Below are 56199 nucleotides of genomic sequence, written 5' to 3'. Positions count from 1 at the left end.
TCAGTCGCCGACCTGGATCCACTTCGCCTCGGACGGGATGCCCTCGGCGTCGGTGACGAAGAGCATGTACCAGCCGGGCGGGACCAGGGTCCGGTCCTGCGGTACGTCGACGGTGACGGTCATCCCGTCCTGGCCCCGGGTCAGGCCGAGCTCGATGGAGCGCTGTTCGACGTCGGTGGTGTGGGTGACGGCGCTGGGCCGCATGAGCCGGGCCTTGGCGATCCGGCGGGCGTCCTTGGTCTTGAAGGTGGCGCGGCCGTTCTGGTCGAGTTCCTGTGAGCCCTCTCCGAGGACGGGCCGGTCGTTGCCGGCCTTGTGGAGGTAGGGCGGGGTGAAGACCTCGATGCGCTGCTCGAAGGTGCCGAGTTTGGTGTTGTCCTTGTCGTCGAAGAGCGGGTCGGAGCCGAAGGTGGCGACCCGGCCGTCGGGCAGCAGCAGCGCCTCGGAGTGGTAGTTGCGGCCGACGGTGGGCGCGGCGGCCTCGGCGAAGGCGTTGGTCCTGGGGTCGTAGAACTGGGCCTTGAGGATGTCGCTGCCGCTGCGGCCCCGGTAGTCCTCGGAGCCGCCGGTGGTGAAGACGGTGTCGTCGGGCAGCAGGACGCTGCTGAGGTAGCGGGTGCCCTGCGGGAGCGCGGGTCCGTCGGTGAAGACGGGGCTGTCCTTGGACACGTCGATGATGGAGGTGCGGGCGGTCGACTTGGACGACTCCCCGACGCCGCCGCCGCCGAGGACCATGACCTTCTGGTGCTGGGCGGGGGGCAGGATCAGGGAGGCGGAGGTCTCCAGCTGGTCGGGGTCGCTGAGGCCGCGGAGCTTGGTGAAGGTGTTCTTCTCCAGGTCCCACAGGCCCGGTTCGCGGCCCTTCTCGGCGGGGCCGTAGCCGGCGTTGGATCCGGTGTAGAGGAGCTTGCCGCCCTTGGTGAGGAAGAGGGAGGGGTAGGTGGGGAAGTAGCGGAAGGGGCCCTTGGACCACTTCTTGGTCTCGGGGTCGTAGATCTCGTTGTCGCCGGGGACGACGTCGCCGACGTCGTTGAGGCCGGAGACGGCGAGGACCCTGCCGTCCTGGAGGCCGACCAGGGTGGGGTACCAGCGGGCGTCCTTCATGGGGGCGACCGGGATGTACTTCTCGGCCTTCGGGTCGAACTCGTAGGCGCTCTTGATGCCCTGGAAGTCCTGCTTCTCGGTGGTGAGCTTCTGGGCGAGTCCGTAGACGTTGTCGGCGGCGTCGCCCTTGAGGCCGACGACCTCGTACTGGGCGGCCTCGGTGGTGAGGGCCTGCGGGCCCTCCTTGCGGGCCTCGACGAAGACCCGGGCCTCGGCGGCGGTGACCTTGGTCTTCCACGGTTTCATCTGGCCGCTCTTGAAGTACGAGATCTCGAACTCGCGCTTGGCCTTGGGGACGGTGACGTCGAACTTGGAGACGTACTCGACCCCGGACGGGGAGCGGAAGACGGTGCCCTTCTTGAGGGTGACCGCCTTGTCGGGGCTCTCGTTCTTGACCCGCATGCCGCCGCCGGCCTTCTTGACCTCGCCGTTGAGGATCTCGTACCGGGCGGTGCCGCCGGCGACGAGCAGCCGGCCGTCGGGCAGCTGGGTGTGGCCGGCGCAGAAGAAGTCCTCGGGGGTGGGGATCTTCTTGAAGGTGTTCTTCACCGGGTCCCAGAGGACGGTCTCGAAGGTCCCGGCGTCGAAGTTCTTCTGGCTGTTGCCCGAGCCGGCGATGAGCAGCACCTTCCCGGTGTGCAGCAGGGCCGCGTGGATGGCGTTGACACCGAGCTTGTCGGGGACGTGCACGGGCGCCCAGGAACCGTAGACCCGCTGGTAGCCCGGCTGGGCGATCTTGTACGCGTGGTACTTCTCCTCGGCGAAGGAGACGGCGGCGGGGGCGTTGAGCGCCGCGAGGACCAGCACCGCTCCGCTGCCGAACAGGGTCTTCTTGAACTTCTTGGAGGGCCGGTAGGCCATGGCTCAGTTCCCTCCGGTGGTCGTGGGGGCGGGTGCGGGGGCGGCGGGCGGTACGGCGGCCGGCCGGACGGGCACGCCTTCGCGGGCGTCCGCGAGGCCGCGGCGGCGGGCGCGGGCCCTGGCCCGGTCCCGAACCTGCCGCAGGCGCCGGTCCCGTACCGTCGTGAAGGTCCAGAGGGTGATCGGGGTGAGGGCGATGACCAGGGCGAGCGCGGCCCAGGTGCGCATGGCGGCGTGGGTGTGCCCGAAGTGGACGGAGGCGGCGAGCGAGGCGATGAGGACCGCCGCCCAGTACAGGTGGATGCGGAAGGTCAGGACGCGGTCGGGGCTGGCCGCGCCGCCCTTGGGCGTGACGACGAAGCGGCCGCGGGTGCGGAGGATCGCCGAGCCCAGGGACTTGAGGTAGATGGGCGCGGAGAGCGCGGACATCGCCATGCCGGCGAGACCGCCGGAACCCTCGGGTTCGTGGGGCGAGACGTTGTGGCGCCGGTTCCAGAGGTAGAGGCCGATCTGGAGGGCGACGGCGTCGCTGTAGATCATCAGCCAGACCGAGGTGGAGACCTGGGTGCCGGAGGCGCCGAGCCACAGGTAGAGGACGCCGCTGAGGATGCCGAGCAGCCAGTTGACGGCCGTCATCGGGTAGTAGACGAGCATCAGGGTGTAGTTGAGGAAGCGGCCCGGCGGGGTGCGGAAGGGCGCCTTCCAGTACTGCTTGACGATCGTCTCGTACGTGCCCCGGGACCAGCGGAGCTGCTGGGTGAAGAAGTCCGTCCAGGAGGCCGGGCCCTCGCCGACGGCGAGGACGTCGGGGGTGTAGACGGAGCGCCAGTAGTGGCCGGTGCGCGGGTTCTTCCTGCGGTGCAGTTCGAAGCCGGTGGCCATGTCCTCGGTGATCGAGTCGTACAGGCCGCCGATCTGCTTGAGGGCGGAGATCCGGACGACGTTGTTCGTGCCGACGAACATGGGGGCGTGGTAGCGGTTCCCGGCGCGCTGGATGAGGGCGTGGAAGAGGAACTGCTGGGACTCGGCGGCCTTGGTGACGAGGTTGGTGTAGTTGCCGTACACCTGCGGTCCGACGACGAAGGCGATGTCGGGGTCGCGGAAGTAGCCGAGCATCCGCTCAAGGAAGTTGGGGAGCGGGACGTGGTCGGTGTCGACGGAGGCGAAGTAGTCGTAGTCGTCGCCGTGCATGGCGAGCCAGGCGTTGTAGTTGCCGTGCTTGGTCCTCGCCTTGTGGACGCCCTTCTTGCGGTTCCACTCCGGGACGCCGGCGCGGGTGAAGTGGCGCACGCCGAGCTCGGCGCAGAGCGCCTTGGCCTCGGCGGAGTCGCCCTCGTCGAGGAGCCAGACGTCGAGGTGTCCGTCGTGCCGCAGCCGGGTGGCGCCTTCGAGGGTGCCGCGGACCATGGTGAACGGTTCCTTGCCCGGGACGTACGTGGTGAGGAAGGCGACGCGGGTGCCCTTCTCGGCGTACACGGGTATCGGGTCGCGGGCGACCATGGTGGCGTGGGCGATCGACGTGACGTTCACCAGCATGAAGAAGCAGATGAGGCCGATCGACACGAGCATCACCGTGTCGAGGTGGACGAGCCAGCGGTCGCCGCCCTCCCGGACGGTCCAGTGGCTGGGCCAGACGAGGTAGGCGAGGAGCAGCGCCGAGAGGACGGGCGCGAGGCTCATCAGGAGGACGGCGCGTATTCGGTGCGGCTCCTTCGAGAGCAGACTTCGGTACTGCACCTTGTAGGCCGCCGGATCCGGTTCCGTGAGGGGACCGGCGAGTCGGCTGTAGGTGTCGTAGTCGTAGCCTCCCGGCCGCACGGTGCCTCCAGCTGTCGTCGAACGGGTCGATATCCCTACAAAAGGGGCAAACCCTCGGCGTGTCGACTGGAGTAGTCCGAGTGGGTATGTCTCAGTTCCTGCGGCTGCTCTGCCTCCTGAGGGTGTACGTGACGGCCTTTCGGGCGACCGGGTTCAGCTCCTCGACGGCGGCCATCAGGGCGCCGAGCTGCTCCAGGGCCGCGAAGGCCGCCTCCGCCCCGGCGGGGTCGACCCCCTCGTACAGTTCGAGGCCGACGAAGGAGGCGCCGACCGCGCGGGCGAGCCCGGCGGGGTCGGTGAACTCGGCCAGCGGCGTCCCCGCGAGCACCCGGACGAGCACCTGTTCGATCTCGGCGATCCACAGGTCGAGCCCGGCGGCCGTGGCCGGGACGAGCCGGGGGTGCGCCTGCGCCCCGGCGAGCAGCTGCCCGAGGAAGGCGACGTGCCCGGCGGCCCGCTCCTCCTCGTGCAGCTCGCGCCCGAAGGCGAGCAGCTCGGTGAGGCTGCCGACGGAGCGAAGCCGCTCGCGGTGGCGGGCGACCCGCTGCTCGGCGCCGTGCCGGCAGGCGGCGGCGAGCAGCTCGTCGACGGAGCCGAAGTGGTAGAAGACGAGGGCCTGGTTGACCCCGGCGGTGGTCGCGATGGCGCGGGCGGAGGCCTTGGCGATGCCCTGCTCGACCAGGGTCCGCAGGGCCCCTTCGAGCAGCTTCTCCCGGGTCTCCAGGCTGCGGGCGTCCTGCCCCTTGGGCTCCCCGGCCTTCCGGTCCTTCACGTCCCCGCTCACACCCGTACCTCCTCGCGCACCGGGCGCAGCCCTGCCCGCACCCCCCGTGAGCGTACGTCCGCGTACTCGGCGGTGAACGACCCCTCGTACCCGAAGAGCGGGCCGACGTACCGGTTCTCCACCCGGACGTTGATGCGGAAGCGGCCGGTGCGCTCGTCGAAGGACTCGCGCACCTCGGCACGGCCGCCGACCAGTTCCGGCACCCGGACGTCCAACGGGCCCTCGCGGAAGCGGTGTTCGCCGGAGCGGATGAGCAGCGAGCCGTCCGGCTCGGCGGACAGGTGCAGATCGCTCGCGAGGTGCTGGTGGGTGCCGAGGTAGTCGAGAAGGCAGTCCCGCTCGGGGCTGTGGATCATGGTGGCGTCGAAGCGCCTGGGTCCGCCGGGCAGGACGAAGGTCCGGACGAAGGTGACGGTCTCCCGGCCGTACGAGTCGGCGTAGGGCACGTTCTCGATGGTGAAGGGGACGTGGCGGCCGGTGCGGGGCAGCAGGATGTTCCGCAGCCCGCCGACGGCGAGGAAGGGCTTCACGAGGGCCCGACCGTGCCAGATCCGGTCCATGACGCCCCGCCCGACGCACAGCTCCCCGCTCGCGAGCCCCACGGAGAAGCGCCGCTGGAGCTCCGGGTGCAGCCGCTCGAAGGCGGCGTCCCCCATGGCGGTGCGGAAGATCGAGGTCACGGGGTCTCCAGGGTCGCGAGGAGCCGGGGCTCCCGGGTGCGGGCGGGCGCGGTGCGCAGACAGCGCCGGGCCGCGGGGGTGGCCGGCGACGGGGGTACGAGCACCGCGAGGGCGAGCCCGAGGAGGGTGAGCGGTACGGCGGCGAGCGGGGGCGGCCCCGCCGGCAGCGAGCCGGCGATCCCGGGCACGGCCACGAGGAGCACCCGGGCGGCGAGTTCGAGGAGCCAGTGGCCGAGGGCGCGCTCGGGCGTGACGCCCCGCTCGCACCAGAGCCGGAGCCGGTCGAAGGACCAGGCGGTGGCCCAGCCCATCAGGGGCCGGAAGACGAGCCGGTCGGAGAGCCGGCCGAAGCGGCCCCAGCGGGGCCGGTAGTCGTAGCCGGTGAGGAAGCGGACGCCGTCCGGGGTGGGCACGTACCGCCAGTAGCCGCTGCCTTCGGCGAGCAGCGAGAGCGGGTGCGGCGAGGAGAAGCGGAGGGCGGAGACCCGGTCGCCGCCGGCCCGGTGGCGCTCCCCCGCGGAGACACCGGTGCCGGCGACGACCAGGAAGGGCAGGACGCGGGTCGCGTACCGGAAGTGCTGGGGTTCGCCCTCGGTGCGCGGAAGGTAGGCGATCTCGGTGAAGCGCAGGTCCCACCGCTGGTGGCGGTCGGGTTCCTGGGTGCGCTCCCAGAGTGTCTCCAGGTCGGCGCGGACCTGTGTCTCGATGTAGAGACCCATGGGTGTTCTCCCAGCTCGTACGGCATTTTGAGCGACTGCTCAAATCTGCCCGCGGCTGAAGGTAGCCGATTTTGAGCACTCGCTCAAGAGGTGATTTCCCGGGTACGCCGAAGCCCCCGGCCCTGAACCAGGACCGGGGGCTTCGGGACACGCGCGAACAGGGGCTCGGCCCCCGCGCGAACAGGGGGCTCAGCCCTCCAGATACCGCTCGACGGTGGCGACCTTGCTGACGAGGCCGTCCGTGACGCCCGGGCGGATGTCGGCCTTCATGACCACCGAGACGCGCGGGGCGCGCGCCTCCACGGCGGCGACGGCGCGCTTCACGACGTCCATCACCTCGTCCCACTCACCCTCGACCGAGGTGAACATGGCGTCGGTGCGGTGCGGCAGCCCGGACTCGCGGACGACCCGGACGGCGTCGGCCACGTACTCGCCGACCTCCTCCCCCACGCCCAGCGGGGTCACCGAGAACGCGACGATCACGCCTTCACCGCGCCCTCGGCGGCGGCGGCGCGGGCGCGGGACGCGATGACCGCGTTCTCGGCCTCGCGCTTGAGCTTCCGCTCGGCGTAGAAGCCGCCCAGGGGCACGACGGAGAGGAGGAAGTACAGGGCGGCGGAGCCGAAGCTCCACTTGGTGCGGTTCCAGGCATCCAGCCAGAACAGGACGTAGAGGATGAACAGCACGCCGTGGATCGCGCCCATGACCGGCACCGCGTTGAAGTCCGTCGTCCGCTTGAGCACCGAGCAGACCAGCAGGAGCAGGAACGAGACGGCCTCCGGCGCGGAGACGAGCCGGAGCCGGTGGAGGGAGGAAGCGGTCTTGAGGTCCACGGAGGGGGTCACCTTCGTTCGATCTTGTGAACGGATGCACAAGGGCCCGTCCATTGTGCACGCCGACTTTGCTGTCTCTTTATCCGGGTCCCCAGTACCTTCAGCGGGTGGCAACGTTCCGACTCCAAGGCAGCAAGGTGCTCGCGGTCTCCATGACCGGCGACGCCGTCAAGGCGAAGAACGGCTCGATGGTCGCCTACGACGGCCAGATGGCGTTCAAGAAGATGAGCGGCGGCGGTGAGGGCCTGCGGGGCATGGTCACCCGCCGGCTGACCGGCGAGCAGATGGAGGTGATGGAGGTACGCGGCCAGGGGACCTGCTGGTTCGCCGACCGGGCCTCCGAGATCAACCTCGTCAGCCTGCACGGCGACAAGCTCTGGGTCGAGGCGAGCAACCTGCTCTGCACCGACGCGGGGCTGCGCACCGGCACCACCTTCACGGGTCTGCGCGGCGGGGCCACCGGCAACGGCCTCTTCACCACGACCGTCGAGGGCACCGGCCAGGCCGCGATCATGTCCGACGGTCCGGCGGTGGTGCTGCGGGTGACCCCGCAGTACCCGCTCCAGGTCGACCCGGGCGCGTACATCGCCCACCAGGGCAACCTCCAGCAGCACTTCCAGTCGGGTGTGACCTTCCGCACCCTGATGGGCGAGGGCGGCGGCGAGGCCTTCCAGATCCGCTTCGAGGGGGACGGCCTCGTGTACGTCCAGCCGAGCGAGCGCAACACGATCGGAGGGGACGTCTGATGCCGTTCCGCGAGATCAACTCGAAGATGGTCGAGGCGACCGTCGTCCCCGGGCAGCGGATGTTCAGCCAGCGCGGCGCGATGCTCGCGTACCGCGGCGACGTCACTTTCACGCCGAACATGGCGGGCGGTCAGGGCGGCCTGATGTCGATGATCGGCCGCCGGGTGGCCGGCGAGGCGACGCCGCTGATGACCGTCGAGGGCAGCGGCACGGTGATGTTCGGGCACGGCGGCCACCACATCCAGGTGATCGGGCTGACCGGCGACACGCTGTACGTGGAGGCCGACCGGCTGCTCGCCTTCGACGGCACCCTGGAGCAGGGCACCATGTTCATGGGCTCGCAGGGCGGGGTCATGGGCATGGTCCGCGGCCAGGTGACAGGCCAGGGCCTCTTCACCACGACCCTGAAGGGTCACGGCGCGGTGGCGGTCATGGCGCACGGCGGGGTCATCGAGCTGCCGATCACGCCGGGCCGTCCGGTCCACGTCGACCCGCAGGCGTACGTGGCCCACCACGGCGACGTGCGGAACAAGCTCTCCACCGCGCTCGGCTGGCGCGACATGGTGGGGCGCGGCTCGGGCGAGGCGTTCCAGCTGGAGCTGAGCGGCAGCGGTGCGGTGTACGTGCAGGCCTCGGAGGAAAAGCTGTGACCGGTCCCGTGATCCACGACCCGACGACCCTGCCGTCGGACGACAACGTCAACCCGTACACCTTCTGCGTGGAGCTCAAGGGCTCCCAGTGGTTCCTGCAGAAGGGCAAGATGATCGCCTACTACGGGCGGATCGAGTTCAACGGCATCGGGCACGGCCGGCTCGACAGGCTGGTCAGGACGTCCTTCCACTCGCCGCTGCACGCGAGCGACTGGGTGGTGGCCGAGGGCAGCGGGAAGATGCTGCTGGCGGACCGGGCGTTCGACGTGAACTCGTACGACCTGGACGAGGGCAACCTGACGATCCGCTCGGGGAACCTGCTGGCCTACCAGCCGACGCTGGCGCTGAAGCAGTCGATCGTGCCGGGCTTCGTGACCCTGATCGGCACGGGCAAGTTCGTGGCCGCGTCGAACGGTCCGGTGGTCTTCATGGAGCCGCCGATGCGGGTGGACCCGCAGGCCCTGGTCGGCTGGGCGGACTGCCCGTCCCCCTGCCACCACTACGACCACGGCTACCTGACGGGCGTGATGGGCGGGGTGCGCGCGCTGACGGGCATCGGCGGCACCTCGGGCGAGGAGCACCAGTTCGAGTTCGTGGGCGCGGGCACGGTCCTGCTGCAGTCGACGGAGCTCCTGATGGCGGACCGCGCGATCGGCGGGCCGCCGGCGCAGGCGGGCGTTCCGGGCGGTCAGGCGCCGCACGGTTCCGGCCAGTCCATGCCGGGCTCGGTACCGCGCCTTCCCGGCCAGCTCGGCGACCTCCAGCGGCGCTTCGGGCTGTGAGCGGTAGTCTGCGGAGTGTGACGTCCTCGAACGTGCGCTCCCAGACTTCGTCAAGTATTCAACTTCTTAGGTAGAATCCATATATGGAGACCGAGACCGCCACTCCGTGGCTCACCGACGCCGAGCAGTGTGCGTGGCGCACATTCCTGGACGTCAACAGAATGCTGACGTACCAGCTGGAGCGGGACCTCCAGCCCTTCGGCCTGACGATGAACGACTACGAGATCCTCGTGAACCTCTCCGAGTCGGCGGAGCGGCGGCTGCGCATGAGCGACCTGGCCGCCGCCACGCTCCAGTCGAAGAGCCGGCTCTCGCACCAGATCACCCGCATGGAGAACGCCGGACTCGTCCGGCGCGAGAACTGCGAGTCCGACCGGCGCGGGCTCTACGCCGTCCTCACCGACGAGGGCATGGCCACCATGCGCAAGGTCGCCCCGCACCACGTCGAATCGGTGCGCAAGCACTTCATCGACCAGATCGGCACGGAGGCGCTCGGCGAGCTCCGGGCGTCCCTGACGCCGGTCGCCGAGCAGCTGCGCGGACGGCGCGGCAAGCCGTAGGCGGAGCCCGACCTGACAGAAAAGGGCCTCCCCGGTCAGTCCGGGGAGGCCCTTTTCTCCGTCTCTCCGCGACGGTACGGCGCTCAGTTGCCCGTCAGGCTCGCGACCAGCTCGTCCGAGGCCGCGTACGGGTCGAGCGAGCCCGCCACGATCCGCTCCGCGAGCGCGTCGAGGCGCCGGTCGCCGTGCAGGTCGCCGATCCGCTCCCGCAGGGCCGTGACCGCGATCGTCTCCACCTCGCGCGCCGCACGGGCCCGGCGGCGCTCCGCCAGCACCCCGTGCTCCTCCATCCAGGCCCGGTGCTTCTCCAGGGCCTCCACGACCTCGTCGATGCCCTCGCCGCGGGCCGCGACCGTCTTGACGATCGGCGGCCGCCAGTCGCCGGGCCCACGCGACTCGCCCAGGCCCAGCATGTGGTTGAGCTCGCGGGCGGTGGCGTCCGCGCCGTCCCGGTCGGCCTTGTTCACCACGTACACGTCGCCGATCTCCAGGATGCCCGCCTTCGCGGCCTGGATGCCGTCGCCCATGCCCGGCGCGAGCAGCACGACCGAGGTGTCGGCCTGCGAGGCGATCTCGACCTCCGACTGCCCGACGCCGACCGTCTCCACCAGGATCACCTCGCAGCCGGCCGCGTCCAGGACGCGGATGGCCTGCGGGGCGGACCAGGCGAGACCGCCCAGATGGCCGCGGGTCGCCATGGACCGGATGTAGACCCCGGGGTCGGAGGCGTGCTCCGACATCCGGACCCGGTCGCCGAGGAGCGCCCCGCCGCTGAACGGCGAGGACGGGTCGACGGCCAGGACGCCGACCCGCTTGCCCGCCCTGCGGTACGCGGAGACCAGCGCGGACGTGGACGTGGACTTGCCCACGCCCGGGGAACCCGTCAGGCCCACCACGTACGCGCCGCCGGTCAGCGGCGCGAGCGCCGCCATCACCTCGCGCAGCTGGGGGGACGCCCCCTCGACGAGCGAGATCAGCCGGGCCACGGCCCGCGGCCGGCCCTCCCGTGCCTGGGCGACGAGTTCGGGGACGTCCACCATCTGCGCTGCTCCTTCAGTACGGAACTACTTGCCGTTTCCGGGGACACGGACGATCAGCGCGTCACCCTGACCGCCGCCGCCGCACAGGGCCGCCGCGCCGATGCCGCCGCCGCGCCGCTTGAGCTCCAGGGCCAGGTGCAGCACCACCCGGGCGCCGGACATGCCGATCGGGTGACCGAGCGCGATGGCGCCGCCGTTGACGTTCACCTTCTCGGGGGTAACGCCGAGGTCCTTCATTGACTGGTGGGCGACCGCGGCGAAGGCCTCGTTGATCTCGATCAGGTCGAGGTCGTCGACGGTCAGGCCGTCCTTCTTCAGGGCGTGCCGGATGGCGTTGGACGGCTGCGACTGCAGCGAGTTGTCCGGGCCCGCGACGTTGCCGTGGGCGCCGATCTCGGCGATCCACTCAAGGCCCAGCTCCTCGGCCTTGGCCTTGCTCATCACGACGACGGCGGCGGCGCCGTCGGAGATCTGCGAGGAGGTGCCGGCGGTGATGGTGCCGTCCTTGGCGAAGGCGGGGCGGAGCTTGCCGAGGGACTCGGCGGTGGTCTCCGCGCGGATGCCCTCGTCCTTGGCGAAGATCACCGGGTCGCCCTTGCGCTGCGGGATCTCGACCGGGGTGATCTCGGCCTCGAAGATGCCGTTCTTCTGGGCGGCGGCGGCGCGCTGGTGCGAGAGGGCGGCGATCTCGTCCTGGACGTCGCGCTTGATGCCCAGGCGGGTGTTGTGCTTCTCGGTGGACTCGCCCATGGCGATGTTCTCGAAGGCGTCGGTCAGGCCGTCGTACGCCATGGCGTCGAGCATCTCGATGGCGCCGTACTTGTAGCCCTCGCGGGACTTCGGCAGCAGGTGCGGGGCGTTGGTCATCGACTCCTGGCCGCCGGCGACGACGACGTCGAACTCGCCGGCGCGGATCAGCTGGTCGGCGAGCGCGATGGCGTCGAGACCCGAGAGGCACACCTTGTTGATGGTGAGCGCGGGGACGTTCATCGGGATGCCGGCCTTGACGGCGGCCTGGCGGGCGGGGATCTGGCCGGCGCCCGCCTGGAGCACCTGGCCCATGATCACGTACTGCACCTGGTCGCCGCCGATGCCGGCCCGGTCGAGCGCGGCCTTGATCGCGAAGCCGCCGAGGTCCGCGCCCGAGAAGGACTTGAGCGAGCCGAGCAGGCGACCCATGGGCGTGCGGGCGCCCGCGACGATCACTGAGGTGGTACCGGTCGTTCCAGACATGAGGCACGGCCCCTAGGGATGAGAAGTGAACGAGGGTTTACCGCCAATGTACTGAGCGGCGCCGCGCCCGGTCACCGGCGAATCGGTGTGACGGCGCGCACGTTGCGTAACCATCTCCACGGCGTTGCACTGGAGGCATGCTGACGCGAATCGACCACATCGGGATCGCCTGTTTCGACCTGGACAAGACTGTCGAGTTCTACCGTGCCACCTACGGTTTCGAGGTCTTCCACACCGAGGTCAACGAGGAGCAGGGCGTCCGCGAGGCCATGCTCAAGATCAACGAGACCTCCGACGGCGGGGCCTCCTACCTCCAGCTCCTCGAGCCGACCCGGGAGGACTCGGCGGTGGGCAAGTGGCTCGCCAAGAACGGCGAGGGCGTGCACCACATCGCCTTCGGTACGGCCGACGTCGACGGCGACGCCGAGGCCATCCGCTCCAAGGGCGTCCGGGTCCTCTACGACGAGCCGCGGATCGGCTCCATGGGCTCCCGGATCACGTTCCTGCACCCCAAGGACTGCCACGGCGTACTGACGGAACTGGTCACCTCGGCGGAGCCGTCGGCTGACCACTCCTCAGCGGAGCACTGACCTCCGGATTCCTGGCCCGGTAGAGTGGGCGACTCCGGGCCGGGGCCGGTCGGGGCCGCTCCGTGCGGCACCGAAGTCGGGATGTCGGGGTCGTCCGATCTGCCACGATTCCCCGGGGGCCCGTCCTCAGCCGTGAGGGGGCGGGCTCGTTGGAGTTGCGACCAGGGTTGGGGTATCCCCTGCTCGAAGAGCTCGGGGAAGGATGGACCGCGCAGTGCGGGGCTACGAACGCCAGGAGAGCCACCGAGCTGAAGACGACCATCTCGCCAGGTTCGAAGCCGAGATGGACCGGCTGAAGACCGAGCGCGAGAAGGCCGTCCAGCACGCCGAGGACCTCGGGTACCAGGTCGAGGTGTTGCGCGCCAAGCTCCACGAGGCGCGCCGCACCATCGCGTCCCGGCCCGCCTACGACAGCGCGGACATCGGCTACCAGGCCGAGCAGATGCTGCGGAACGCCCAGGCACAGGCGGAACAGCTCCGGCAGGACGCCGAGCGCGAGCTGCGCGAGGCCCGCGCCCAGACCCAGCGCATCCTCCAGGAGCACGCCGAGCACCAGGCCCGGCTCCAGGCCGAACTGCACAACGAGGCCGTCCAGCGCCGCCAGCAGCTGGACCAGGAACTCAACGAGCGCCGCCAGACCGTCGAGGCGCACGTCAACGAGAACGTCGCCTGGGCCGAGCAGCTGCGGGCCCGCACGGAGTCCCAGGCCCGCCGGCTCCTCGAGGAGTCCCGCGCCGAGGCCGAGCAGTCGCTGGCCGCCGCCCGCGCCGAGGCCACCCGGCTCGCCGAGGAGACCAGCCGGCGCGTCGGCGCCGACGCCGAGGCCGCGCGTGCCGAGGCCGAAGCGATTCTGCTGCGCGCCCGCAAGGACGCCGAGCGGCTCCTCAACGCCGCGTCCAGCCAGGCGCAGGAGGCCACCAGCCACGCCGAGCAGCTCCGCTCGACCACCACCGCCGAGACCGACCAGGCCCGCCGCCAGGCCACCGAACTCTCCCGCGCCGCCGAACAGCGCCTCCAGGAGGCCGAGGAGAAGCTCCGGGCCGCCCGCGCGGAGGCCGAGAAGACCCTCGCCGAGGCGAAGGAGACCGCCGCCAAGCAGCTCGCCGGCGCCGAGTCGGTCAACGAGCAGCGGACCCGTACCGCCAAGACCGAGATCGCCCGGCTCGTCGGCGAGGCCACCAAGGACGCCGAGGCCCTCAAGGCCGAGGCCGAGGAGAAGCTGCGCGAGGCGACCGCCGAGGCGGAGAAGCTCGTCGCGGAGGCCTCGGACAAGGCCCGTACCGCCGCAGCGGAGGACTCCGCCGCCGCCCTGGCCAAGGCCGCGCGCAGCGCCGAGGAGATCCTCACCAAGGCGTCCGACGACGCCCGCGAGACCACCCGCAAGGCCTCCGAGGAGGCCGAGCGGATCCGCCGCGAGGCCGAGGCCGAGATCGCCCGGCTGCGGGCCGAGGCCGAGGAGCAGGCCGACGAGCTGCTCGGTTCGGCGAAGGACGACACCAAGGAGTACCGCGCCAAGACGGTCGAGCTCCAGGAGGAGGCCCGCCGGCTGCGCGGCGAGGCCGAGCAGCTGCGCGCCGAGGCCATCGCCGAGGGCGAGCGGATCCGCGGCGAGGCCCGCCGCGAGGCCGTGCAGCAGATCGAGGAGGCGGCCAGCACCGCCGAGGAGCTGCTGACCAAGGCCCGTACGGACGCCGAGGAGCTGCGCACCAAGGCCGGCGCCGAGAGCGAGCGGGTCAAGTCCGAGGCCGTCGAGCGCGCCCAGACGCTGCGGACGCAGGCCGAGGAGACCCTGGAGCGGACCCGCGCCGAGGCCGAGCGGCTGCGCGCCGAGGCCGAGGAGCAGGCCGAGGCGGTCAAGGCCCGGGCCGAGGAGGCCGCCGCCGGGCTGCGCGCGGACGCCGAGCGGGCCGCCGAGGCCCGCCGCGCCGAGGCCGCCGACGAGCTGACCCGGCTGCACGCCGAGGCCGAGGCGAAGGTGGCGGCGGCCGGCGAGGAGCTGACCGACGCGCGCGCCGAGAGCGAGCTGATCCGGCGCGAGGCCGCCGAGGAGACCGAGCGGCTGCGGACCGAGGCCGCCGAGCGGGCCCGCACCCTCCAGGAGCAGGCCGGGCAGGAGGCCGAGCGGCTGCGCGCCGAGGCCGCCGCCGACGCCTCGACCACGCGTACGGAGGCGGAGACCGCGGCGCTCCGGCTGCGCACCGAGGCCACCGAGGAGGCCGAGCGGCTGCGCTCGGAGGCCCAGGAGACCGCCGACCGGGTGCGGGCCGAGGCCGCCGCCGCGGCCGAGCGGGTCGCCACCGAGGCCGCCGAGGCGCTGGCCGCCGCCCAGGAGGAGGCCGTCCGGCGCCGCCGGGAGGCCGAGGAGACGCTGGAGTCTGCCCGTTCCGAGGCGGGCCGGGAGCGCGAGCTGGCGCGCGAGCAGTCCGAGGAGCTCCTCGCCGCGGCCCGCAAGCGGGTCGAGGACGCCCAGACCGAGGCGCAGCGCCTGGTCGAGGAGGCGGACGCGCGGGCGACCGAGATGGTCGCGACGGCCTCGCGGGCCGCCCAGGAGGTACGGGACTCGGTGGCGGGTCTGCGCGAGCAGGCCGAGGAGGAGATCACCGGGCTGCGCAGCGCCGCCGAGCACGCGGCCGAGCGGACCCGCACCGAGGCGCAGGAGGAGGCGGACCGGGTCCGCGCCGACGCGTACGAGGAGCGGGAGCGTGCCTCCGAGGACGCCACCCGCACCCGGGCGCGCTCGCAGGAGGAGACGGAGGCCGCGAAGGCGCTGGCCGAGCGGACGGTCGCCGACGCGATCGCCGAGTCGGAGAAGCTGCGGGCGGACACCGCGGAGTACGCGCAGCGGGTTCGGACCGAGGTGACGGACTCGCTGGCCTCGGCCGAGCAGGACGCGGCCCGCACCCGGGCCGACGCCCGGGAGGACGCGAACCGGATCCGTTCGGAGGCGGCCGAGCGCGCCGAGTCGGTGGTCGCCGAGGCCCGTACGGAGGCGGAGCGGATCGCCGCCGAGGCGGAGCAGGTCCTGGACGAGGCCCGCAAGGCCGCGGACAAGCGCCGCAGCGACGCCGCCGAGCAGGCCGACGCGCTGCTCGCCGAGGCGACGAGCGAGGCCGAGCGGCTCACCGCCGAGGCGGTCGAGCTCATGGAGACCGCCGAGCAGGACGCCCGGCGGCTCCGCGCCGAGGCCGAGCAGGTCAAGGCCGACGGGGAGGCGCACGCGGAGGCGCTGCGGGCGGCCGCGGTCGCCGACGGCGAGCAGGTCCTCGACGAGGCCCGCAAGGCCGCCGACAAGCGCCGCAGCGACGCCGCCGAGCAGGCCGACGCACTCCTCGCCGAGGCGACGAGCGAGGCCGAGCGGCTCACCCGCGAGACGGCCGCCGAGGCCGAGCGGCTCACCGCCGAGGCGGTCGAGCTCATGGAGACCGCCGAGCAGGACGCCCAGCGGCTCCGCGCCGAGGCCGAGCAGGTCAAGATCGACGGGGAGGCGCACGCGCAGGCCCTGCGGAACGCGGCCCTGGCCGACGGCGAGCAGGTCCTCGACGAGGCCCGCAAGGCCGCCGACAAGCGCCGCAGCGACGCCGCCGAGCAGGCCGACGCACTCCTCGCCGAGGCGACGAGCGAGGCCGAGCGGCTCACCCGGGAGGCGAACGCCGAGGCCGAGCGCGTCACCCGGGAGGCGAACGCGGAGGCCGAGCGGCTCACCCGGGAGGCCGGCGAACTCGCCGACTCCGTCACGGCGGAGGCGCGCGCCGCCGCCGAGGCGACGGTGGGCTCCGCCCAGCAGGACGCCGAGCGGATCCGTACCGAGTCGGAGCGGCTCAAGGCGGACGCCGAGGCGGCGGCCGAGCAGATGCGCTCGGAGGCCCGCGAGGAGGCGGACCGGACGCTCGACGAGGCGCGGGAGGCCGGTGCCCGGAAGCGTTCGGACGCGGCCGAGCAGGCGGACCAGCTCGTCGCCAAGGCCCAGGAGGAGGCGCTGCGCGCCACCACCGAGGCCGAGACGCAGGCGGACACGATGGTCGGCGCGGCCCGCAAGGAGGCCGAGCGGATCGTCGCCGAGGCGACCGTCGAGGGCAACTCGCTGGTGGAGAAGGCGCGTACGGACGCGGACGAGCTCCTGGTCGGGGCCCGCGGCGACGCGACGGCCATAAGGGAGCGGGCCGAGGAGCTGCGGGCCCGGATCGAGGGCGAGATCGAGGAGCTGCACGAGCGGGCGCGCCGCGAGAGCGCCGAGCAGATGAAGACGGCGGGCGAGCGGGTCGACAACCTCGTGAAGGCCGCGACGGAGCAGCGCGCCGAGGCCGAGGCGAAGTCCAAGGAGCTGCTGTCCGAGGCGAGTTCGGAGGCGAGCAAGGTGCGCATCGCCGCGGTCCGCAAGGCCGAGGGGCTGCTCAAGGAGGCCGAGCAGAAGAAGGCCTCGCTCGTCGCGGAGGCCGAGGGCATCAAGGCCGAGGCGGAGCGGATTCTGGCGGAGGCGCGGGCCGAGGCCGAGCAGACGGTCGAGGAGGGTCAGCGCGAACTGGAGGTGCTGGTGCGCCGCCGCAAGGACATCAATGCGGAGATCTCCCGTGTCCAGGACGTGCTGGAGGCGTTGGAGTCTTTCGAGACCCCGGCTTCGGGTGCCAAGTCCGCCGGTGCGGTGGGCGCCAAGGCGGGCGCGTCAGCGGGGTCCACTCGTTCGGGTGGCAAGTCCCAGGACGGGTAGCCACTCAAAAGGCTGGACATTCTCCAGATCAAACGGGCATACGCTCGATGACACGCCGCTTCGGCCCCTAGGATTCCCTCTAACACCTCACCGGTCTCATTCGACAGGAAACCCATGAGCGACACATCCTCCCCCTTCGGCTTCGAGCTCGTGCGGCGCGGTTACGACCGCGGTCAGGTGGACGACCGCATTACCAAGCTCGTGTCCGACCGTGACAGTGCCCTGTCCCGCATCACCTCTCTGGAGAAGCGCATCGAGGAACTCCACCTCGAGACGCAGAACGCCCAGGCGCAGGTCACCGACGCCGAGCCGTCGTACGCGGGACTCGGCGCCCGGGTCGAGAAGATCCTCCGGCTGGCCGAGGAGGAGGCGAAGGACCTGCGTGAGGAGGCCCGTCGCGCCGCCGAGCAGCACCGTGAGCTGGCCGAGTCGGCCGCCCAGCAGGTGCGCAACGACGCGGAGTCCTTCGCGGCCGAGCGCAAGTCGAAGGCCGAGGACGAGGGCGTCCGGATCGTCGAGAAGGCGCAGGGCGAGGCGAACTCGCTGCGTGCCGAGGCCCAGAAGGACGCCCAGTCGAAGCGCGAGGAGGCGGACGCCCTCTTCGAGGAGACCCGCGCCAAGGCCGCCCAGGCCGCCGCGGACTTCGAGACGAACCTGGCCAAGCGCCGCGAGCAGTCGGAGCGGGACCTGGCCTCGCGTCAGGCCAAGGCCGAGAAGCGCCTCGCGGAGATCGAGCACCGCGCAGAGCAGCTCCGTCTGGAGGCCGAGAAGCTGCGCACGGACGCGGAGCGCCGGGCCCGTCAGACGGTGGAGACCGCGCAGCGCCAGGCCGAGGACATCGTGGCCGACGCGAACGCCAAGGCCGACCGGATCCGCAGCGAATCGGAGCGCGAGCTGGCGGCGCTGACGAACCGCCGCGACTCGATCAACGCGCAGCTGACCAACGTCCGCGAGATGCTGGCCACGCTGACCGGTGCCGCGGTGGCGGCGGCCGGCTCGCCGATCGACGACGAGCGTCCGGCGGGCGTCCCGGCCCAGCAGACCCGCTGACGCCGGGCGTTCGTCGCCGCGGCGCCCGCCCGGTAACGAGTGCGTAGCGTTCCCCGAAACCCCCTGTCATTCCGGTGGCGGGGGGTTTTGCGCGCCCGTAGGTTGGTACGCATGATCGAGCTTGAGGGCCTGACCAAGCGCTACGGGGCGAAGACCGCGGTGGACCACCTCTCCTTCCAGGTGCGTCCTGGGGTGGTGACCGGCTTCCTCGGGCCCAACGGGGCGGGCAAGTCGACGACGATGCGGATGATGCTGGATCTGGACAACCCGACGAGCGGGACGGTCCGGATCGACGGCAAGCACTACCGGGAGCTTCAGGAGCCGCTGAAGTACATCGGGGCGCTGCTGGACGCCAAGGCGATGAACGGCGGCCGCTCGGCGTACAACAACCTGCTGTGTCTGGCGCAGTCGAACCGCATTCCGGAGCGCCGGGTGAGCGAGGTGCTGGACCTGGTGGGTCTGACGCCGGTCGCGAAGAAGAAGTCGAAGGGTTTCTCCCTCGGCATGGGGCAGCGGCTCGGCATCGCGTCCGCGCTCCTCGGTGATCCCGAGATCCTGATGTTCGACGAACCCGTCAATGGTCTGGACCCCGAGGGAATTCACTGGATCCGCAATCTGATGAAGGCGTTGGCGGCCGAGGGCCGGACGATCTTCGTTTCCAGCCATCTGATGAGCGAAATGGCTCTGACGGCCGATCACCTCATCGTGATCGGGCAGGGAAAACTGCTGGCCGACACGTCGATGGCGGATTTCATCCAGCAGAATTCCCGGAGTTATGTACGGCTGCGTTCGCCGCAGCAGGAGCGGCTCCGGGACGTGCTGCACGCCAACGGCTTCATCGTGGTCGAGGCGGGCAGCGGCGTCCTGGAGGTGGACGGGGCGACGACCGAGAAGCTGGGCGAACTCGCCGCCGAGCACGGGCTCGTGCTGCACGAGCTGAGTTCCCAGCGCGCCTCGCTCGAAGAGGCCTTCATGCAGATGACGGCCGGTGCGGTGGAGTACCACGCGCACGGCACCGATGTACACGGTGGCGCCCCGGCGCCCGGCCCCCAGTGGGGCACGACCTCCCAGGGAGCCTGAACGATGGCAGCGGCATCCGCGGTCCTGAAGTCCGAGTGGACCAAGATCCGGACGGTGTCGTCGACCGTCTGGACGCTGGCGAGCGCACTGCTCGTCACGGTGGCGATCGGCGCGGCCCTGTCCGCGGTGTTCAAGTCCACCTTCGACGACCTCAGCGAGGTCGAGCAGGCCACGTTCGACCCGACCCTGGTCAGCTTCTTCGGGATGACCCTGGGGCAGCTGGCGATGGTGGTCTTCGGTGTCCTGGTGGTGGGGACCGAGTACTCCTCGGGCATGATCCGCACGTCGCTCGCGGCGGTGCCGCAGCGCGCGACCTTCCTCTTCTCGAAGGTCGCGGTGGCCGGCGGGCTCGCGTTCGCCGTGGGTCTGGTGACGAGCTTCATCTCCTTCTTCCTCGGGCAGGCGCTGCTCGGCGAGCACCGGGCCTCGATCGGTGACGACAACGTGCTGCGGGCGGTGATCGGCGCGGGGCTCTACATGGGCCTGATCGCGCTGTTCTCCATGGGCGTGGCGGCGATGCTGCGCTCGTCGATGCTCTCGCTGGGCATCCTGATGCCGTTCTTCTTCCTGGTCTCGCAGATCCTGGCGGCCGTGCCGAAGGTCAAGGAGGTGGCCCGCTACTTCCCGGACCAGGCCGGCTCGAAGATCATGCAGGTCGTCCCGGACGCCATGAACACGGAGGAGGCTCCGTACGGCCCGTGGGGCGGGCTCGGGATCATGGTGGTCTGGGTGGTGGCCGCGCTGCTCGGCGGCTATCTGGTGCTGAAGAAGCGCGACGCCTGACCCGGGCGCGAGCCGCCGGGAGGCGGCGCCCGACCCGGGCGCGACCACGGGACGGCCTCCGGGGGAACACTTCCCCGGAGGTCGTCTCCGCTTCGCCGGAACCGTCAACGGCTGGATAAGCTCCTAGCTCATACGGGGGGCTCCGGCCTGCGGCCGCCACGCCCCGACATGGATGCGAACCACCTGTCGATGGGGCTGGAGAATGATCGAGGCAGTCGGCCTGACGAAGCGCTACGGCGCCAAGACGGCCGTGTACAACCTTTCCTTCCAGGTGAGGCCCGGTGTCGTCACCGGGTTCCTGGGGCCCAACGGGTCCGGCAAGTCGACCACGATGCGCATGATCCTGGGCCTGGACATGCCCTCCGCGGGTCATGTGACGATCGGCGGGCACCCGTTCCGGCAGCTGCCGAACGCGCCCCGGCAGGTCGGTGCGCTCCTCGACGCCAAGGCCGTGCACGGCGGGCGGAGCGCGCGCAGCCATCTGCTGTCGCTCGCGCAGCTCGCCGGCATCCCGGCCCAGCGGGTCGACGAGGTCCTCGGGGTGGTCGGTCTCCAGGACGTGGCGAAGCGGCGCTCCAAGGGCTTCTCGCTCGGCATGGGCCAGCGGCTCGGCATCGCGGCGGCGCTGCTCGGCGACCCGCAGGTGCTGCTCTTCGACGAGCCGGTCAACGGCCTGGACCCGGAGGGCATCCTCTGGGTCCGCAACCTGATGAAGAAGCTGGCCGCCGAGGGGCGGACGGTCTTCGTCTCCAGCCACCTCATGAGCGAGATGGCCCTCACCGCCGACCACCTGATCGTGATCGGCCGCGGGCAGCTGCTCGCGGACATGAGCGTCACGGACTTCATCTCGGCGAACTCCGCGGACTTCGCGCGGGTGCGGACCCCGGGGACCGATCCCGGTCAGCGGGAGAAGCTGACGGCGGCGATCATGGAGGCCGGCGGGCAGGTGCTGTCGGAACCGGACGGCGCGCTGCGCGTGACGGGCCTGCCGCTGCCGAGGATCAGCGACCTGGCGCACGACGCGGACGTACGGCTGTGGGAGCTGTCCCCGCACCAGGCCTCGCTGGAGGAGGCGTACATGCGGCTGACGCAGGGCGCCGTGGACTACCGCTCGACCGACGACCGGCTCGCGCACCTCCAGCCGCCGTTGCAGCCCGGGCAGCCGGGGTACGGGATGCCGCCGCAGCCGGTGGTCCAGGAGGTGCCGCAGCAGGGCTGGTACGCCCCGCCGCCGCCCGGACAGAACCCGTACGCGGGGGCTCCCGGCCAGCAGCCCGCGCCGGGTCCGTACGCCCCTCCGGCTCAGCAGCCGGCCGCCCCCCAGCCGAGCGACACCACCAAGGACGCCCGATGACCGCCCCCGCACCGCACCACGTTCCGGCGCACTCCTACGTCTCCCCCATCCCGGTCCGCAGGGCGCACCTCGGTGACGCCCTGGCCTCCGAGTGGACGAAGATCCGCTCGGTGCGTTCGACGCTGTGGACGCTCGGGGTCATGGTCCTGCTGATGGTGGTCATCGGCCTGGGGGTGGCGGCGATCGCCGCCAACGCCGGGGAGCAGGGGATGGGCGACGAGACGGCGCTCAGCTTCGGCTTCTTCGGGATGCTGCCGGCCTCGATCTGTGTGATCACGCTCGGCGTGCTGACGATCGCCTCCGAGTACGGCACCGGCATGATCCGTACGACCCTGACGGCCTGCCCGAGCCGGGCCCGGGTGCTGACGGCCAAGGCGATCGTGTTCTTCCTGCTCGTCTTCACGGTGACCACCGTGGTGGCGGCGCTGGTGGGCGCGGTGCAGGTCGGTCTTGTGGAGGCGGCGGCCACGCCGACGGCGGGCGAGTGGCTGCGGGCGACGGTCGGCGCGGGCGCCTATCTGGCGACGCTCGGGCTGCTGTCGCTGGCGCTCGGCACGCTGATCCGGCACTCGGCGGGTGCGATCACGGTGATGATCGGTCTGCTCCTGCTGCCGCTGGTGGCGGCGCTGTTCATGTTCTCCGAGGCGCTGAAGTCGGTGCAGGAGGCACTCTTCACGTACGCGATCCCCTCGCAGATGATCTCGCTGTACGCGGCGCAGCCGCCGTTCGGGGACAAGGGTCCTTCGGGCTGGGAGCCGCTGCTGATCATGGCGGGGGTCGCGGGGGTCGCGCTCGCCGGCGCGTACGCCGTGCTGAACTCCCGGGACGTGTGACCGGCCCGGGCGCGGGTGGCCCCCCGCTGCGGGGGGCCTGAACCGCCCGGGCCCCGGCTCAGTACCTCGGCGCGTTACGGGACCGCTGCACCCTGCTGGTGCGGCGGTCCTTGGCGTTCCAGCAGGCCTTGTGCCAGTGCCGCCGGTCGTCCACCCCGCCGTACTCCGGCCAGGCGACCACGTGCGGGGCGCCGGGCGGGATCTCCTGGTCGCAGCCGGGGCAGCGGTAGCGCTTGCCGGGTGCGCTCGCGCCGGCGACGAGGCGCACGTACCACTCCTCGCCCTGCCAGGTCTCGCTGCGCTGCGCGCCGCCGTACCGGTCGCCGGTGTCGCCCGGCTGCTGCGCGGGCTTCTCGCCGCCTCGGGAGCGGTTGTGGCGCGGGGACACGGGCACACCTCACGGGGTCTGGGAACACGGACCGTTCCGTCCAGCCTACGGGCCGCGACACGGTGCCCCGGGCCCGGTCCGGGACGGCTTAGCCGAAAATCGCAAGAACTTCATGAAGAGCCGTTGCCTTTGGCACGTGTCAGACGTTGGTGCCAGTGCGAGGGGAGTTACGCGTCGGCCGCGAAGGAGGCAGAAGGCGATGCGCGTGGGTACGTTCGTTCTGGCCGCACAGTTCCCGGGTCAGGGACAGGGTGAGGCCCTCCACCGGGCGGTGCGGACCGCCGAGGTCGCCGAGGAGGCGGGGCTCGACTCGGTCTGGCTGGCCGAGCACCACTTCGTGCCGTACGGGGTCTGCCCGTCGGCCGTGACCCTGGCGGCACTGCTGCTCGGCAGGACGCGGAGGCTGCGGGTGGGCACGGCGGTGAGCGTGCTGCCGACGGTTCATCCGGTCGCGCTCGGCGAGCAGGCGGCGCTGCTCCACCTCACCTCGGGCGGAAGGTTCACCCTCGGGGTGGGCCGGGGCGGCCCCTGGGTGGACCTGGAGGTCTTCGGCGCGGGCCTCGGCGCGTACGAGAAGGGCTTCCCCGAATCGCTCGACCTGCTGCTGCGCTGGCTGAGCGAGCCCCGGGTGGGCGCCCAGGGAGAACGATTCGCCTTCCGTGAGGTGCCGGTCGTCCCGCGCCCCGACGAGCTGATCGGCGGGGACCCCGCCCCCGAGGTGGTGGTGGCCTGCACCTCGCCGAAGAGCGTGCGGCTCGCCGCCGAGCGCGGCCTTCCGATGCTGCTCGGCATGCACTGCGGCGACGAGGACAAGGCCGAGATGGTCGCGGCCTGGGCGCGCTGCGCGCGGGAGGCCGGGCGGGACCCGGACGAGATCGCGCGGATCGGCGGCCGGCACGTCTCGGCGGGCGTCGCCCAGCTCGCGGACCGGGCGGCGGACGCGGCCGAGGCGCTGGTGAAGGCCATGCCGGGCTGGCTGAAGCAGGGGCTCGACGCGCACGTGACGGTGGACGGCCGGCACCGGGCGATGCGGGACCCCGTCGCGTACACGGAGCTGCTGTGCGGACTGCACCCGGTGGGCACGCCCCGGCGCGCGGCGGACCGGCTCGCGGCGACGGCGGAGCGTACGGGCATCACCCGGTTCGCGCTGCTCGCCGAGGGCACCGGCGACCTCGCGGCGACCGAGGAGAACGTGCGGCGGCTGGGCGCGGAGGTCCTGCCGCTGCTCGTCTGACCGGTCCGTACGGCCGGGCGGCCCGTACGGCCGGGCACGGTGCTGTGCTGCCGCTCCGGCATCCCTTGGCGGCGATGCGCGTCGACACGCATCGATCGCGTCTCCCACGACGCGGAGCGGCAGCACCACGGCTCAGCAGTCGCGCAGTTCCGGCGACTGGTTCAGCAGCTGCCCCCGTACGGAAGTGAAGCGGGCGAGCCGCTCGTCCACCGACGGGTCCAGCGGGAACACCGCCACGCGGTGGCAGTTCTGGAAGGCGAGACGCACCCCGAAATGCCGCTGCAGCGCACCACGAATGGCATCGCTCGCGAGCGCGCGCAGCAGCTGACCACGTGCCTGCTCATTCGGCGGCGGCGTCTGGTTGTCGGCGAACTCTCCGCCGTCGACCTTCAGCTGGGCCACCAGAGAACTGATCATCTCCCATGCGTAGGGCAGGGAGGTCCGGACGCAGTCGACGAAGTCGGCTTCGTCGACCTCGCCTCGCTCGGCCTGTTCCAACAGTGCCGGTGAGACGTCGAGCGACATGGGTTCTCCTCTCGCGACCCCGCGGGGCGGGGTCTTGCGGGCAGGGACGAAGGCCGGGCCGCCCGACACGCAGCGTGCACGGACGACGACCTCCAGCTTCCACGGTAAGCGTGCAATCCTGACCGCACCAGGAGATGGGGAACACAACCGGCTGATAACCGACGGGTGTTCGGCTCAGGATCATGCCCGGAAGGCCTCCGGGTGATGCCCGAATCGCGCGGAAGAGCGCCCGTCTTGTAGCGTTGCCGACCATGCGTCTCGTCATTGCCCGTTGCTCCGTGGACTACGCGGGCCGGCTCACGGCCCACCTGCCCTCCGCGCCCCGTCTCATCCTGGTCAAGGCAGACGGCAGCGTCTCCGTCCACGCGGACGACCGGGCGTACAAACCGCTCAACTGGATGTCCCCGCCGTGCACCCTCAAGGAGAACTACGACGGTGACGCCGGCGAGGCGGGCGTCTGGACCGTGATCAACAAAGCGGGCGAGAAACTGATCATCACGATGGAGGAGATCCTCCACGACTCCTCGCACGAACTGGGTGTGGACCCGGGTCTCATCAAGGACGGCGTCGAGGCGCACCTGCAGGAGCTGCTCGCCGACCGCATCGAGACCCTCGGCGACGGCTACACCCTGATCCGCCGCGAGTACCCGACGGCGATCGGCCCGGTGGACATCCTGTGCCGTGACTCCGACGGCGCGACGGTCGCAGTGGAGATCAAGCGACGCGGCGAGATCGACGGCGTCGAGCAGCTGACCCGCTACCTGGAACTGCTCAACCGCGACCCGCACCTGGCTCCGGTGCGCGGCGTGTTCGCGGCGCAGGAGATCAAGCCGCAGGCGCGGGTGCTCGCGACGGACCGCGGGATCGGCTGCGTGGTGCTGGACTACGACGCCCTGCGGGGCATCGAGGACGACAAGCTGCGGCTGTTCTGACGACGGCTCGACGGACGGCGGTACGGGGACGGCCCCGGGTGCGGTGAACGCGCCCGGGGCCGTCCTTCGTCGTGCTTCGCCGTCCTTCGCCGTGCTTCGCCGTCCTTCGCCGTGCTTCGCCGTCCTTCGCCGTGCTTCGTCGTCCTTCGCCGTGCTCGTCGCGCTCGTCGTCCCCGTACCGCGGTACGTCCGTCAGGCCGGCGTCTCCGAGGCGGTGGAGTCGCCGGGGGCGGGCGGGGCGCCGAGGGACGAGGAGGCGGAGTTGCTGGGGCCGTCCGTGCTCTCGCCGGGCGGAGTGGTCGTCGGCGGGGTCGTGGTCGCCGGCGGCGCGGTCGTCGTCGCAGGCGGCGTCGTCGTCGTGGTCGTCGGCTTCGGCGTCGTCGTCGGCTTCGGCGGGGTCGTGGTCGTCGGCTTCGGCGGCCGGGTCGTCGAGCCCGTCGGCGGGGCCGTCGTCCCCGTGGGGGCCGTGGTCGTCGTCGGGCTCTGCGAGGACGACGGGGTGCCGGAGGTGGTGGCGGTGCCGCCCGTGCTCGCCGTGCCCGACGGGGAGGTGTTCCCGGAGGCCGAGGGGTTCGGGGCGCCGGAGTGGGTGGGGTCGCCGGTCTCGCCCGGCTTGCCCTCCTCGCCCTCGGCGGGCTCCTCCCCCGTGTCGGACCCGTCGCCGGTGGAGCCGTCGGTGGCGGTGCTGTCGGACGTGACGTGGTTGGTGGCCGGGTCCTCGCCGTTGCCGGAGGTGGCACCGAGGGTCACGACGGTGCCGAGGACGGCGACGAGCAGCGCGCCCGCGCCGACGGCGGCGAGGTTGCGGCGCGCGCCGTTGAGGATGCCCCCCTTGAGGCCGCCCAGGGCGCCCAGGGCGCCGCCCCGGGCGGGGGCCGGGCCGCTGATGAGCGTCGGGCCCTCGTCGGCGAAGTCGGGGAACGCCGGGGCCGGTGGCTGCCCCGGGCCCCGCCCGGGGATGCCGGCGGGCGCGGCCGGGGCCTTGCGGAGGGCTCCGCCCGGCAGCGGCGCGGTGGGGGGCTCGGGGGCCGTGCGGCGGGCGGCGGGGCCGCGCAGGGCCGGGGTGCCGCGCGGCGGGGAGACGGGCTCCAGGGCGGCGTGCTCCCCGGAGAGGTCGGCGACGAGGGCGAGCGCCCGGCGGCCGGCGACGGTGCCGCGCTTGTCGGCGAGCGCCCCGCGCATGCCGATCGAGGCCTCCAGCTCGGCGCGGGCCCGCTCCAGGTGGCCCGCGCACAGGGCGAGGATGCCGAGCTCGTGGTGGAAGTAGGCCTCCTCGGCGACCTCGCCGGCGCGCCGGGCGGCCTCCTGCCCGGCCCGCAGGGCCCGCTCCCAGGCGCCCCAGTGCAGTCCGGCGGCGAAGGCGGGGGCGGCGGCGCGGGCGAGCCGGACGGCGGTGGCGCGGTGCTCGGCGGCGGCCTCGGGTGCGGTGCTCCCGGCGACGAGGGCGGTGAGGGCGGCGAGCAGGGCGTCGGACTCGGCGGCGGCTCGCTCGGGGGTGACGGAGGGGTGGGCGGCCCACCAGGCGTAGTGCTGGGCGACGGTGTGGGCGCGGTCGGCGGCCTCGGTGGCGTACCCGTGGGCGAGGAGCTGGGTGAGCACTCCGGCGGCGAGCCGGTAGCGGGGGCCGGCCGGGGAGAGCAGTCCGCAGGCCATGAGTTCGCCGAGGGCGGCGTCGGCGTGGGTGTCGCCGACGAGGGCCGGGAGGTGGGCCTGGTGCGGGACCTCGCCGCCGAGGGCGACGGCGAACCGCAGGGCGGCCTGGGCGGAGCGGCTGAGCCGGGAGGCGAGGAGGGCGGCGGGGGCGGCGCCCTCGCCGAGGCTGGGCAGGGGTATCTCGCGCAGTTCGACGTCGGGGTCGTCGAGTCCGTCGAAGGCCGCCGCGGCCGTGTCGGCGTCGGTCGGGCCGAAGGCCTCTTCGAGGGCGCCGAAGGCGTCGAACTCTGCGGGGGTGACGCGCAGCCGGTCGCGCTGCCGGAGCAGGGCGCCGGCCTGGACGAAGCGGAGCGGGAGTCCTTCGGACTCGAACCACAGGTCGCCGGCCCAGTTGGCCTCGTCGTCGGTGAGGGTCCGGCCGGCGGCGCTCTCCAGGAGCGTGAGGGCGGCGCCGCGGCCGAGGCCGCCGAGCTGAACCTCTTCGACGGCCCCGTCGGCCGAGGGGGCGGGTACGTCGGGTGTGGCGGCGAGGAGGAAGGCGCACTCCGGGGCGGCGGCGAGGAGTTCGTCGAGGGCGGCGCCGCCGAACTCCAGGTCGTCGACGACCACGACGGCGCCGATCTCGCGGAGCCGGTCGAGGAGCTCGGCCCGGCCGGGCCGGTGGTCGGGGGCGTACCGGACGGCGACGAAGAGTTCGTGGAGGAGTTCGGCGGGGGTGCGGTGGAGGCCGGAGAGGCGGACGACGCCGTCGGGTGCGAGTCCGGCGCAGTCGGCGGCGACCGCGTCGAGGAGGGTGCTGCGGCCGGACCCGGCGGGGCCGGTCAGGCGGGCGGAGCGGCCGCGGCCGAGGATGGCGGTGAGGCGCTCGCGCTCCTCCTGGCGTTCGAGGAGGGGCAGTGCGGGCGCGGGCGGGCCCGGCGGTACGGGCGGGGCGGCGGCGCGGACGGCCTCGGCGCGTTCCTCGGTGGTGCGGGGGCGCGGGGCGGCGGGTTCCTGTCCGGGCGGGCAGGGTTCGATCTCGCTGCCGTCGACGGGGTTGACGGTGACGAGCAGGTCGCCTGAGACGAGCCGGACGACGCGGGCACGCGCGGGTGCGGGCGCGGGGGTGCCGCGTCCCTGGCGGGCGTCCTCGCCCTCGGCGTCGTGTCCGTACTCCTCCGGCCCCCGGTTGATCGGGTCCATGGTTCAAGCCCCTCAGGAAGCGGTGTCCGGTGCCCGCCGGGTGGGTCCGTCAATGTGCAGGCGACCGAACCCTAGACCGTGGTCAGACGCTCGGGAACAGGTGGGGTGCCCGCGAGACCCAGTCGTCACGGTCTTGTGAGGATTGAGCGTGACGCCTGGTTCGTACGGCTGCTTCACATGCGTCACCGCCGTCCGTCCCGGCCCGGGGTGCGGTCACACCCGGGGCAGGGACTCCAGGGCGAGGCCGCCCTCGATGGCGAGGATGCGGTGCAGCTTCGTGGCGACGAGCAGCCGCTGCATCTGGGGCGGTACGCCGCGCAGGACGAGCCGTCGGCCGCAGCGGCCGGCCCGTCGGTGGGCGCCCATGATGACGCCGAGCCCGGTCGCGTCCCAGGAGTCGAGGCCGGTCAGGTCGAGCACCAGGTCGCCGACTCCGTCGTCGACGGCCGAGTGCAGGACCGTACGGGCGTCCGCCGCGCTGCGGACGTCGAGGCGGCCCCCGACGACCAGCTCGACGTGGTCGCCCCTGATGTGCATATGCGCTCCCCGAGAGTGCTCCGTCTTCGCAACAACTGACTGCCGCACCGGCAGAAGCGTTGCGCCCTGTCAGCGAACCGGTACCGAAATTCACCCCACGGGGTGAGGCGGAGTGGCGGGTACGGCTCAGTACTTGTAGAAGCCCTGCCCGCTCTTGCGGCCGATGTCACCCGCGTCCACCATCCGGCGCATCAGCTCCGGCGGTGCGAACTTCTCGTCCTGGGACTCGGTGTAGATGTTGTTGGCGGCGTTCACCAGGATGTCGATGCCGGTGAGGTCGGCGGTGGCGAGCGGGCCCATGGCGTGGCCGAAGCCGAGCTTGCAGGCGATGTCGATGTCCTCGGCGGTGGCGACGCCGGACTCGTGGAGCTTGGCCGCCTCGACGACGAGGGCCGAGATGAGGCGGGTGGTGACGAAGCCGGCGACGTCGCGGTTGACGACGATGCAGGTCTTGCCGACGGACTCGGCGAACTCGCGGGCGGTGGCGAGGGTCTCGTCGCTGGTCTTGTAGCCGCGGACGAGCTCGACGAGCTGCATCATCGGGACCGGCGAGAAGAAGTGGACGCCAACGACGGCCTCGGGACGCTCGGTCACCGCGGCGATCTTGGTGATCGGGATCGCGGAGGTGTTGGAGGCGAGAACGGCGCCGTCCTTGGCGATCTTGTCGAGCGAGCGGAAGATCTCGTGCTTGACGTCGAGGTTCTCGAAGACGGCCTCGACGACGACGTCCGCGTCGGCGACGGCTTCGAGTTCGGTGGTGGCGGTGATCCGGCCGAGGGCGGCCTCGGCGTCGGCGGCGTCCAGCTTGCCCTTGGCGACGAAGCGCTCGTACGAGGCCTTGATGCCGTCGGTGCCGCGGGTGAGCGCGGCGTCGGTGACGTCACGCAGGACGACGTCCCAGCCCGCCTGTGCCGAGACCTGCGCGATGCCGGACCCCATGAGTCCGGCCCCGATGACGGCGAGCTTCCTGGCCACGATGTTCCACCCCTCAACGCCTGTTCACTTCTGACTCTTCGGCGGAGATTAGCGGTCGGGAGGCGCCATGTGACCGTGAAGTAATGCGCGTCACGCCCTCTTTGACGGACGTCACACTCACGACACCCCGTTCGGGCGGTCAGCCCTCCCGTACGGCGTACGTCAGCACCCGTTCGCCCAGCAGCTCCTCGATCTCGTCGAGGAGCACGAGGGCCTCGCGGGAGACGGTGGTCGCCTTGCCCCCGGCGGTCATCGCGCGGGTGATGTAGCCGACGACGGTGGTCTCGATCCAGGCGAGCTGTCCGCCGACGAGCAGCGGCAGCGGGTCGTCGTCGGGTGCGCCGGTCTCCTCCCGGAGGGTGGCGACGACGGCCTCGTTGACCTGCTCCTGGAGGTGGAAGAGCCGGGCCTTCAGGGTGGGGGCGTGCTCGATGACGTTCATGAAGGCGTCGAAGCCGTCCATGAGTCCGTACGCGGGCGAGACGGCGCCGATGTCCTGGCGGAGCTCGCGCAGGACGGCGGCGGCGGCGGACTCGCCGCGGTCGCGGCCGCGGATCATCCGGGCGAGGCGCTGGGTGACCCCGTCCATCCGGTCGAGGAAGAGGTCCTCCTTGGCCGGGAAGTAGTTGTAGACGGTGTTGACGGAGACGTCCGCCGCCTCGGCGACGTCGGCGACGGTCACGTGGACGAAGCCGCGCTCCAGGAAGAGTCCGGTCGCGATGTCCGAGATCCGCTGTTTCGTCTCGCGCTTCTTGCGTTCCCTGAGTCCCTCGGCCATGGGCTCATCCTAGGCTCCCTGAAACTTCGGTGTCATGGCAAATTTGAGCCCCATGAAATTTTGGAGGCGTTGCAAAATTTCAGTGACTCTGTTTTCGTGGTCGCCATGCCCATCATCAGCACGGCCGGGCTCGCCCGGACCTTCACCACCGCGGGCGGCCCCGTCGAGGCCGTCCGCGGGATCGACCTCACCGTCCGGCCCGGCGAGATCCTCGGACTCCTCGGCCCCAACGGAGCGGGCAAGACCACCACGCTCCGGATGCTCACCACGCTCCTGCCGCCCACCGCCGGCGCCGCCACCGTCGCCGGCCACGACCTCGTACGGGACCCCGCCGCCGTACGCCGCCGGATCGGGTACGTCGCCCAGTCCGGCGGCCTCGACCCCCAGGAGACCGTCCGCTCCGAGCTCGTCACCCAGGCCCGCCTCTACGGCATGAACCGGGCCCGCGCCACGGCCCGCGCCGAGGAGCTCGCCGCCGAACTCGGCCTCACCGAGCTCCTCGACCGCCGCACCCCGGCCCTCTCCGGCGGCCAGCGCCGCCGCGTCGACCTCGCCATGGGACTCACCCACCGGCCGGAGATCCTCTTCCTCGACGAACCGACGACCGGCCTCGACCCCGGCAGCCGCGCCGACCTGTGGGCCCTGGTGCGCCGGCTCCGCGACGAGCACGGCACCACCGTCGTCCTCACCACCCACTACCTCGACGAGGCCGACACCCTCGCCGACCGGCTGGTGATCGTCGACCGGGGCACGGTCGTCGCCGAAGGCACCCCGGCCGCCCTCAAGACCGCCCACGACGCCGCCACCCTCCAGGACGCCTTCCTCGCCGTCACCGGCCGCGCCCCGGCCCCCGTCGACCCGGCCCCCCTCGCCGTACCGGAGCTCCGATGCTGATCCACGACACCGCGCTCCTCTTCGGGCGCTACACCCGCCAGACCCTGCGCTCCCCGTTCCAGATCTTCTTCGGCACCCTCATGCCGCTGCTCTACCTGCTCTTCTTCGGCCCGCTGCTCACCGGACTCCCGCTGGGCCGCGAGGGCGACTCCTGGCAGATCCTCGTCCCCGGACTGCTGCTCCAACTCGGGCTCTTCGGCGCCTCGTTCGCCGGGTTCTCGATCATCATGGAGAAGAACTGGGGCGTGTTCGACCGGATGCGCGTCACCCCGGTGAGCCGGCTCGCGCTGCTGCTCGGCCGGGTCCTGCGGGACGCCGCCCTCTTCGTCTTCCAGGCGGTCCTGCTCGTCCTCGTCGCCCTGCCGATGGGCCTGCGGGCCCCGCTCGCCGGCATCCTGATCGGCTTCGGCTTCGTGGCACTGCTCTCGGTGGCGCTGGCCTCGCTCTCGTACGCCCTCGCCCTGAAGCTGCGCACCCCGCAGGAGTTCGGTCCCGCGATCAACACGCTCGCGATGCCCGCGATGCTGCTGTCGGGCCTGATGCTGCCGATGGCCCTCGCACCCGGCTGGCTGGACGTCCTCTCGCACCTGATGCCGTTCCGCTATCTGGTGGACGCGGTCCGCGAGGCGTACATCGGCCACTACACGACACCGACCCTGCTGTACGGGGTGCTCGTCGCCCTCGCGGTCGCCGCGCTCGCCGTGACGGTGGGCACACGGACGTTCCGCAGGACCGTCGCCTAACTAGGCTGGGTGCCATGGTCAATCTGACGCGCATCTACACCCGTACCGGCGACCAGGGCACCACGGCGCTCGGCGACATGAGCCGGACCGCCAAGACGGATCTGCGGATCTCGGCCTACGCCGACGCCAACGAGGCCAACGCCGCCATCGGCACGGCGATCGCCCTCGGGCAGCTCGACGAGGAGGTCGTGAAGGTCCTCGTCCGGATCCAGAACGACCTCTTCGACGTGGGCGCGGACCTCTGCACGCCGGTCGTGGAAGACCCCCAGTACCCGCCGCTGCGGGTCGAGCAGTCGTACGTCGACAAGCTGGAGGCCGACTGCGACCTCTTCCTGGAGCCGCTCGACAAGCTCCGCTCCTTCATCCTGCCGGGCGGCACGCCCGGTGCGGCCCTGCTGCACCAGGCGTGCACGGTGGTCCGGCGGGCGGAGCGCTCCACCTGGGCGGCCCTGGAGGTGCACGGCGAGACGATGAACCCGCTGACGGCGACGTACCTCAACCGCCTGTCAGACCTGCTCTTCATTCTTGCGCGGACCGCCAACCGGGAGGTCGGGGACGTGCTCTGGGTCCCGGGCGGGGACCGCTGAGGACCGCTCGCCCGCCGGGGCCTTCTTCGGCCAGATCGCGTAACTGAGCGCGATCAGGCCGTGGATGCCCGCCGCCCGCCAGGCGACGAAGATCCAGCCGTACAGGCTGTCGGTGTTCCCGTCGTCGCCGACGTACAGGGCCGCCAGGAGCAGCAGGCCCGAGGCCACCGCCGCCGCCGTCACCGAGCCAAGCCAGACCTTGCCCTCGTGACGGGCGCGGGCCATCCCGTACCGCGGCGGCTTCGGCGGCGGGGGCGCGCCGCCGAGACGGTGCGCCGCGTGGCCGTCGAGCCACTTCACCGTGCGGTGGCCGTGACCGACCGTGTAGCCGATGTAGAGCGCGGCGAGGCCGTGCTTCCAGCTGGGGTCGGCGCCGTTCTTCAGATCGATCGCGGTGACGACCAGGAGCAGGACCTCCAGGAGCGGCTCGCAGAGCAGCAGCGCGAGACCCGTCCGGGGCATCTTCAGGAGGTATCGGGTGGCGAGGCCGGCGGCCAGCAGGACCCAGAAGCCGACCTCGCAGACGACGATCAGCGTGACGATCACGACGGTTCCCCTTTCGGTTCCCCTTCAGCCTCCCGTGCGGTCCGGCCCGATACGTCGTCGGCGGTGACGAGCTGCCCCTACATCGTTCGACGGAGGGACGGATCGGCCCGGACGAGGAGGTCGGCGCGGGTGCGGGCGTGTTGGATGAACGGGTGAGACTCCCCCGCCCCCACCGCCTCGACCTGATCATCGCCCTCGCGGGCTTCGCCACCGGCCTGCTCCTGTGGTCCTTCGGCCTCTACACGACCGGCGACCGCGTCTTCGACCAGCGGTGGGCTGCGCTGGTCCCGCTCGCCGCGATGGCCTCGGCGGAGACGCTGCGCCGGACGATGCCGCGGACGGCGATGGTCGTCGGCACGCTCGCGCTCGTCGGGGACCAGTTCACCAACGGGAACCTGGCCACGGTCCTGATGTACACGGACGTGGTCTACGCCGCCGTCGTGTACGGCTCACCCGCCTCCGCCCGGCGCATCCCGTACACCACCGGGCTGATCACCGTCGCGATCACCGTCGGCTTCCTCGTCTGGTGGCAGAACGCGATCGCCCTGCTCGTGGGCGTGCTCAGCGGAATGATCTCCTTCATGCCCGCCATGACCGGCGCGGTCGTCCGCAACCACCGGGAGGCCGCGGAGGCGGCCCGGCTGCGCGCCGAACAGACGGCGCTGCTCGCCGAGATGGACCGCAGCCAGGCCGTCGTGGCCGAGCGGGCCCGGATGGCGCGCGAGCTCCACGACATGGTCGCGAACCACCTCTCGGCGATCGCGATCCACTCCACCGCGGCACTCTCCATCGACGAACCGGCCACCACCCGGCAGGCGCTGAGCGTCATCCGGGAGAACAGCGTGGCGGGCCTCTCGGAGATGCGGCGGCTCATCGGGCTGCTCCGGGCCAGCAGCGGGGACGCGGAGCCGGCCGCCGCACCCACCCTCGCCGGTCTGGACGCCCTCATCGACCAGGCGCGGGCGAACGCCCGGCCCAGCGGACTCCACCTGGTGCTCGACGACACCCGGGATTCGGCGGCGGGCCTGCCGGCGCCGGTGGAGCTGGCCGCGTACCGGATCGTGCAGGAGTCCCTGACGAACGCGCTCAAGCACGCGGCGCCGGGAGAGGTCCGGGTGGTGCTCGCCCGGCGGCGGGGAGCCCTTACGGTCGAGGTGACGAGTCCGGCCGGCGAACGCCCCGGCCCGACCGCGCCCGGTTCGGGCGCGGGCCTGGTGGGGATGCGGGAGCGGGTGGACCTGCTCGGCGGTGTGTTCGAGGCGGGTCCGGTGGCGGACGACGAGGGACGGAAGCGATGGCGCGTCCGGGCGGAACTGCCCGTGGACGCGAGTGACGAGGAGCGGGCGTGACGGTGCGGGTGGTGGTCGCCGAGGACCAGTCGGCGGTACGGGCGGGGCTGGTGCTGATCCTGGGCAGCGCGCCGGACATCGAGGTGGTGGGCGAGGCGGCGGACGGGGAGCGGGCGGTGGCGCTGGCGCGCGAACTGCGCCCGGATCTGGTGCTGATGGATGTGCAGATGCCCCGGATGGACGGGGTGACGGCGACCGGGATCGTGACGTCGGAGGGGCTCGCCGACGTGCTGGTCCTGACGACCTTCGATCTCGACGAGTACGTGTTCGGCGCGCTGCGGGCGGGGGCGTCGGGCTTCCTGCTGAAGAACGCGGACGCCCGTGAGCTGATCGAGGCGGTACGGACGGTGGCGCGCGGCGAGGGTCTGATCGCCCCCGCGGTGACCCGGCGGCTGATCGCGGAGTTCGCCGCGCCGAGCCGTCCGGCGCGGCCCGCCGGGGGGACGGATCCGGGGGTGCTGGACGCGCTGACGCCCCGGGAGCGGCAGGTGCTGTCGAAGCTGGGCGAGGGGCTGTCGAACGCGGAGATCGCGGTACGGCTCGACATGGCGGAGGCGACGGTGAAGACCCATGTCAGCAAGGTGCTGGGGAAGCTGGAGCTGCGGAGCAGGGTCCAAGCGGCGGTCCTGGCACAGGAGTTGGGCGTCTAGGGGGACAACGGCGACGTTGGTCTGGACCTCTTGACGGTTGGTCCAGACCTTTCTACGCTCGCGGGGCGCGCGCATCTTCACGGACCACCGGACCACCCCCACCCATGTCCGTCCGCAACTTGAGGAGCACCGTTGAGCACTCAAGCACCGACGCGCAGAGAAGGGTTCAGACGCCGGGCCGCCGCCGGTCTGACCGCCCTGATCCTGCCCCTGGCCGCCATGGTCGGCCTCGCCACCCCCGCCGAAGCCGCCACCTCGGCCACCGCCACGTACACCAAGGTCTCCGACTGGGGCACCGGCTTCGAGGGCAAGTGGACGGTGAAGAACACCGGCACCACCACCATCACCTCCTGGGCCGTCGAATGGGACTACCCCGCCGGCACCGCCGTCACCTCCGCCTGGGACGCCACCGTCACCAGCTCCGGCAACCACTGGACCGGCAAGAACGTCGGCTGGAACGGCACCCTCGCCCCCGGCGCCAGCATCTCCTTCGGCTTCAACGGCAGCGGAGCCGGCGCCCCCAGCGGCTGCAAGATCAACGGCGCCGCCTGTGACGGCACCAGCCAGCCCGGCGACAACGCCCCCTCCGCCCCCGGCACCCCCGTCGCCTCGAACATCACCGACACCTCGGTGAAGCTCACCTGGACCGCGGCCACCGACGACAAGGGCATCAAGAACTACGACGTCCTGCGCGACGGCACCAAGATCGCCACCGTCACCGGCCTCACCCACACCGACCAGGGCCTGACCGCCGGCACCGACTACAGCTACGCGGTCGTCGCCCGCGACACCATCGACCAGACCGGCCCCGCCGCCGGCCCGGTCGCCGTCCGCACCACCGGCGGCGGAGGCGGCCAGCCGCTCCCCAACGCCGTGAAGATGGGCTACTTCACCAACTGGGGCGTCTACGGCCGCAACTACCACGTGAAGAACATCGTGACCTCGGGCTCCGCGTCCAAGATCACCCACATCAACTACGCCTTCGGCAACGTCACGGGCGGCAAGTGCACCATCGGTGACGCCTACGCCGACTACGACAAGGCCTACACCGCCGACCAGTCCGTCGACGGCGTCGCCGACACCTGGGACCAGCCGCTGCGCGGCAACTTCAACCAGCTGCGCAAGCTGAAGAAGGCCTACCCGAACATCAAGATCCTCTGGTCCTTCGGCGGCTGGACCTGGTCCGGCGGCTTCGGCCAGGCCGTGCAGAACCCGGCCGCCTTCGCGCAGTCCTGCTACGACCTGGTGGAGGACCCGCGCTGGGCCGACGTCTTCGACGGCATCGACCTGGACTGGGAGTACCCCAACGCCTGCGGTCTCTCCTGTGACACCAGCGGCGCCGCGTCCTTCAAGAACATGATGCAGGCCATGCGCGCCAAGTTCGGCGCCAACTACCTCATCACCGCGGCCGTCACGGCCGACGCCTCCGCCGGCGGCAAGATCGACGCCGCCGACTACGCGGGCGCCGCGCCGTACATGAACTGGTTCAACGTCATGACGTACGACTTCTTCGGCGCCTGGGCGGCGCAGGGCCCGACGGCCCCGCACTCCCCGCTCACCTCGTACGCCGGCATCCCGCAGGCGGGCTTCAACTCCGCCGAGGCGATCGCCAAGTTCAAGGCCAAGGGCGTCCCCGCCAACAAGCTGCTGCTCGGCATCGGCTTCTACGGACGCGGCTGGACCGGCGTCACCCAGGCCACCCCCGGCGGCACCGCCACCGGCCCGGCCCCGGGCACGTACGAGCAGGGCATCGAGGACTACAAGGTCCTCAAGAACACCTGCCCGGCCACCGGCACCGTCGCCGGCACCGCCTACGCCAAGTGCGGCAGCAACTGGTGGAGCTACGACACCCCGGCCACGGTCACGTCCAAGATGAGCTGGGCGAAGAACCAGGGCCTGGGCGGCGCGTTCTTCTGGGAGTTCAGCGGTGACACCGGCAACGGCGAACTGGTCGGCGCCATCCACACCGGCCTGAACTAGCGCCGGTGAACGAGAAGCGGGGGCCGGCGCAGCACGCCGACCCCCGCTTCTTCACACCTAGGCGACATTCACCCGCTGCCCGGGCGGCGCCGCCTCCAGCCAGGCCATGAAACCCGTCCGGGCGTCCTCGCTCATCGCGAGCTCCAGCCGCACACCCTCGTACATACAAGGCTGGATCACCATGTCGGAGAGGAGCGCGAGCTCCTCCTCGCCCTCCGGCATCCGGCGCTCCAGGGCCACGATGGACGAACGCTCAAGGACCCGGCGCGGGCGGGGCGCGTACGAGAAGACACGGAACCAGGCGATCTCGTCACCGCTGTAGCGGGCGACGCCGTACACCCAGCCCTTGCCGCTGGGATCCGGCTCGTCCGGGACGTTCCAGTGCAGCGAGCAGTCGAAGGTGCCGCCGGCCCGCTGGATCAGCCTGCGGCGCAGTCCGAAGACGAAGAGCCCGATCACCACCAGTGCGACGACCAGGCCGCACACGAGCAGAGCGAGGAACATCTTCACCGACCTCCTCGCTGCGTCCCGTAGCCGGCACCGCCGGCAGAACCGAATACAACCTGCATCTGCATCGCCTCAGCCGCGGCACGGTCTGGAAAATTCCAGCCGTGCCGCGGCTGAGGGCACTACTCTGCGCGGACCGTCAGCGGACCGCTACCGCGCGCAGCCGGACGTCGGCGCGCCGCTCGGCGGCCGCGTCGTCGTCCGCCTTCGCACGCTCCAGCGCGCGCTCGGCGCGCTGGGCGTCGATCTCGTCCGCCAGCTCGCAGATCTCCGCGAGCAGAGACAGCTTGTCGTCGGCGAACGAGATGAATCCGCCGTGGACGGCGGCGACGACGGTCGCGCCCTCGCTCGTACGGATGGTCACCGGGCCCGACTCCAGCACACCGAGCAGCGGCTGGTGGCCGGGCATGACGCCGATGTCGCCGGAGGTGGTACGCGCGATGACCAGGGTGGCCTCGCCGGACCAGACACTCCGGTCCGCGGCGACCAGCTCGACGTGCAGCTCAGCAGCCAAGGGTGGCTCCTCGGGTCACCACCCGGCGGTCGTGCCGGGTGTTGGGGTCAATTCTAGTGGGCGTGGTGAGGGGGGCGGGACCGGATCCCGCCCCCCTCGGGAGAGCACGGGGCTCAGGAGACGCCGAGCTCCTTGGCGTTCTTCTTGAGGTCCTCGAGACCACCACACATGAAGAAGGCCTGCTCGGGGAAGTGGTCGTACTCACCGTCGCAGATCGCGTTGAACGCGGCGATCGACTCGTCGAGCGGAACGTCCGAACCGTCCACACCGGTGAACTGCTTCGCCGCGTGGGTGTTCTGGGACAGGAAGCGCTCGACACGGCGGGCGCGGTGGACAACGAGCTTGTCCTCCTCGCTCAGCTCGTCGATACCGAGGATCGCGATGATGTCCTGGAGGTCCTTGTACTTCTGCAGGATTCCCTTGACGCGCGTGGCGGCGTCGTAGTGGTCCTGCGCGATGTAGCGCGGGTCCAGGATCCGGGACGTGGAGTCCAGCGGGTCCACGGCCGGGTAGATGCCCTTCTCGGAGATCGGACGGGAGAGAACCGTCGTCGCGTCGAGGTGGGCGAAGGTGGTCGCCGGCGCCGGGTCGGTGAGGTCGTCGGCGGGGACGTAGATCGCCTGCATCGAGGTGATCGAGTGACCACGGGTCGAGGTGATGCGCTCCTGGAGGAGACCCATCTCATCGGCCAGGTTCGGCTGGTAACCCACCGCGGACGGCATGCGGCCGAGCAGGGTCGACACCTCGGAACCGGCCTGGGTGAAGCGGAAGATGTTGTCGATGAAGAACAGCACGTCCTGCTTCTGCACATCGCGGAAGTACTCCGCCATGGTCAGACCGGCGAGGGCCACGCGCAGACGGGTGCCCGGGGGCTCGTCCATCTGGCCGAAGACCAGCGCGGTCTTGTCGAGAACGCCGGCCTCCTCCATCTCCACCATGAGGTCGTTGCCCTCACGGGTGCGCTCGCCGACACCGGCGAAGACGGAGACACCGTCGTGCAGCTTGGCCACACGGACGATCATTTCCTGGATCAGAACGGTCTTGCCGACACCGGCACCACCGAACAGACCGATCTTTCCACCCTTGACGTACGGGGTGAGAAGGTCGACGACCTTCAGGCCGGTCTCGAACATCTCGGTCTTGGACTCGAGCTGGTCGAAGGCGGGGGCCTTGCGGTGGATCGTCCAGCGCGGCGCGTCGGCCACGGTGGACTCGTCCGCGTTCAGCACCTGACCCAGCGTGTTGAACACGCGGCCCTTGGTGACGTCGCCGACGGGCACCGTGATGCCGTCGCCGGTGTCCACCACGGGGGCCTGGCGGACCAGACCGTCGGTGGGCTGCATCGAGATGGTGCGGACCACGCCGTCACCGAGGTGCTGGGCGACCTCGAGGGTCAGGGTCTTGGTCCCGCCCTCGACGGCCGGGTCCGGAACCTGGACGTTCAGCGCGTTGTAGATCTCCGGCATCGCGTCGACGGGGAACTCCACGTCGACGACCGGGCCGATGACCCGGGCGACGCGGCCCGTGGCGGCGGCCGTCTCAACAGTGGTCGTCATTACTTGTCACTCCCCGCGGTCGCGTCGGCCAGGGCTGCGGTGCCACCGACGATCTCGCTGATTTCCTGGGTGATTTCGGCCTGGCGGGCCGCGTTGGCAAGTCGGGAGAGGTTGTTGATCAAGTCTCCCGCGTTGTCGGTCGCCGACTTCATCGCGCGTCGCGTGGCGGCGTGCTTGGAAGCAGCCGACTGCAGCAGCGCGTTGTAGATCCGGCTCTCGACGTACCGGGGCAGCAGGGCGTCGAGGACGTCCTCCGCCGACGGCTCGAAGTCGTACAGCGGACGAAGGGTGTCCTTGTCGCCCGCCTCCTTCGCCACCTCGTCGAGGCTGAGGGGCAGCAGCCGGGCCTCGACCGCCGTCTGCGTCATCATCGAGACGAACTCGGTGTAGACGATGTGGAGCTCGTCCACACCACCCTCCGCCGTGTCCTGCTCGATCGCCTCGATCAGCGGAGCCGCGATCGTCTTGGCGTCGCCGTACGACGGCTGGTCCGTGAACCCGGTCCACGAGCCGGCCAGCTTCCGCTCACGGAAGTTGTAGTGCGCGATACCACGACGGCCGACGACGTAGATCGTGACCTCGCGGCCCTCGCCCTCGAGCTTCGCCGTGAGCTTCTCCGCCGCCTTGATGGCGTTGGAGTTGAAGGCACCGGCCAGACCGCGGTCGCTCGAAAGGAGCAGGACCGCGGCGCGGATCGGGTTCTCCGCCTCGGTGGTCAGCGGGTGCTTGTCGTTCGCACCCGTGGCCACCGCCGTGACCGCGCGCGTCAGCTCGGTCGCGTACGGAGTCGACGCCTGCACCTTGCGCTGCGCCTTGACGACACGCGAGGCGGCGATCATCTCCATCGCCTTGGTGATCTTCTTCGTCGCGGTGACGGATTTGATGCGACGCTTGTAGACCCGGAGCTGCGCTCCCATGAGTCAGGTCCCTTCCGTCGTCACTTCGAGACGTTGACGGCGGCAGGAGCGTCCTCGCCCAGCAGCTTGCCGTCAGAGGTCTCGAACTGCTTCTTGAACTCCGCGATGGCGTCGCCCACGGCCGTCAGGGTGTCGTCGGACATCTTGCCGCCCTCACGGATGGAGGTCATGAGACCCGAGTGGTTCTGGCGGAGGTACGCCAGGAGCTCGGCCTCGAAGCGACGGATGTCGACGACCGGGACGTCGTCCATCTTGCCGGTGGTGCCGGCCCAGACGGAGACGACCTGGTTCTCGGTGGGCATCGGCTGGTACTGAGCCTGCTTGAGCAGCTCGACCATGCGCTGTCCACGCTCCAGCTGCGCCTTGGAGGCGGCGTCCAGGTCGGAACCGAAGGCGGCGAACGCCTCCAGCTCACGGAACTGGGCCAGGTCCACGCGGAGGCGACCGGAGATCTGCTTCATCGCCTTGTGCTGGGCGGAGCCACCGACACGCGAGACCGAGATACCGACGTTCAGGGCCGGACGCTGGCCGGCGTTGAACAGGTCGGACTCCAGGAAGCACTGGCCGTCGGTGATGGAGATGACGTTGGTCGGGATGAACGCCGACACGTCGTTCGCCTTGGTCTCGACGATCGGAAGACCGGTCATCGAACCGGCACCCAGCTCGTCCGAGAGCTTCGCGCAGCGCTCGAGCAGACGCGAGTGCAGGTAGAAGACGTCACCCGGGTAGGCCTCACGGCCCGGCGGGCGGCGCAGCAGCAGCGACACGGCGCGGTAGGCGTCGGCCTGCTTCGACAGGTCGTCGAAGACGATCAGGACGTGCTTGCCCTGGTACATCCAGTGCTGACCGATGGCGGAGCCGGTGTACGGCGCCAGGTACTTGAAGCCGGCCGGGTCGGACGCCGGGGCGGCGACGATCGTCGTGTACTCGAGCGCACCGGCCTCTTCCAGGGCGCCGCGCACGGACGCGATGGTCGAGCCCTTCTGGCCGACGGCGACGTAGATGCAGCGGACCTGCTTGTTCACGTCGCCCGAGCGCCAGTTGTCGCGCTGGTTGATGATCGTGTCGACGCACAGAGCGGTCTTGCCGGTCTGACGGTCACCGATGATCAGCTGACGCTGACCACGGCCGACCGGCGTCATGGCGTCGACGGCCTTGTAGCCGGTCTCCATCGGCTCGTGCACCGACTTACGGGCCATAACGCCCGGGGCCTGCAGCTCGAGGGCGCGGCGGCCCTCGGTCGCGATCTCGCCGAGACCGTCGATCGGGTTGCCGAGCGGGTCGACGACGCGACCCAGGTATCCCTCACCGACGCCGACGGAGAGGACCTCGCCGGTGCGCTGCACCGACTGACCCTCCTCGATGCCGCTGAACTCGCCGAGGACGATCGCACCGATCTCGCGCTCTTCGAGGTTCAGCGCGAGACCGAGGGTCCCGTCCTCGAACTTCAGCAGCTCGTTCGCCATGGCCGAGGGAAGACCCTCGACCTTCGCGATACCGTCACCGGCCAGGCTGACCGTGCCGACCTCCTCGCGCGAGGCCGCGTCCGGCTGGTACGACTGGACGAAGTTCTCCAGTGCGTCCCGGATCTCCTCCGGCCGGATCGTGAGCTCCGCCATCTGGGTTCCCTGCTCTCCTTGTTGGGCCCGAAGTTTCTTAAGGGGTCTGGGGGCCGACCCCCAGGAATCTTCTGCAATCTCTGCACGGCCCAACCGGGCCGCTGGTGATGCTGTGTAGCTGTGATGCCTTGTGCTGCTGGTGACGACCGTCAGCCGGCCAGTCGACGGGTCGCCTCGCCGAGGCGCTCCGCGATCGAGCCGTTGATGACCTCGTCGCCGACCTGCACCGTGATCCCGCCGAGGACCGAGGGGTCCACGTCCAGGTTCAGGTGCATCTCGCGGCCGTACAGCTTCGCGAGTACGGCTCCGAGGCGCTGCTTCTGCTGGTCCGACAGCGGCACCGCCGAGGTGACGACGGCGACCATCCGGTTCCGGCGCGCCGCGGCGAGCTTGGACAGGGACTCGAGTCCCGCTTCCAGGCTACGTCCCCGGGGCTGGGTCACCAGACGGACGACCAGACGCTCGGTGGCGGCGTTGGCCTTGCCGCCGAGCAGGCTGCGGAGCAGCTCGCCCTTGGCGGTGGCCGTGGCGGCCTTGTCCGTCAGCGCCGAGCGCAGCTCGGGGCTGGAGGACACGATCCGGCCGAAGCGGAACAGCTCGTCCTCGACGCCGTCGAGGGCGCCCGCCTTCTGCGCCGCGGTGAGGTCGGCGGTGTTCGCCAGTTCCTCGGTCGCGTCGACCAGGTCACGCGAGCGCGACCAGCGGGAACGCACCATGCCGGACACCAGGTCGACGGTCGCGCCGCCCACCTGACCGCTCAGGAGTCGCTGCGCGAGCTCGGCCTTGGCCTCACCCGACTGCGCGGGGTCGGTCAGGACCCGGCGCAGCGACACCTCGCGGTCGAGCAGCGTGGTGACTGCGGCCAGCTCGTCCGCGAGCGTCGTCGCGTCGGCCGACGTGTTGTCGGTCAGCGCGTCGAGGGACTCGCGTGCGGCGGCCAGTGCCTCGCGGCTCGCTCCGTTCATCGGACGGCCTCCGCCTTCTCCTCGAGCTCGTCGAGGAAGCGGTCGATCGTCCGGCTCTGGCGGGCGACGTCCTCGAGGGACTCGCCGACCAGCTTGCCGGCCAGGTCGGTGGCGAGCTTGCCCACGTCCTGACGCAGCGAAGCAGAAGCGGCCTTGCGGTCGGCCTCGATCTGCGTGTGACCGGCCGCGATGATCTCCTCGCGCTGGCGCTGGCCTTCCGCCTTCATCTCCTGGATGATCGCGGTGCCCTGCTCCGTCGCCTCCTGGCGAAGACGCGCGGCCTCGTGGCGGGCCTCGGCGAGCTGGGCCTTGTACTGCTCCAGCACACTCTGAGCCTCGATCTGGGCCGACTCGGCCTTCTCGATGCCACCCTCGATGGCCTCGCGGCGCTGCTCCAGAACCTTGTTGATGTTCGGGAGGAGCTTCTTGGCGAGGAAGCCGAAGACGATGACGAAGGCGATCAGGCCGATGACGAGCTCGTCGGCGTGCGGAATCAGAGGAGGCTGGGGCTCCTCCGCTGCCGCAAGAAGCAGAGCGTTCACATCAGTGCCTTCCGTAAAAAGATCTGGGCTTGGGGTCCGGCTTACTTGTAGACGAAGCCCATGACGATGCCGATGAGGGCGAGCGCCTCACAGAACGCGAAACCCATGATCTGGTTGGTGCGGATCAGGCCGGCAGCCTCGGGCTGGCGGGCGAGGGCCTGGGTGCCGTTACCGAAGATGATGCCGACGCCGACGCCGGGGCCGATGGCCGCGAGGCCGTAGCCGATGGAGGCGACGTTTCCGTTGACGGCGGCGAGAGTCTCGAGAGCGGACATGCCGGTTCTTCCTTCTCTTTCAAGGACCCGGTGGGGGTTGGCCACCGGACGACTGTTGGTAAGGGGGGTGGTGCTGCCGGTCAGGGCCGGACTCAGTGGTGCTCGGAGAGCGCGCCCTGGACGTAGCTGCAGGCCAGGAGCACGAAGACGTACGCCTGGACGGCCTGGATGAAGAGCTCGAAGGCGGTCATCACGAGGACCATCACGAACGAGGCGCCGGCGTAGACGAAGCCCAGGCCGTTCATGAGGTACCAGGTGGCGAGCGAGAACATCACGATCAGCAGGTGACCGGCGAACATGTTCGCGAACAGTCGGACCGCGTGCGTGAAGGGCCGGATCAGCAGGTTCGAGAAGAACTCGAGCACGACGACCAGCGGCAGGATCGGGCCGAGCGACTTGTCGTAGCCGACGATGTTCTTCCAGCCGCCGACGAAGCCGTGCTTCTTGAAGGTCAGCGACACCCAGAGGACGTAGACGATCAGCGCGAGTGCCGCCGGGAAGGCGATCAGCGAGGTGACCGGGAACTGGGCGAGCGGGATGATCGACCAGAGGTTCAGCATCCACACGAAGAAGAACATCGACACCATCAGCGGGACGTACTTCTCGCCGTCCTTCTTGCCGATGATCTCGTAGACGATGCCGCGGCGCACGAAGTCGTAACCGGCCTCACCGACCATCTGCATCTTGCCGGGGATCAGCTTGGGCTTGTTGAAGGCGGCCCAGAAGAACCCGACGACCACGAGCGAGCCCAGGATCGCGAGCAGCATCGGCTTGGTGAAGTCGAAGCCACCCACGGAGAACATGGGCTCGTACATGAACGTGTGCAGGCCCGGCGCCGGGAAGCCACATCCGGTGAAGATGTGGCAATCCGGGTCGAAGGCAAGCGTCTGGTCAGCACTCACCGCGGGCTCCTTCAGCGTGGCGCATAGGTACGGCAACCTCGTTGTGTCGGCGCGGCACGCAGCCGCGGGTCGGCACTGGACTGGTCTTACGGATAAGGGGGCGGCGGTTCGGCATCGAGCCTCGCGCTGGGACAGGCGTCTCGGATGCCCGCGCCCGCAGTGCCGCAGTTGGCACCGGACGATAGCAGGAAGCCGAACGCGGCTTTATCCCGGCCCTACCCTTCACGACTTCGACCCCGTCTTCTCGGGGTCGACGTACATGATCTTTGCCTTCATGTAGGCACGGGCCTGCGCGGCGACCCACACCACGGTCGTCGCGAGCAGCGTGAAGGCGAACGCCTTGAAGTCGAACAGCGTGGTGTTCTTGAACACGGCCAGGAAGATGAAGAGCAGCAGCAGTTGGGCCACGTAGAGCATGAGCCCCATGGCCTGGAAGAGCTGCGGCAGCGACCTCGCCGTCCGCTGGAGCACCACGAGCCCGATGCCCATGAAGAGGAGCACGACCAGGGTGCCGGCGACCGCGCCGATCGCACCCTTGCCGCCGCCGATCACGCCAGCGATGACCGTGGCGATCGCGCCGACGGCAGCGGTGGGGACGGCGGTGTGCAGCAGGGTGCGTGCGTCGTTGGACGGCATGGCGGTGTCTCCGCTTGATGGAGGGGGCGATGGTGTCGTCATGGACGAGCGTAAGCCCGGTCCGAGGTGGGTCTCGGGGCCAACGGACCGTCGCACTACGGTCTTTCGGCACTGTCGCCGGGTCTCGTGAACCGTATCACAAACTATTTGAATAGGTCTTTACCCATAAGGTGTGCCAACAGTCACACATGAGAGTTACTGCGCGCGTGTGTGCGCGACAGGACGGCGCCTTGTCTGCTAATGGCCGCTGATGCGGCTTTCGTCAACTTGGCGTTCCGGCCTTCCGCCTGTCGGTGAACCGCGCCCGGTTGCCGATGGCGGTGGAGCCGTGGAGCCCCGCGGGCACCGGAATCCGCTCCTCCTCGACCACGGCCGGCTCCGCGGCGACCGCCACGACGGGCGCCGGCCTGCGGCGGCGGTAACGCGGCGGCACGACCGACTGGGCCCAGCGCGGAGCGCGCGGCGTGAAGCGCGGCAGCAGGAGCAGCACCAGACCGATCGCGCTCAGCGCGACGACGCAGAGCACGATCCACATCGACGCCGAGTGGACCGAGTACGCCAGCGTCCCGAAGGCGATGAGCGCCGACCAGAAGTACATGATCAGGACCGCGCGGCTGTGCGAGTGCCCGATCTCCAGGAGCCGGTGGTGCAGGTGCCCGCGGTCCGCCGCGAATGGCGACTGGCCCTTCCACGTACGGCGGACGATCGCGAGGATCAGGTCCGCCATCGGGATCGCGATGATCGTCAGCGGCAGCACCAGCGGGATGAAGACCGGCAGCGCGGCGTGGGTGGCCTGACGGGTCGAGCCCTCGAAGATCTTCAGCGCGTCCGGGTCGACCTGGCCCGTGATCGAGATGGCGGAGGCCGCCAGGATCAGACCGATCAGCATCGAGCCCGAGTCGCCCATGAAGATCCGCGCCGGGTGCATGTTGTGCGGCAGGAAGCCCAGGCACATGCCCATGAGGATGACGGTGAAGAGCGTCGCGGGGGCGGCGGCCTCGATCGTGTAGCCGTACCAGAGGCGGTACGCGTACAGGAAGAAGGCGGCGGCGGCGATGCAGACCATGCCGGCGGCGAGACCGTCGAGACCGTCGACGAAGTTGACCGCGTTGATGGTGAGGACGACCAGGGCGACGGTCAGCAGCGTGCCCTGCCACGGGGTCAGCGAGACGACGCCCACACCGGGGATCGGCAGCCACAGGATCGTCAGACCCTGCGCGACCATGACACCCGCCGAGATCATCTGCGCGCCCAGCTTGATCAGGGCGTCCAGCTCGAACTTGTCGTCCAGGACGCCGATCAGCCAGATCAGGGCGGCGCCGGAGAGCAGCGCGCGCGGCTCGTTGGACAGCTCGAAGACGCTGTTCAGGTTCTGCAGGTGGTCGGCGACGAGCAGACCCGCGCACAGCCCGAAGAACATGGCGATGCCACCGAGCCGCGGAGTCGGTTCTCGGTGTACGTCGCGGGCGCGGATCTCCGGCATCGCCCCGGTCGCGATGGCGAACTTCCGCACCGGACCGGTGAGCAGATAGGTCACCGCGGCCGTGACACAGAGCGTCAGCAGGTAATCACGCACGGGCTGCCCCACAGGAATCGCTGGCCATCTCAGCCCCACACCCTAGCCGTGCCGTCCATGTGCTGGGAGACACGTGGGGGCCCCGAACGGTTGCACAGCGACTTTCCGTGACCTTCCCTCACCGCCCATACGGGGGAAATCGCCCGGTCAGCGCCCGGACCTCGGTCCGTACCCTGGCCGTCTCCGCGGGGTCGTCACGCAGCGCGGCGGTGAACAGCGCGGCGATCCGCGCCATCTCCGGCGCACCCATCCCCTGGGTGGTGACCGCGGCGGTACCGAGCCGGATGCCGCGCCCCTCCCCGTACGGCAGGGCGCAGGTGTCGAGGACCACGCCGGCGGCGGCCAGCCGGGTACGGGCGGTGCGGCCGTCGACGCCGAGCGGGGCGGGGTCGGCGGTGATGAGATGGGTGTCGGTGCCGCCGGTCGTCAACGCGAAGCCCTCGGCGGCGAGCGCGGCCGCGAGGACGCGCGCGTGCTCGACCACCTGATGGGCGTACCCGGAGAACGCCGGGGTGGACGCCTCGCCGAAGGCCACCGCCTTCGCGGCGATCGTGTGCATCTGGGCGCCGCCCTGGGTGAACGGGAACACCGCGCGGTCGACCCGGTCCGCGAGCTCCTCGCCGCACAGGACCATCCCGCCGCGCGGGCCGCGCAGCACCTTGTGCGTGGTCGCGCAGACCACGTCGGCGTACGGGACGGGGTTGGGGGCCGCGCCGCCGGCGACGAGACCGATGGGGTGGGCGGCGTCGGCGATCAGATACGCCCCGACCTCGTCGGCGATCTCCCGGAAGAGCGCGTAGTCGAGGTGGCGGGGGTAGGAGATCGACCCGCAGACGATCGCCTTGGGCCGGTGGTGGCGGGCGAGCGCGGCGACCTGCTCGTAGTCGACGAGCCCGGTCTCGGCGTCGACGCCGTACGGGACGAAGTCGAACCAGCGGCCGGAGAAGTTGGCGGGCGAACCGTGGGTGAGGTGCCCGCCGTGTTCGAGCCCCATGGCCAGGACCGTGTCACCGGGCCTCAGAAGAGCCGCGTACGCCGCCAGGACGGCCGAGGAGCCCGAGTGCGCCTGGACGTTCGCGTGGTCGGCCCCGAACAGCGCGGTGGCCCGTTCCACGGCGATCCGCTCGGCGGCGTCGGCGTACTCGCAGCCACCGTGGTGCCGGGCGCCGGGATACCCCTCGGCGTACTTGTTGGCGAGCGGGGAGCCGAGCGCGGCGAGGACGGCGGGCGAGGTGAAGTTCTCGGCGGCGATCAACTGCAGACTGTCGGCCTGCCGCCGCGCCTCACCGAGCAGCACATCGGCGATCTCCGGATCCTGCCGGCGCAGGACGTCGAGATCCTCATCGGGTGGAGCACTGACCGACATGCCACCAATGTAGACACGCCCTCCCCCACGCGCCCCCCGACAGCCGTCAACCGCGCGCCGACACGCCCGTCAACGCCGTCACCACAGGGTCCAGCGCCTGGTTGATCTCGTCGCCGATCGAGCGGAAGAAGGTGATCGGGGCGCCATATGGGTCGTTGACCTCGTCCGCGTCCACCGAGGGGGCCAGGAGCCAGCCGCGGAGTGCCGCCGCCGCGCGGACCAGGGCGCGGGCGCGTTCCACCATGCCCTCGTCGCGGGGGTCGGGGAGGGTCGCCGGGTCGATCGCGCGGACCAGGCGGGTGAACTCCTTCAGGGTGAAGGTGCGCAGCCCCGCCGAGTGGCCCATCGAGATGACCTGGGCGCGGTGGTCGCGGGTCGCGGTCAGGACCAGGTCCGCGCGGATGACGTGTTCGTCGAGGAGCTCGCGTCCCACGAAGCCGCTGTAGTCCGCGCCGAAGTCGGCGAGGACCAGTTCCGCGTTGGCCTCCATCGGGGCGCCCTCGTGGCCCCAGGTGCCCGCGCTCTCCACGATCAGGCCGCCGCCCAGCGGGTCGCCGAGCCGGTCGACCAGGGCATGGCGGGTCAGCCGCTCGGTGATCGGCGAGCGGCAGACGTTGCCGGTGCTGACGTGGAGGATGCGGAAGGTGTTGCTGTCTTCGAACCCCGCTATGCCACGCCCCTCAGGGGCGGTCAATTCGCCACCTCGAGGTCGGGTACGACCTTCCGGAGCTCCTCCGGGGACAGCGCGCCCTGGCGCAGCAGCACCGGCACCTTGCCCGTGACGTCGACGATGGACGAGGGGACGATGCCGGGCGTCGGGCCGCCGTCGAGGTAGACGGAGACGGAGTCGCCGAGCATCTGCTGGGCCGCGTCGCAGTCCTCCGGCGAGGGGTGGCCGGTGAGGTTGGCCGAGGAGACGGCCATCGGGCCGACCTCGGTGAGCAGCTCGATCGCCACGGGGTGCAGCGGCATGCGGATGGCGACGGTGCCCCGGGTGTCGCCGAGGTCCCACTGCAGGGACGGCTGGTGCTTGGCGACGAGGGTGAGCGCGCCGGGCCAGAAGGCGTCGACGAGCTCCCAGGCCTGCTCGGAGAAGTCCGTGACCAGGCCGTGGAGGGTGTTCGGGGAGCCGATGAGCACGGGTGTGGGCATGTTGCGGCCCCGGCCCTTGGCGGCGAGCAGGTCCGCGACGGCCTCGCTGCTGAAGGCGTCCGCCCCGATCCCGTACACGGTGTCGGTGGGCAGCACGACCAGCTCGCCCCGGCGGACGGCGGACGCGGCCTCGCGCAGACCGGTCACACGGTCGGTCGCCTCGTTGCAGTCGTATCGCCGTGCCATCAGTTCCCGGCCTCCTCGTACACGTGGTTCGTCATGGCGTTGGTGGCGGTCATGCCGGTCATGGCATCGCCTTGCGGGCGGTCGCGAAGCGCGGCCGGTTGTTCAGGTCGGGGTGGTCGGCGGCGTCGGCCCAGCCGGCCTCCTCGTTGAAGATCCAGGGCACCTGCCCGCCCTGGGTGTCCGCGTGCTCGATGACGACGAGGCCACCGGGGCGCAGCAGCCGGTGGGCGGTGCGCTCGATGCCGCGGATGGTGTCGAGGCCGTCCTCGCCGGAGAAGAGGGCCATCTCCGGGTCGTGGTCGCGGGCCTCGGGTGCCACGTACTCCCACTCGGTGAGCGGGATGTACGGGGGGTTGGAGATGACCAGGTCGACCTGGCCGTCCAGTTCGGGGAGCGCGCTGAGCGCGTCGCCCTGGTGGACGGTGACGCGGGAGCCCTCGGCGTTCTTCCGGGTCCACACGAGCGCGTCGTCGGAGAGTTCGACGGCGTGCACGCGTGAGCGCGGCACCTCCTGGGCCATGGCGAGCGCGATGGCTCCGGAGCCGGTGCAGAGGTCGACGATGAGGGGTTCGACGACGTCCATCGCGCGGACGGCGTCTATGGCCCAGCCGACCACGGACTCGGTCTCCGGGCGGGGCACGAAGACCCCGGGCCCGACCTGGAGCTCCAGGTAGCGGAAGAACGCCCGCCCGGTGATGTGCTGGAGGGGTTCGCGGGCCTCGCGGCGGGCGACCGTCTCCCAGTAGCGGGCGTCGAAGTCCGCGTCCTTGACGTTGTGCAGCTCCCCCCGCTTGACGCCGTGCACGAACGCGGCGAGCTCCTCGGCGTCGAAACGCGGTGAGGGAACGCCGGCGTCGGCCAGCCGCTGGGTGGCCTGGGCCACCTCGGCAAGCAGCAGGTTCACGCTGGTCCTCCGTGGTGCGGGGTGGGGCTTACGGAACTTACGCCACTTACGCCGCGGCGAGCTTGGCGGCCGAGTCGGCGTCGACGCAGGCCTGGATCATCGCGTCGAGGTCGCCGTCGAGCACCTGGTCCAAGTTGTACGCCTTGAAGCCGACGCGGTGGTCCGAGATCCGGTTCTCCGGGAAGTTGTACGTACGGATCTTCTCGGACCGGTCGACGGTGCGGACCTGGCTGCGACGGGCGTCGGCGGCCTTGGACTCGGCCTCCTCCTGCGCGGCGGCGAGCAGCCGGGACCGCAGGATGCGCATGGCCTGCTCCTTGTTCTGGAGCTGGCTCTTCTCGTTCTGGCAGGAGGCGACGATGCCGGTCGGCAGGTGGGTGATGCGGACGGCGGAGTCGGTGGTGTTGACCGACTGGCCGCCGGGGCCCGAGGAGCGGTAGACGTCGATGCGCAGGTCGTTGGCGTGGATCTCGACCTCGACCTCCTCGGCCTCGGGCGTGACGAGCACGCCGGCGGCGGAGGTGTGGATGCGGCCGGCGGACTCGGTCGCGGGCACGCGCTGCACGCGGTGCACCCCGCCCTCGTACTTGAGGCGCGCCCAGACGCCCTGGCCGGGCTCGGTGGCGCCGTTGCCGCCCTTGGTCTTCACGGCGACCTGGACGTCCTTGTAGCCGCCGAGCTCGGACTCGGTGGCGTCGATGATCTCGGTCTTCCAGCCGACGCGCTCGGCGTACCGGAGGTACATGCGGAGCAGGTCGCCGGCGAAGAGGGCGGACTCGTCGCCGCCCGCGCCCGCCTTGATCTCCAGGATGACGTCCTTGTCGTCGCTGGGGTCGCGCGGGACGAGGAGCAGACGGAGCTTCTCGGTGAGCTCGTCGCGGTCCTTCTCCAGCTGCTTGACCTCTGCGGCGAAGTCGGGGTCGTCGTGCGCCAGCTCGCGGGCGGTCTCGATGTCGTCGCCGGTCTGCTTCCAGGCCCGGTACGTGGCGACGATCGGGGTCAGCTCGGCGTAGCGCTTGTTGAGCTTGCGCGCGTTCGCCTGGTCGGCGTGGACCGAGGGGTCCGCGAGCTTCTTCTCCAGGTCGGCGTGCTCGCCGACCAGTTCCTCGACCGCCTCGAACATCGGGGGCTCCTGGGGTTTTCGTCAGTTGCTACGGGGACGGCAAAGCGCCGGTCCCGGCCACCCGCGCGGGGCGACCGAGGACCGGCGCAGGGGCTCGCTACTTGGCGGAGCCGGCGGCCTTGCCGAAGCGGGCCTCGAAGCGGGCGACGCGGCCACCCGTGTCGAGGATCTTCTGCTTGCCCGTGTAGAACGGGTGGCACTCGGAGCAGACCTCGGCACGGATGGTGCCCTCGGTCAGCGTGCTCCGGGTGGTGAACGACGCGCCACAGGTGCAGCTGACCTGGGTCTCGACGTACTCGGGGTGGATCTCGCGCTTCAAGGTGTCTCCTAGTTTCGGGAGGGCTCCGGGTCGCCGTCGCGGGTTGCGGCAAGCGTGAACCGGGGCCGACGTACCAGTCTGCCAGGACCGGCCGTATCTCCCAAAACCGGGGTGGGGCCGGAACTATTCCTGGGCTGCCCGCAGGGGCGCGCCGGGGCTACTTCACGACGCCTTCGGCCTTGCCGGTGGCCGCGTCCTTGGTGGCCGAGGCGGGGATCGGGAGGTCCTTCTTGAGGGCCGTCCAGACCTGCTGGGACTGCGCTTCGAGCGGGATGACGCGGTTGGGGTCCCGGGGGTCGTACTCGACGGGCAGGGTGACCATGTGGACGTTCTGGGAGCTGATCCCGGTGAGTCCCTTGGCGAAGCCCATGAGTTCCTGCACCGAGTCGAGCTCGGAGTCGGGGGTGATGGCCTTGGTGGCGGCGTCGGCGAGGTCGAGGAGCTTCGCCGGGTTGCTGAGGACGCCGATGTCCTTGACCTGGTTCATGAAGGCCTTCATGAACGCCTGCTGGAGCTGGATGCGGCCGAGGTCGCTGCCGTCGCCGACGCTCTTGCGGGTGCGGACGAGGCCGAGGGACTGCTCGCCGTCGAGGGTGTGGGTGCCCGGTGCGAGGTCGAGGTGGCTCTTGCTGTCCTTGATGGCCGTGGTGGTGGTGACCTCCACCCCGCCGAGCTTGTCGATGAGCTTCTTGAAGCCGGTGAAGTCGACCTCGATGTAGTGGTCCATGCGGATGCCGGACATCGACTCGACGGTCTTGACGGCGCAGGCGGGGCCGCCGACCTCGTACGCGGTGTTGAACATGGCCCGGTGCTCGGCGGCGACGGCGGTGCCCTTGGCGTCGGTGCAGTCGGGCCGGTCTATGAGGGTGTCGCGGGGGATGGAGACGACGCTGGCCTTCTTGTGGCCCTCGTAGACGTGGACGACCATCGCGGTGTCGGAGCGGGCGCCGCCCTCGTCCTTGCCGTAGGCGCCGTTGTCGCCGGAGCGGGAGTCGGAGCCGAGGACGAGGATGTCCATGGAGCCGTTGTCGACGTCGTCGGGGCGGTCGGTGCCGAGCTGGGCGTTGATGTCGACGGTCTCGAGGTTGCCGTCGAGCTTGAAGTAGACGTATCCGAGGCCCGTGCCGCCGAGGACGAGGACGGCGAGGGCGCCGGACACCAGCACGGCCGCCTTGCGGCTGCGCTTGGCGGGCTGCCTGCGGCGGCGGCCGGTTCCCGCGCCGCCTATTCGGCCGCTCTTGCTCTGCTCGGTCATCGCCATCCCTCGGGCCCTAGGTTCACCATATGTGACGGTGAAGCGCCCAAAAGGGTTGCATACCGACCCGTGAGGTTTCGGTGAGCTCGGGCCGGAACAGCACGGAGCCCACCGTGCGGGGCACGGTGGGCTCAGTGGTTTACGCAGGTCACGGCGGGGTTACGGACACGGGGCCCGGCTCTCGTCGTGTGACGCGGCTCTCACCGTCAGTCGTTGTTGGCGGCACCCGGCGTGGTCTTCTGGATCTGCAGCAGGAACTCGCCGTTCGACTTCGTCTGCTTCATCTTGTCGAGCAGCAGCTCGATCGCCTGCTGCTGGTCGAGCGCGTGCAGCACGCGACGCAGCTTCCAGGTGACCGCGAGCTCGTCGCTGCCGAGCAGGATCTCCTCCTTGCGCGTACCCGAGGCGTCGACGTCGACGGCCGGGAAGATGCGCTTGTCGGCGAGCTTCCGGTCGAGCTTGAGCTCCATGTTGCCGGTGCCCTTGAACTCCTCGAAGATCACCTCGTCCATGCGCGAACCGGTGTCCACCAGGGCGGTGGCGAGGATGGTCAGCGAGCCGCCGTCCTCGATGTTCCGGGCCGCGCCGAAGAAGCGCTTCGGCGGGTAGAGCGCGGTCGAGTCGACACCACCGGACAGGATGCGGCCGGAGGCCGGCGCCGCGAGGTTGTACGCGCGGCCCAGGCGGGTGATCGAGTCGAGCAGGACGACCACGTCGTGGCCCAGCTCCACCAGGCGCTTGGCGCGCTCGATGGCAAGCTCGGCGACGGTGGTGTGGTCCTCGGCCGGGCGGTCGAAGGTCGAGGAGATGACCTCGCCCTTGACCGACCGCTGCATGTCGGTGACCTCTTCCGGACGCTCGTCGACCAGGACGACCATCAGGTGGCACTCGGGGTTGTTGTGCGTGATCGCGTTGGCGATGGCCTGCATGATCATGGTCTTGCCGGTCTTCGGCGGGGCCACGATCAGACCGCGCTGGCCCTTGCCGATCGGCGACACGAGGTCGATGATCCGCGTGGTCAGCACACCCGGGTCGGTCTCCAGACGGAGCCGGTCCTGCGGGTAGAGCGGGGTCAGCTTGTTGAACTCGGGACGGCCGCGGCCGGAGTCGGCCGCCATGCCGTTCGCCGAGTCCAGGCGGACCAGCGCGTTGAACTTCTCGCGGCGCTCGCCCTCCTTCGGCTGACGCACGGCGCCGGTGACGTGGTCACCCTTGCGCAGGCCGTTCTTGCGGACCTGGGCGAGCGACACGTACACGTCGTTCGGACCGGGCAGGTAGCCGGAGGTCCGGATGAACGCGTAGTTGTCGAGGATGTCGAGGATGCCCGCGACGGGGATCAGGACGTCGTCGTCGGCGACCTGCGGCTCGCCGGCCTGGAAGTCGTCACGGCCACGGCGCCCACGGCGGTCGCGGTAGCGGCCGCGACGCCCGCGGCGGCCGCCGGCCTCGTCGTCGTAGTCGTCCTGCGGACCGGCCTGCTGGCCGCCCTGCTGGCCCTGGGCCTGCTGGCCCTGACCCTGACCGCCCTGGCGCTGACGCTGGCCGCCCTGGCCACCGCCCTGCTGCTCGTCGCCCTTGCCGCGGTCACGCTGACGGTCACGGCGGTCGCGGCGCTCGCCACGCTCCCCGCGCTCGCCCCGCTCGCCGCGGTCACGACGGCCACGGCCCTCGGCGCCGTCGACGGCGGCCTCGGCCTTGGTGTCGGCGCCCGCCTCGGCCTTGGCCTCGGTGCGGGTCTCGGTCTTGACGACCTGCGCGGCCTCGGCCTTGGCCTCACCCTCCGGCGAACCGGCGGGGGCGGTGGCGCGGCGGCGACGGCGCTCGCCCGCGGGCTGGTCGTCGGAGGCCGGCTGACCCGGGATGTCGATCTGCTGCTGGGCGACGGCCTTCTCGGCCTTGGGCTCGGTGGCCTCGGCGGCGGTCTCGCCCGTGCGGGTCTTGGAGGTGGCGCGGCGCTTCGGCTTGGTCTCGGCGGCGTCGGCGGCCTTGGCGGGGGCGGCGGAGCCTCCACCGGCCTGCGCCTCCTTGATGACCTCGATCAGCTGGCTCTTGCGCATCCGCGCGGTGCCCCTGATGCCGAGGCCGGACGCGACCTGCTGCAGCTCGGCCAGGACCATGCCGTCGAGGCCGGTGCCGGAGCGGCGGCGCCGTGCGGTGCCGCCGGTGGCAGCACCTGCGGCGGGCGCGGCGGTGTCGACACTGCTGTCGGCAGTCACGCCCATCAGATCGGTGGTGTCGCTCACGAAGGGTCCTTCCCTGGAGCGGACGTCGGCCATCTGGCTCGGCGACCGGTTGTGCTGTCCGGCAGCGGTCCCGTGTGGTTGGACCGTGTCCGGGGCGGTGGTCCCGCCGGGTACGGCGGAGAGAAAACGTGCTGGGGTCCGGCCCGAGCGCCCCCTGCTCGGCCCTCACCGGGAAAGAGCGAGGGGTGTCGTGCCGGTTCCGGAGCGTGCTCGAAACTGCTCAGGCAGGCTGCTCAGGCAGTTGGGGAGGCTCCCGGAAGAATCGGTGGTCCCTGATGGGGACACTCAGCACCGCGCCACAAAGGCGCCGGGTGCTGACTTGAGGTTAACACTACCGGCTCCAACAAACATTCCCCCTCTCCCTCACCGGCAATCTCCTGTCCCGGACGCTGCCCGGCGTCCGGCCGCCGCGCGCCTAGGGCGCCAGCGGAAGGACGCTCGCTCCGGACGCGTCGAGGTCGAGCCGGTTCGCGGCCCAGCCCTC

55 protein-coding genes (1 of these 55 only partly in view) are annotated in these 56199 nt (G+C 71.1%); 19 read left to right on the top strand and 36 right to left on the bottom strand.

The window, feature by feature from the left end; genetic code table 11:
• The 7 genes from glxA to DEJ43_RS25340 all read right to left on the bottom strand — a co-directional run bounded on the left by glxA (position 1) and on the right by DEJ43_RS25340 (position 6799).
• Entirely contained in the window at positions 1–1965 is a 1965-nt protein-coding gene (gene glxA, locus DEJ43_RS25370) for a radical copper oxidase GlxA (protein ID WP_015036246.1), read from the bottom strand.
• 3 nt (positions 1966–1968) lie between these two features.
• Complete coding sequence (locus DEJ43_RS25365; protein WP_015036245.1) at positions 1969–3783, bottom strand: glycosyltransferase family 2 protein; 1815 nt, start codon at positions 3781–3783, stop codon at positions 1969–1971.
• A gap of 91 nt (positions 3784–3874) precedes the next feature.
• Positions 3875–4555 carry a TetR/AcrR family transcriptional regulator gene (locus tag DEJ43_RS25360; protein WP_051026158.1) on the bottom strand — a complete coding sequence of 227 codons (681 nt, stop codon included), beginning with the start codon at positions 4553–4555 and terminating at the stop codon, positions 3875–3877.
• 8 nt (positions 4556–4563) lie between these two features.
• Complete coding sequence (locus DEJ43_RS25355; RefSeq protein WP_015036243.1) at positions 4564–5247, bottom strand: DUF4166 domain-containing protein; 684 nt, start codon at positions 5245–5247, stop codon at positions 4564–4566.
• Positions 5244–5966 carry a hypothetical protein gene (locus DEJ43_RS25350; RefSeq protein ID WP_015036242.1) on the bottom strand — a complete coding sequence of 241 codons (723 nt, stop codon included), beginning with the start codon at positions 5964–5966 and terminating at the stop codon, positions 5244–5246. Before DEJ43_RS25350 ends, DEJ43_RS25355 begins: the two co-directional genes overlap by 4 nt.
• Before the next feature lie 189 nt (positions 5967–6155).
• On the bottom strand, positions 6156–6449 hold the full coding sequence (locus tag DEJ43_RS25345) for an MTH1187 family thiamine-binding protein (RefSeq protein ID WP_015036241.1): 294 nt from the start codon (positions 6447–6449) through the stop codon (positions 6156–6158).
• Positions 6446–6799 carry a DUF3817 domain-containing protein gene (locus DEJ43_RS25340; RefSeq protein WP_041662876.1) on the bottom strand — a complete coding sequence of 118 codons (354 nt, stop codon included), beginning with the start codon at positions 6797–6799 and terminating at the stop codon, positions 6446–6448. The genes DEJ43_RS25345 and DEJ43_RS25340 overlap by 4 nt, the downstream gene beginning before the upstream one ends.
• Before the next feature lie 107 nt (positions 6800–6906).
• On the opposite strand from DEJ43_RS25340, the gene DEJ43_RS25335 reads away from it, so the two are divergent.
• From DEJ43_RS25335 to DEJ43_RS25320, 4 genes are all read left to right on the top strand, one after another.
• Positions 6907–7545: an AIM24 family protein gene (locus DEJ43_RS25335; RefSeq protein WP_041662875.1), complete on the top strand. Its 639-nt coding sequence runs from the start codon at positions 6907–6909 to the stop codon at positions 7543–7545.
• Complete coding sequence (locus tag DEJ43_RS25330) at positions 7545–8195, top strand: AIM24 family protein (protein WP_015036238.1); 651 nt, start codon at positions 7545–7547, stop codon at positions 8193–8195. Before DEJ43_RS25335 ends, DEJ43_RS25330 begins: the two co-directional genes overlap by 1 nt.
• Positions 8192–8977 carry an AIM24 family protein gene (locus DEJ43_RS25325; RefSeq protein ID WP_015036237.1) on the top strand — a complete coding sequence of 262 codons (786 nt, stop codon included), beginning with the start codon at positions 8192–8194 and terminating at the stop codon, positions 8975–8977. The genes DEJ43_RS25330 and DEJ43_RS25325 overlap by 4 nt, the downstream gene beginning before the upstream one ends.
• A gap of 83 nt (positions 8978–9060) precedes the next feature.
• A complete protein-coding gene (locus DEJ43_RS25320; RefSeq protein ID WP_015036236.1) occupies positions 9061–9537 on the top strand; it encodes a MarR family winged helix-turn-helix transcriptional regulator in 477 nt (158 codons plus the stop codon).
• 83 nt (positions 9538–9620) lie between these two features.
• On the opposite strand, the gene meaB is transcribed toward DEJ43_RS25320, so the two are convergent.
• A complete protein-coding gene (meaB, locus tag DEJ43_RS25315; RefSeq protein ID WP_015036235.1) occupies positions 9621–10577 on the bottom strand; it encodes a methylmalonyl Co-A mutase-associated GTPase MeaB in 957 nt (318 codons plus the stop codon).
• A 24-nt stretch (positions 10578–10601) separates the two neighbouring features.
• Positions 10602–11810, bottom strand: coding sequence for an acetyl-CoA C-acetyltransferase (locus DEJ43_RS25310; protein WP_015036234.1), 1209 nt, complete (start codon positions 11808–11810; stop codon positions 10602–10604).
• Positions 11811–11947: 137 nt separating this feature from the next.
• Here DEJ43_RS25310 and mce point away from each other — a divergent pair, with 137 nt between their 5' ends.
• The 7 genes from mce (at position 11948) to DEJ43_RS25275 (ending at position 22205) form a co-directional block, all read left to right on the top strand.
• The gene (mce, locus tag DEJ43_RS25305; RefSeq protein ID WP_015036233.1) at positions 11948–12400 is read left to right on the top strand and encodes a methylmalonyl-CoA epimerase; all 453 of its coding nucleotides are present in this window, start codon (positions 11948–11950) and stop codon (positions 12398–12400) included.
• A gap of 214 nt (positions 12401–12614) precedes the next feature.
• Entirely contained in the window at positions 12615–17105 is a 4491-nt protein-coding gene (scy, locus tag DEJ43_RS25300) for a polarized growth protein Scy (RefSeq protein ID WP_041662874.1), read from the top strand.
• Positions 17106–17219: 114 nt separating this feature from the next.
• Entirely contained in the window at positions 17220–18155 is a 936-nt protein-coding gene (locus DEJ43_RS25295; RefSeq protein WP_015036231.1) for a coiled-coil domain-containing protein, read from the top strand.
• 111 nt (positions 18156–18266) lie between these two features.
• Entirely contained in the window at positions 18267–19235 is a 969-nt protein-coding gene (locus tag DEJ43_RS25290) for an ABC transporter ATP-binding protein (protein WP_015036230.1), read from the top strand.
• Between the two features lie 3 nt (positions 19236–19238).
• Positions 19239–20018: an ABC transporter permease gene (locus DEJ43_RS25285; protein WP_015036229.1), complete on the top strand. Its 780-nt coding sequence runs from the start codon at positions 19239–19241 to the stop codon at positions 20016–20018.
• 202 nt (positions 20019–20220) lie between these two features.
• Positions 20221–21372: an ATP-binding cassette domain-containing protein gene (locus DEJ43_RS25280; RefSeq protein WP_041662873.1), complete on the top strand. Its 1152-nt coding sequence runs from the start codon at positions 20221–20223 to the stop codon at positions 21370–21372.
• Complete coding sequence (locus DEJ43_RS25275; RefSeq protein ID WP_015036227.1) at positions 21369–22205, top strand: ABC transporter permease; 837 nt, start codon at positions 21369–21371, stop codon at positions 22203–22205. Before DEJ43_RS25280 ends, DEJ43_RS25275 begins: the two co-directional genes overlap by 4 nt.
• Before the next feature lie 58 nt (positions 22206–22263).
• On the opposite strand, the gene DEJ43_RS25270 is transcribed toward DEJ43_RS25275, so the two are convergent.
• The gene (locus DEJ43_RS25270) at positions 22264–22593 is read right to left on the bottom strand and encodes a hypothetical protein (RefSeq protein WP_015036226.1); all 330 of its coding nucleotides are present in this window, start codon (positions 22591–22593) and stop codon (positions 22264–22266) included.
• Between the two features lie 199 nt (positions 22594–22792).
• Between DEJ43_RS25270 and DEJ43_RS25265 the strand changes: the two genes are divergently transcribed.
• Entirely contained in the window at positions 22793–23827 is a 1035-nt protein-coding gene (locus DEJ43_RS25265; RefSeq protein ID WP_015036225.1) for an LLM class flavin-dependent oxidoreductase, read from the top strand.
• 132 nt (positions 23828–23959) lie between these two features.
• Here the strand turns inward: DEJ43_RS25265 and DEJ43_RS25260 are convergent, their stop codons facing one another.
• Positions 23960–24352 (bottom strand): SCO5389 family protein, encoded by a 393-nt coding sequence (locus tag DEJ43_RS25260; RefSeq protein WP_015036224.1) that lies wholly within the window; start codon positions 24350–24352, stop codon positions 23960–23962.
• Between the two features lie 251 nt (positions 24353–24603).
• Here DEJ43_RS25260 and nucS point away from each other — a divergent pair, with 251 nt between their 5' ends.
• Complete coding sequence (gene nucS / locus DEJ43_RS25255) at positions 24604–25284, top strand: endonuclease NucS (protein WP_041662872.1); 681 nt, start codon at positions 24604–24606, stop codon at positions 25282–25284.
• A 192-nt stretch (positions 25285–25476) separates the two neighbouring features.
• Here nucS and DEJ43_RS25250 read toward each other — a convergent pair whose 3' ends face one another.
• From DEJ43_RS25250 to DEJ43_RS25235, 4 genes are all read right to left on the bottom strand, one after another.
• On the bottom strand, positions 25477–28119 hold the full coding sequence (locus DEJ43_RS25250) for an ATP-binding protein (protein WP_015036222.1): 2643 nt from the start codon (positions 28117–28119) through the stop codon (positions 25477–25479).
• 213 nt (positions 28120–28332) lie between these two features.
• Positions 28333–28656 carry an STAS domain-containing protein gene (locus tag DEJ43_RS25245; RefSeq protein ID WP_015036221.1) on the bottom strand — a complete coding sequence of 108 codons (324 nt, stop codon included), beginning with the start codon at positions 28654–28656 and terminating at the stop codon, positions 28333–28335.
• Positions 28657–28782: 126 nt separating this feature from the next.
• A complete protein-coding gene (locus tag DEJ43_RS25240) occupies positions 28783–29631 on the bottom strand; it encodes a 3-hydroxyacyl-CoA dehydrogenase family protein (RefSeq protein ID WP_015036220.1) in 849 nt (282 codons plus the stop codon).
• A 139-nt stretch (positions 29632–29770) separates the two neighbouring features.
• Positions 29771–30409: a TetR/AcrR family transcriptional regulator gene (locus DEJ43_RS25235; RefSeq protein ID WP_015036219.1), complete on the bottom strand. Its 639-nt coding sequence runs from the start codon at positions 30407–30409 to the stop codon at positions 29771–29773.
• A gap of 105 nt (positions 30410–30514) precedes the next feature.
• Here DEJ43_RS25235 and DEJ43_RS25230 point away from each other — a divergent pair, with 105 nt between their 5' ends.
• Genes DEJ43_RS25230 through DEJ43_RS25220 form a run of 3 tightly spaced genes read left to right on the top strand, consistent with a single transcriptional unit; the run spans position 30515 to position 32633 of the window.
• On the top strand, positions 30515–31303 hold the full coding sequence (locus DEJ43_RS25230) for an ABC transporter ATP-binding protein (RefSeq protein WP_015036218.1): 789 nt from the start codon (positions 30515–30517) through the stop codon (positions 31301–31303).
• Positions 31297–32046: an ABC transporter permease gene (locus DEJ43_RS25225; RefSeq protein WP_015036217.1), complete on the top strand. Its 750-nt coding sequence runs from the start codon at positions 31297–31299 to the stop codon at positions 32044–32046. Before DEJ43_RS25230 ends, DEJ43_RS25225 begins: the two co-directional genes overlap by 7 nt.
• Positions 32047–32060: 14 nt before the next feature.
• Positions 32061–32633: a cob(I)yrinic acid a,c-diamide adenosyltransferase gene (locus DEJ43_RS25220; RefSeq protein ID WP_015036216.1), complete on the top strand. Its 573-nt coding sequence runs from the start codon at positions 32061–32063 to the stop codon at positions 32631–32633.
• On the opposite strand, the gene DEJ43_RS25215 is transcribed toward DEJ43_RS25220, so the two are convergent.
• Positions 32553–33179: a hypothetical protein gene (locus tag DEJ43_RS25215; RefSeq protein ID WP_015036215.1), complete on the bottom strand. Its 627-nt coding sequence runs from the start codon at positions 33177–33179 to the stop codon at positions 32553–32555. The two genes, DEJ43_RS25220 and DEJ43_RS25215, sit on opposite strands and share 81 nt — an antisense overlap.
• A gap of 152 nt (positions 33180–33331) precedes the next feature.
• Here DEJ43_RS25215 and DEJ43_RS25210 point away from each other — a divergent pair, with 152 nt between their 5' ends.
• The 3 genes from DEJ43_RS25210 (at position 33332) to DEJ43_RS25200 (ending at position 37158) form a co-directional block, all read left to right on the top strand.
• Positions 33332–34528, top strand: coding sequence for a sensor histidine kinase (locus DEJ43_RS25210; protein ID WP_015036214.1), 1197 nt, complete (start codon positions 33332–33334; stop codon positions 34526–34528).
• On the top strand, positions 34525–35178 hold the full coding sequence (locus tag DEJ43_RS25205; RefSeq protein ID WP_015036213.1) for a response regulator: 654 nt from the start codon (positions 34525–34527) through the stop codon (positions 35176–35178). Before DEJ43_RS25210 ends, DEJ43_RS25205 begins: the two co-directional genes overlap by 4 nt.
• 132 nt (positions 35179–35310) lie before the next feature.
• Positions 35311–37158, top strand: coding sequence for a glycosyl hydrolase family 18 protein (locus tag DEJ43_RS25200; protein WP_459170938.1), 1848 nt, complete (start codon positions 35311–35313; stop codon positions 37156–37158).
• A 57-nt stretch (positions 37159–37215) separates the two neighbouring features.
• Here the strand turns inward: DEJ43_RS25200 and DEJ43_RS25195 are convergent, their stop codons facing one another.
• From DEJ43_RS25195 to thrB, 20 genes are all read right to left on the bottom strand, one after another.
• Positions 37216–37662, bottom strand: a complete 447-nt coding sequence (locus DEJ43_RS25195) for a DUF2550 domain-containing protein (RefSeq protein ID WP_015036211.1) — start codon at positions 37660–37662, stop codon at positions 37216–37218.
• Positions 37663–37804: 142 nt separating this feature from the next.
• Complete coding sequence (locus DEJ43_RS25190) at positions 37805–38179, bottom strand: F0F1 ATP synthase subunit epsilon (RefSeq protein WP_015036210.1); 375 nt, start codon at positions 38177–38179, stop codon at positions 37805–37807.
• A 113-nt stretch (positions 38180–38292) separates the two neighbouring features.
• Positions 38293–39735, bottom strand: coding sequence for a F0F1 ATP synthase subunit beta (gene atpD / locus DEJ43_RS25185; RefSeq protein WP_015036209.1), 1443 nt, complete (start codon positions 39733–39735; stop codon positions 38293–38295).
• Positions 39735–40652: a F0F1 ATP synthase subunit gamma gene (locus DEJ43_RS25180; RefSeq protein WP_015036208.1), complete on the bottom strand. Its 918-nt coding sequence runs from the start codon at positions 40650–40652 to the stop codon at positions 39735–39737. The genes atpD and DEJ43_RS25180 overlap by 1 nt, the downstream gene beginning before the upstream one ends.
• Positions 40653–40672: 20 nt before the next feature.
• Positions 40673–42271: a F0F1 ATP synthase subunit alpha gene (gene atpA / locus DEJ43_RS25175; protein ID WP_015036207.1), complete on the bottom strand. Its 1599-nt coding sequence runs from the start codon at positions 42269–42271 to the stop codon at positions 40673–40675.
• A 149-nt stretch (positions 42272–42420) separates the two neighbouring features.
• Positions 42421–43236, bottom strand: coding sequence for a F0F1 ATP synthase subunit delta (locus tag DEJ43_RS25170; protein WP_015036206.1), 816 nt, complete (start codon positions 43234–43236; stop codon positions 42421–42423).
• On the bottom strand, positions 43233–43778 hold the full coding sequence (locus tag DEJ43_RS25165) for a F0F1 ATP synthase subunit B (RefSeq protein ID WP_015036205.1): 546 nt from the start codon (positions 43776–43778) through the stop codon (positions 43233–43235). Before DEJ43_RS25165 ends, DEJ43_RS25170 begins: the two co-directional genes overlap by 4 nt.
• 41 nt (positions 43779–43819) lie before the next feature.
• Entirely contained in the window at positions 43820–44053 is a 234-nt protein-coding gene (gene atpE, locus DEJ43_RS25160; RefSeq protein WP_010474382.1) for an ATP synthase F0 subunit C, read from the bottom strand.
• A 92-nt stretch (positions 44054–44145) separates the two neighbouring features.
• A complete protein-coding gene (atpB, locus tag DEJ43_RS25155; RefSeq protein ID WP_015036204.1) occupies positions 44146–44955 on the bottom strand; it encodes a F0F1 ATP synthase subunit A in 810 nt (269 codons plus the stop codon).
• A gap of 222 nt (positions 44956–45177) precedes the next feature.
• Positions 45178–45591 (bottom strand): Cg1360 family ATP-synthase-associated protein, encoded by a 414-nt coding sequence (locus tag DEJ43_RS25150; RefSeq protein ID WP_015036203.1) that lies wholly within the window; start codon positions 45589–45591, stop codon positions 45178–45180.
• Between the two features lie 262 nt (positions 45592–45853).
• Positions 45854–47167, bottom strand: coding sequence for an MraY family glycosyltransferase (locus DEJ43_RS25145; protein ID WP_041662871.1), 1314 nt, complete (start codon positions 47165–47167; stop codon positions 45854–45856).
• 118 nt (positions 47168–47285) lie between these two features.
• Complete coding sequence (locus tag DEJ43_RS25140) at positions 47286–48533, bottom strand: serine hydroxymethyltransferase (protein ID WP_015036201.1); 1248 nt, start codon at positions 48531–48533, stop codon at positions 47286–47288.
• 46 nt (positions 48534–48579) lie between these two features.
• Positions 48580–49227 carry an arsenate reductase/protein-tyrosine-phosphatase family protein gene (locus DEJ43_RS25135; protein WP_015036200.1) on the bottom strand — a complete coding sequence of 216 codons (648 nt, stop codon included), beginning with the start codon at positions 49225–49227 and terminating at the stop codon, positions 48580–48582.
• Positions 49224–49871 (bottom strand): L-threonylcarbamoyladenylate synthase, encoded by a 648-nt coding sequence (locus tag DEJ43_RS25130; RefSeq protein ID WP_015036199.1) that lies wholly within the window; start codon positions 49869–49871, stop codon positions 49224–49226. The genes DEJ43_RS25135 and DEJ43_RS25130 overlap by 4 nt, the downstream gene beginning before the upstream one ends.
• Positions 49872–49929: 58 nt before the next feature.
• Positions 49930–50775, bottom strand: a complete 846-nt coding sequence (gene prmC, locus DEJ43_RS25125) for a peptide chain release factor N(5)-glutamine methyltransferase (protein WP_015036198.1) — start codon at positions 50773–50775, stop codon at positions 49930–49932.
• Between the two features lie 46 nt (positions 50776–50821).
• Positions 50822–51898, bottom strand: a complete 1077-nt coding sequence (gene prfA / locus DEJ43_RS25120) for a peptide chain release factor 1 (protein WP_015036197.1) — start codon at positions 51896–51898, stop codon at positions 50822–50824.
• A 97-nt stretch (positions 51899–51995) separates the two neighbouring features.
• Positions 51996–52217, bottom strand: coding sequence for a 50S ribosomal protein L31 (gene rpmE, locus DEJ43_RS25115; protein WP_015036196.1), 222 nt, complete (start codon positions 52215–52217; stop codon positions 51996–51998).
• Between the two features lie 157 nt (positions 52218–52374).
• The gene (locus tag DEJ43_RS25110; RefSeq protein WP_041664199.1) at positions 52375–53472 is read right to left on the bottom strand and encodes an LCP family protein; all 1098 of its coding nucleotides are present in this window, start codon (positions 53470–53472) and stop codon (positions 52375–52377) included.
• Positions 53473–53678: 206 nt separating this feature from the next.
• A complete protein-coding gene (rho, locus tag DEJ43_RS25105) occupies positions 53679–55715 on the bottom strand; it encodes a transcription termination factor Rho (RefSeq protein WP_015036194.1) in 2037 nt (678 codons plus the stop codon).
• A gap of 415 nt (positions 55716–56130) precedes the next feature.
• Positions 56131–56199, bottom strand: the final stretch of a protein-coding gene (thrB, locus tag DEJ43_RS25100) for a homoserine kinase (protein ID WP_015036193.1). It continues 849 nt past the right edge of the window; only the last 69 of its 918 coding nucleotides appear in the window; the start codon falls outside the window, past its right edge; it ends in the stop codon at positions 56131–56133.

This window comes from Streptomyces venezuelae ATCC 10712 (genome assembly GCF_008639165.1).
GTDB lineage: Bacteria > Actinomycetota > Actinomycetes > Streptomycetales > Streptomycetaceae > Streptomyces > Streptomyces venezuelae.
The sequence above is the reverse complement of the archived record's forward strand: the minus strand, read 5'-3'. Positions and strand labels throughout refer to the sequence as shown.

What these genes read in the sequence shown, in the direction of transcription:
- DEJ43_RS25150 (WP_015036203.1), bottom strand. Translation starts at nt 45,591, where the DNA reads ATGCCGTCCAACGACGCACGCACCCTGCTGCACACCGCCGTCCCCACC.
- DEJ43_RS25130 (WP_015036199.1), bottom strand. Translation starts at nt 49,871, where the DNA reads ATGGCACGGCGATACGACTGCAACGAGGCGACCGACCGTGTGACCGGT.
- DEJ43_RS25350 (WP_015036242.1), bottom strand. Translation starts at nt 5,966, where the DNA reads ATGGGTCTCTACATCGAGACACAGGTCCGCGCCGACCTGGAGACACTC.
- DEJ43_RS25295 (WP_015036231.1), top strand. Translation starts at nt 17,220, where the DNA reads ATGAGCGACACATCCTCCCCCTTCGGCTTCGAGCTCGTGCGGCGCGGT.
- DEJ43_RS25280 (WP_041662873.1), top strand. Translation starts at nt 20,221, where the DNA reads ATGATCGAGGCAGTCGGCCTGACGAAGCGCTACGGCGCCAAGACGGCC.
- meaB (WP_015036235.1), bottom strand. Translation starts at nt 10,577, where the DNA reads ATGGTGGACGTCCCCGAACTCGTCGCCCAGGCACGGGAGGGCCGGCCG.
- mce (WP_015036233.1), top strand. Translation starts at nt 11,948, where the DNA reads ATGCTGACGCGAATCGACCACATCGGGATCGCCTGTTTCGACCTGGAC.
- DEJ43_RS25275 (WP_015036227.1), top strand. Translation starts at nt 21,369, where the DNA reads ATGACCGCCCCCGCACCGCACCACGTTCCGGCGCACTCCTACGTCTCC.
- DEJ43_RS25245 (WP_015036221.1), bottom strand. Translation starts at nt 28,656, where the DNA reads ATGCACATCAGGGGCGACCACGTCGAGCTGGTCGTCGGGGGCCGCCTC.
- DEJ43_RS25290 (WP_015036230.1), top strand. Translation starts at nt 18,267, where the DNA reads ATGATCGAGCTTGAGGGCCTGACCAAGCGCTACGGGGCGAAGACCGCG.
- DEJ43_RS25235 (WP_015036219.1), bottom strand. Translation starts at nt 30,409, where the DNA reads ATGGCCGAGGGACTCAGGGAACGCAAGAAGCGCGAGACGAAACAGCGG.
- DEJ43_RS25170 (WP_015036206.1), bottom strand. Translation starts at nt 43,236, where the DNA reads ATGAACGGAGCGAGCCGCGAGGCACTGGCCGCCGCACGCGAGTCCCTC.
- DEJ43_RS25250 (WP_015036222.1), bottom strand. Translation starts at nt 28,119, where the DNA reads ATGGACCCGATCAACCGGGGGCCGGAGGAGTACGGACACGACGCCGAG.
- DEJ43_RS25220 (WP_015036216.1), top strand. Translation starts at nt 32,061, where the DNA reads ATGGTCAATCTGACGCGCATCTACACCCGTACCGGCGACCAGGGCACC.
- DEJ43_RS25330 (WP_015036238.1), top strand. Translation starts at nt 7,545, where the DNA reads ATGCCGTTCCGCGAGATCAACTCGAAGATGGTCGAGGCGACCGTCGTC.
- DEJ43_RS25285 (WP_015036229.1), top strand. Translation starts at nt 19,239, where the DNA reads ATGGCAGCGGCATCCGCGGTCCTGAAGTCCGAGTGGACCAAGATCCGG.
- DEJ43_RS25140 (WP_015036201.1), bottom strand. Translation starts at nt 48,533, where the DNA reads ATGTCGGTCAGTGCTCCACCCGATGAGGATCTCGACGTCCTGCGCCGG.
- nucS (WP_041662872.1), top strand. Translation starts at nt 24,604, where the DNA reads ATGCGTCTCGTCATTGCCCGTTGCTCCGTGGACTACGCGGGCCGGCTC.
- prfA (WP_015036197.1), bottom strand. Translation starts at nt 51,898, where the DNA reads ATGTTCGAGGCGGTCGAGGAACTGGTCGGCGAGCACGCCGACCTGGAG.
- DEJ43_RS25195 (WP_015036211.1), bottom strand. Translation starts at nt 37,662, where the DNA reads ATGTTCCTCGCTCTGCTCGTGTGCGGCCTGGTCGTCGCACTGGTGGTG.
- atpA (WP_015036207.1), bottom strand. Translation starts at nt 42,271, where the DNA reads ATGGCGGAGCTCACGATCCGGCCGGAGGAGATCCGGGACGCACTGGAG.
- DEJ43_RS25310 (WP_015036234.1), bottom strand. Translation starts at nt 11,810, where the DNA reads ATGTCTGGAACGACCGGTACCACCTCAGTGATCGTCGCGGGCGCCCGC.
- atpE (WP_010474382.1), bottom strand. Translation starts at nt 44,053, where the DNA reads ATGTCCGCTCTCGAGACTCTCGCCGCCGTCAACGGAAACGTCGCCTCC.
- DEJ43_RS25225 (WP_015036217.1), top strand. Translation starts at nt 31,297, where the DNA reads ATGCTGATCCACGACACCGCGCTCCTCTTCGGGCGCTACACCCGCCAG.
- DEJ43_RS25260 (WP_015036224.1), bottom strand. Translation starts at nt 24,352, where the DNA reads ATGTCGCTCGACGTCTCACCGGCACTGTTGGAACAGGCCGAGCGAGGC.
- DEJ43_RS25320 (WP_015036236.1), top strand. Translation starts at nt 9,061, where the DNA reads ATGGAGACCGAGACCGCCACTCCGTGGCTCACCGACGCCGAGCAGTGT.
- DEJ43_RS25265 (WP_015036225.1), top strand. Translation starts at nt 22,793, where the DNA reads ATGCGCGTGGGTACGTTCGTTCTGGCCGCACAGTTCCCGGGTCAGGGA.
- atpD (WP_015036209.1), bottom strand. Translation starts at nt 39,735, where the DNA reads ATGACGACCACTGTTGAGACGGCCGCCGCCACGGGCCGCGTCGCCCGG.
- glxA (WP_015036246.1), bottom strand. Translation starts at nt 1,965, where the DNA reads ATGGCCTACCGGCCCTCCAAGAAGTTCAAGAAGACCCTGTTCGGCAGC.
- DEJ43_RS25180 (WP_015036208.1), bottom strand. Translation starts at nt 40,652, where the DNA reads ATGGGAGCGCAGCTCCGGGTCTACAAGCGTCGCATCAAATCCGTCACC.
- DEJ43_RS25110 (WP_041664199.1), bottom strand. Translation starts at nt 53,472, where the DNA reads ATGACCGAGCAGAGCAAGAGCGGCCGAATAGGCGGCGCGGGAACCGGC.
- DEJ43_RS25230 (WP_015036218.1), top strand. Translation starts at nt 30,515, where the DNA reads ATGCCCATCATCAGCACGGCCGGGCTCGCCCGGACCTTCACCACCGCG.